Raw genomic sequence first — 57,671 nt, 5'->3', positions numbered from 1 at the left:
AGTCGCCGATGTTCTGGATCAAGGTGTTGAGCAAGTGCTGCGTCGGGCCGGCAAACAACACGAACAACAGCAGCGCGCAGGCCAGTAGCATGTTGATGTCGGACATCACCCGCACGCCTTTATCGACGCCGGATACCGCCACGATGATCGCCGCGCCCATCATCAGGGTGATCAAACCGACCTGAATCCAGTGGGTGTGGGCGATGCCGAACAGGTAGTCGAGCCCCGAGTTGAGGTGCAAGACGCCGAAGCCCATGTCCGCGCCGAGGCCGAACACCGTGGCGATGATGCCGAAGCCGTCCACCGCGTAGCCGATCGGGCCGTTGATGCGTTTGCCAATCAGCGGGTACAGCGCCGAGCGCAGGGCCAGCGGCAGGTTATGCCGATAGGCGAAGTACGCCAGCGCCATGCCGACGAAAGCGAACACGCCCCAGCCATGCAGGCCCCAGTGCAGAAACAGAATCTGCATCGCTTGCCGCGCCGCTTCCGGCGTACCGGCGGTGCCTTGGGGCGGCTGTGCCAGGTGCGTCAGCGGTTCGGACACGCAAAAGAAAAACAGCGTGATGCTGATCCCGGCGGCGAACAGCATGCCGGCCCAGGACAGATAACTGAATTCGGGCTCGTCGTGGTCGGCACCGAGCTTGATCTTGCCGTAGCCAGACAACGCGGTGACCACCACGAAGACCAGATACAGGGTCATCGCGAGCATGTAATACCAGCCGACCGTGTTGGCCGCCCAGTTTTGCGCTTCCAGTAACCAGGCACCGGCCTGTTCGGGCATGGCCATGACGACGATGCCGAATAACAAAATGAAACCCGCCGCAAAGTAGAACACCGGCGGATTCATGCGGACCTGGCCGCTGGGGGAGGTGGACGGTGCACTCATGAACAGCGCACCTCAAGGGGGTGAAACAGGGCAATCAATAACGGACTCGGCAAGGGCAAGCCTCCTGTTGTGAGCGGGCAGCAAACCGGCGGTTTAACTTGAATGAGCGTTCAAGTTAAACATGAATAGCGTGCTAAGGACTAATTGCAGGGCTCGGCGGTCGCTTTCCTACGCTAGCTCAAGGAAGGGTATGACGCGGGGTTTGGAGGATTCGTTCACTGGAAAATTGGCGGAATGCCATTATCGCGGTTCGGCTTGAAACCATTCGCGGGCAAGCCTCGCTCCTACAGGTCGTGCGCCATTTTCATATCGGCACATGCCCTGTAGGAGCGAGGCTTGCCCGCGAAGAGGCCCGCTCAGTCAGCCAAGATTTCGAAGCTTACTTCTGCGTCCCATCATCATGCTGCAAATTCGCCTGCGTCAGGTTGCACCCCGCCGGCACGCTGCGGGTCAGCCACACGTTGCCGCCAATGGTCGAACCCTTGCCGATGGTAATCCGCCCCAAAATCGTCGCCCCGGCGTAGATCACCACATCGTCCTCAACGATCGGATGCCGCGGATGGCCCTTCTGCAACTGCCCGTCCTCGTCCGAAGGGAAACGCTTGGCGCCCAGGGTCACGGCCTGATAAATCCGCACCCGCTCGCCAATGATCGCCGTCTCGCCGATCACCACACCCGTCCCGTGATCGATAAAGAAGCTGCGGCCGATCTGCGCGCCCGGGTGGATATCGATACCGGTAGCGGAGTGGGCGATTTCCGCGCTGATCCGCGCCAGTAAAGGCAACCCGGCGCGGTACAAATGGTGGGCGAGGCGATGGTGAATCACCGCCAGAATCCCCGGATAGCACAGCAACACTTCATCGACGCTGCGGGCCGCCGGGTCGCCGTGATAAGCCGCCAGCACGTCGGTGTCCAACAGACTGCGCAGCCCCGGCAATGCGAGGGCAAAGTCCTGGATGATCTGGATCGTCTTGGCCTCGACTTCGGTATCGGCCTGGTCGCTGTGGCGAGCGGCGTAACGCAGCTCAAGCCGCGCCTGGGCCAGCAACGCATTCAGCGCGACATCGAGGGTGTGGCCGACATAGAAATCTTCACTCTCTTCACGCAAATCCACCGGCCCGAGGCGCATCGGGAACAACGCACCGCACAAGGCTTCGAGAATCTCCGCCATTGCCGCCCGGGACGGCAACTCGCGACCGCCCTGCTCGCCGCTGGCGCGGCCGTTTTGTGCACGCCATTGATCACGCGCGGTGCGCAGTTGGCTGACGATGGTCTGCAATTGCCAATGGCTGGAACGCTCGCTCACGGTAAAAACTCCTCACGGGCGGCCGGACTGTCTGGCCGCGTTGACGGCGATTACTTTACGGCAAGGGCTCGGAGCCGAATTAAGAACCAATTGTGCTGTGACCAATACATTCGGATATAAGCGATTGACGGTTGCCCGTACAAATAGGCGTGCCTATAGTCCTGACATCTCTTCCCGCCAGTACGGACCCATGATCAAACAATCGCTTGCCCGCTTTAACCGCCTCGACTTGCTCGGCCATCCCACCGCCCTGGAAAAACTTGAACGACTGTCGACCTGGTTGGGCCGCGATGTGTACGTCAAGCGCGATGACCTGACGCCGCTGGCCATGGGCGGCAACAAGCTGCGCAAACTCGAATACCTGGCCGCCGATGCGCTGGCCCAGGGCGCTGACACGTTGATCACCGCCGGCGCGCTGCAATCCAACCACGTGCGCCAGACCGCCGCCATCGCTGCCAAGCTTGGCCTGGGTTGTGTGGCGCTGCTGGAAAACCCGCTGGGCACCGACGACGCCAACTATGTCGGCAACGGCAATCGGCTGCTGCTGGACCTGTTCGACACCAAGGTCGAGCTGGTGGAGAACCTCGATAACGCCGACGACCAACTGCAAGCCTTGGCCGATCGCCTGCGCAACAACGGCAAAACGCCGTATGTGGTGCCGATTGGTGGCTCGAATGCATTGGGCGCATTGGGTTATGTGCGTGCGGGCCTCGAATTGGCTGAACAGATCAAGGACACCGGCCTGCAATTCGCCGCTGTGGTCCTGGCATCGGGCAGTGCCGGCACCCACAGCGGTCTGGCCCTGGCCTTGAGCGAAGCACTCCCGGATTTGCCAGTGATTGGCGTGACGGTTTCCCGTAGCGAAGAAGATCAGCGGCCGAAAGTGCAGGGCCTGGCCGAACGCACGGCTGAGTTGCTGGGTGTGAGTTTGCCGGAGCATTTCAAGGTTGAACTGTGGGACGAATACTTCGGCCCGCGTTATGGCGAGCCGAATGCCGGGACGTTGTCGGCAGTGAAATTGGTGGCAAGTCAGGAAGGTTTGCTGCTGGACCCGGTGTACACCGGCAAGGCCATGGCCGGGTTGCTCGATGGCATCGGGCGTGGGCGTTTTGATGACGGCCCGATCATCTTCCTGCACACCGGCGGGGCGCCGGCGTTGTTTGCCTATAAGGATTTTCTGTAAGCAGAGCGAAGATCAAAAGATCGCAGCCTTCGGCAGCTTCTACAGTTGTCCGCCGATTCCCCTGTAGGAGCTGCCGAAGGCTGCGATCTTTTCAGCAGACACCACATATCTCCAAAAAGAATAACAAACTGAATATTTAGTATTTTCCTATCTATACACACCATCATATAGTCGCGCCGAAGGCGAATTTGGCGCGAGACGCATAAGCTGCTTTAGGGCAGGATATCGCAATCGTTCAAATCCCGATTTTGCCAACATTCCTAATAGCGTCTTCCATAAGAAAACACAGGGGCTTGTCATGAATTTTTCCGCACTACGTCGAAACCTGCTGGTTGGTTCGCTGGGCCTGGCACTGAGCGCCGGCCTGTTGGGGCAAGCGGTTGCCGGTGAGCAGCTGCAAAAAATCAAGGACGCAGGCGTGATCAACGTCGGCCTGGAAGGCACTTATCCACCGTTCAGTTTCGTCGACGCCGACGGCAAACTGGCCGGCTTCGAAGTCGAGTTCTCCGAAGCCCTGGCCAAAGAGCTGGGTGTGAAGGTCAAACTGCAACCGACCAAATGGGACGGCATCCTCGCGGCGCTGGAATCCAAGCGTCTGGACGCCGTGATCAACCAAGTGACCATCTCGGACGAGCGCAAGAAGAAGTATGACTTCTCCGAGCCGTACACCGTTTCCGGGATTCAGGCGCTGGTGCTGACCAAGAAAGCTGCGGAGCTGAACATCAAGACCGCCGCCGACCTGGGTGGCAAGAAAGTCGGTGTAGGCCTGGGCACCAACTACGAGCAATGGGTCAAAGCCAACGTGCCGACCGCTGACGTGCGCACCTATGAAGATGATCCGAGCAAGTTCGCAGACCTGCGTAACGGCCGCACCGATGCCATTCTGATCGACCGCCTCGCTGCTCTCGAATACGCCAAGAAAGCCAAGGACACCTCCGCTGCCGGCGAAGCCTTCTCCCGCCAGGAAGCCGGTGTTGCCCTGCGCAAAGGCGAGCCTGAACTGCTGGCTGCCGTGAACAAGGCCATCGACAAGCTGCGTGCCGACGGTACGCTGAAAAAGCTTTCGGAAAAATACTTCAGCGCTGACGTCACTCAATAATGGAAGAAGCTTTCCAACTTGCGCTGGACTCCGCGCCCTTCCTGCTGAAGGGCGCGTATTACACGGTCATCCTGAGCCTGGGCGGAATGTTCTTCGGCCTGGTGATGGGCTTTGGCCTGGCGTTGATGCGCCTGTCGCGTTTCAAATCGGTCAGCTGGCTGGCCCGCATCTACGTGTCGTTCTTTCGCGGCACGCCGTTGCTGGTGCAGTTGTTCGTGATCTATTACGGCTTGCCGCAATTGGGCATCGAACTCGATCCACTGCCAGCCGCCCTGATCGGCTTCTCGCTGAACATGGCGGCCTACGCCTGTGAAATCCTGCGTGCCGCGATCAGCTCCATCGAACGTGGCCAGTGGGAAGCCGCCGCGAGTATCGGCATGACCCGCGCGCAGACCCTGCGCCGGGCCATCCTGCCGCAAGCGATGCGCACGGCCCTGCCGCCGCTGGGCAACAGCTTTATCTCGCTGGTCAAGGACACGGCGCTGGCCGCTACCATCCAGGTGCCGGAACTGTTCCGCCAGGCGCAATTGATCACCGCCCGTACTTTCGAAATCTTCACCATGTATCTGGCCGCCGCCCTGATCTACTGGATTCTGGCCACGGTGCTCTCGCACCTGCAGAACAAGTTGGAAGAGCGGGTCAATCGGCACGACCAGGAGTCCTGACCCAATGATTGTCGTGGAAAAACTGACAAAGCAGTTCAAGGGTCAAGTGGTGCTCAACGGCATCGATCTGGAAGTGAAGGAAGGCGAGGTCGTGGCGATTATCGGGCCAAGCGGCTCGGGCAAGACCACGTTCCTGCGTTGCCTGAATTTCCTCGAAGAACCTACCAGCGGCCGGATCAAGGTCGGCGACATCGAAATCGATGGCAGCCGCCCGCTGAATCAGCAGCAAGGCCTGGTGCGACGTCTGCGCCAGCACGTGGGCTTCGTGTTCCAGAACTTCAACTTGTTCCCGCATCGTACGGCGTTGGAAAACGTCATCGAAGGCCCGATCATCGTGAAGAAGATGCCCCACGCCCAAGCCGTTGCCCTGGGCAAGAAGCTGTTGGCCAGAGTTGGTCTGGCAGGCAAGGAAGACGCGTATCCGCGTCGTCTGTCCGGTGGTCAGCAACAGCGTGTGGCGATTGCCCGGGCGCTGGCGATGGAACCGGAAGTGATTCTGTTCGATGAACCCACCTCGGCACTCGACCCGGAACTGGTCGGTGAAGTGCTGGCGACCATCCGCAGCCTGGCTGAAGAGAATCGCACCATGGTCATCGTCACCCACGAAATGGGCTTTGCCCGGGACGTGGCGAACCGCGTGGTGTTTTTCGACAAGGGTGTGATCGTCGAGCAAGGTGAGTCCAAGGCGTTGTTTGCCAACCCGAAAGAAGAACGGACGAAGCAGTTCCTCAGCAAGTTCCTGAATAACGCACACCACTAAAACCCAGACTTGAAACTTGTCAACTTCCACGGAAGGAAGTGACACTTACCCTCCGATAAAAACATCATCATTATCGCCAAACCTTTCTTCCCCCTCGCACCGAAGATATATAACTTGCTCTCTGAGCATGCGGTACATGTATATGTCCTGCAACAGAATCCTGCCGCCTAAAATCAAGCCAAAATCCACTCGCTTCGGCTGCACTGCTCAACGTAGGCAATGCATGAAACCGGGACAAAAACAGGGAAAAGTTCGACGGGGCGATGCCGCTAATTAACCCATCGTTGTGGGAAATTTCTGAATCACACTGAATCCAACTCCCAACTAACAAACTCTATTGACACCTATTCCGGCGCACTCTTATCTAGTCCCCAGCAGGCGCCAATTACTCAACTCAATCGTTATCAACAATCATCCATAACTCGCTGTTTTGTTGCTCGGTGATTCACGCCTTTTGATCTTCCAGAAACGGACTTCGCTGCAAGGCTTCAAGGAGAAAACCCATGACAAGCATCTCGAACAAAACCGAACTTGCGGCACCGACCCTGGCGCAATCCCACAGGAGCGGCATCAACATCACCTCGGCCGCCCATTTGCTGATCGCGGTAGCGCCCTATCCCGGCATGGACGAAGGCGATCTGATCGAACTCTACTGGGACGACTGCTATGTGGCGTCAAAGGCCCTGATCGTCGACGACGTCAAACGACCCGTGCAACTGCGAGTACCCGAGAGCTTTGTCATCAATGGCACCTCACACGTCCACTACCGCGTCATGCAGGTTGGGCAGGACCCGGCGCTGTCGCCGACCACACGGGTGCAGATCAAGCTCGATTGCCCGGGCGGCCAGGCACCGGCCCTGTCCGGTGACGAAAACCAGAGCCTGGCCCCAGTGAGCCTCCCCGAAACCATCCGCCGCCAAGGGGTCAACCCGAACCAGCTCAAACGCGGCGTACCGCTGACTATCGAGCCCTACCTGAACATGGCCATCGACGACGAAATCACCCTGCAATGGGGCGATGTGCGCATGGACCTGCCGAAACTGACGGCCGGGGATATTGGCCAGCCGATCCAGGTCTGGGTGCCGCCGGCGATCATTCTCGAAGCAGGCGAAGACCTGCGTCTGGAAGTGACCTACTGCATCCTCGACCGGGTGGGCAATAACTCCCGCTGGGCACCGCCACGGATGTTGAAGATCGGCTGTGCCAATCCCTACCTGAAAGTGCCGCTCAAAGAAGAACTCAAGGCGGCAGAACCCCGCAAACCCTGAAATCCCGTAGCAGCTGACGAGCACCGCGAGGCAGCGTTCGGCGGCGCAGCCGTCGCAAAATCAGCTAACGCGGTGTTTCAGATAGACCGCGTGCTTAGGGTTGACGACGGCTTCGCCGCCGAACGCTGCCTCGCGTTGCTCGACAGCTGCTACACAGCCCAACCCAAACGCCGACTGTTGCCCCACAAACAACTGTTGCGCTACGGACAGACGCCCTTCTATACATATTCCCAAAAGTTAGTTTATTAATTATTTATACACGCTTAGGGTATATGCACCGGACCACCGGACATTCTTGATATTCGTTCGCCGCCACCATCGCGGCGTTTCCATGAGATGTGAGGTAGGTATGGTCCACAACACAATCACCCCAGTGCAGATCGCCAGGGCATTGCGTGCAGCCAAGGAGCGGCACTGATGTCCAGTCTGGCAGAAGCCACCATCCAGAGTGACCTGGATATCGCCCCCCTGTTGTTGCCCGCGCAGGTTTTGCGCAACGACGCACAAGCCATCAAGGCTGCCCATGAGCTGGCGCAAACCGCCCGCCTGCAAGCGGCCAAACGTGACCAGCAGCGCAAGCTGCCGTGGTCGGAAATCGAACAGTTCACCCGCAGCGGCCTGGGCAGCATTGCCATCCCGCGCGAGTACGGTGGCCCGCAGGTTTCCTTTGTGACCATCGCTGATGTCTTCGCGATCATTTCCGCAGCGGATCCGGCGCTCGGGCAGATCCCGCAGAACCAGTTCGGCATCCTGAATCTGGTGCTGGGCAGCGCCACGGAATCGCAGAAAAAACAGCTGTTCAAAAGCGTGCTCGAAGGCTGGCGCATCGGCAATGCCGGGCCAGAACGCGGCACCAAGAACACCCTCGAACTCAAGGCACGGATCACCGCTGACGGTGACGGTTTTGTCATCAGCGGCCAGAAGTTTTACTCCACCGGCGCACTGTTCGCGCACTGGGTGGCGGTCAAGGCGTTGAACGATGACGGCAAGCAAGTGCTGGCCTTCGTCCGCCGTGGCACGCCGGGTTTGCGCATCGTGGATGACTGGTCCGGTTTCGGCCAGCGCACCACCGCCAGCGGCACCATTTTGCTCAACAACGTGCGGGTCGACGCCGAGCTGGTGGTGGATAACTGGAAGATCAACGACAGCCCGAACATCCAGGGCGCTGTGTCGCAATTGATTCAAGCAGCCATCGACGCCGGCATCGCGCGCGGTGCCATCGATGACGCTATCGAATTCGTCAAAACCCGCGCCCGGCCATGGATCGACGCCAAGGTCGAACGTGCCAGCGATGACCTGTACGTGATCGCCGACATCGGCAAACTGAAAATCGAACTGCACGCCGCCGAAGCGCTGCTGCGCAAGGCCGGGAAAGTGCTCGATCAGGTCAACGCCGCGCCGCTCACCGCCGAGTCCGCTGCCCGTGCCTCGATTGCGGTGGCCGAAGCCAAAGTGCTGACCACCGAGATCGCATTGCTCGCCAGCGAAAAACTCTTCGAACTGGCCGGCAGCCGCGCCACCCTCGCCGAATTCAACCTTGACCGCCACTGGCGCAACGCTCGCGTGCACACCCTGCACGACCCTGTGCGCTGGAAATATCACGCCGTCGGCACCTATCACTTGAACGGTACGTTGCCCGCTCGCCACTCCTGGATTTGACCAGACCTCTGGAGAAACACATGACTCTTTCTCACCACGTCGCGGTCATAACCAGCGATGAGCAAGCCCTGATCGTCGCCAGTGACCTGGCCGAAGATTTCAAACGCGACAGCGCCCTGCGCGACCGCGAGCGCCGTTTGCCGCACCCGGAACTGGAAGTGTTTTCCCGTTCGGGCCTCTGGGGCATCAGCGTGCCAAAAGAATACGGCGGCGCTGGCGTGTCCAACGTCACCCTGGCCAAAGTCATTGCCCTGATCGCCCAGGCTGACGGTTCCCTCGGGCAAATCCCGCAGAACCATTTCTACGCCCTCGAAGTGCTGCGCGTGAATGGCAGCGACGCACAGAAGAAACGCCTGTACGCCGAAGTATTGGCCGGTCAGCGCTTCGGCAATGCCCTCGCCGAACTCGGCACCAAGACTGCCCATGACCGCGTCACCAGCCTCAAGCGCGACGGAGACGGCTATCGCATCAACGGTCGCAAGTTCTACGCCACGGGCGCGATCTACGCCCAGCGCATTCCGACGTCAGTCGTGGATGAAAACGGCGTGCAGCAACTGGCCTTCGTGCCTCGCGACAGCCAAGGCCTGACCGTCATCGACGACTGGAGCGGTTTCGGCCAGCGCACCACCGGCAGCGGTTCGGTGGTGTTCGAAGACGTCTACGTTGCCGCCGAAGATGTGATCCCGTTTCAAAGCGCTTTCGAGCGTCCGACTACGGTTGGTCCGCTGGCGCAGATTCTTCACGCCGCCATCGACACCGGCATCGCTCGTGCAGCCTACGAAGATGCCCTGCATTTCGTGCGCACCAAGACCCGGCCGTGGATTGATGCGACCCATGAAAAAGCCATCGATGACCCGCTGACCATCAAGAGCTTCGGCCATCTGGCGATCCGTTTGCACGCCACCGAAGCGCTGCTGGAACGCTCCGGCGAATTCCTCGACAAGGCCCAGGCCGAGATGAACGCCGAAACCGTGGCCGCCGCCTCGATTGCCGTCGCCGAAGCCCGGGCCATCAGCACCGAAATCTCCCTCGCCGCCGGCACCACGCTGTTCGAACTCGCCGGCAGCCAGGCAACCCTGATCGAACATGGCCTGGATCGCCACTGGCGCAACGCTCGCGTGCACACGTTGCACGATCCGGTGCGCTGGAAGTATCACGCGGTCGGCAATTACTACCTCAACGATGAAAACCCGCCACTGCGGGGGACCATCTGATGGCCGACGCCAAAAAGAAAATCCTGCTCAACGCGTTCAACATGAACTGCATCGGGCACATCAACCATGGCCTGTGGACGCATCCACGGGACACTTCGACCCAATACAAAACCATCGAATACTGGACCGAACTGGCGCAACTGCTGGAACGCGGACTGTTCGACGGTTTGTTTATCGCGGACATCGTCGGCGTGTACGACGTCTACCAGAACTCGGTGGACGTGCCGCTGAAAGAGTCGATCCAGCTGCCGGTCAACGACCCGCTGCTGCTGGTTTCGGCCATGGCCGCCGTCACCAAAAACCTGGGTTTTGGCCTGACCGCCAACCTGACCTACGAGCCCCCGTATCTGTTCGCCCGCCGCATGTCGACCCTCGACCATTTGAGTCGCGGTCGCGTGGGCTGGAACATCGTCACCGGCTACCTCGACAGCGCCGCCAAGGCCATGGGCCTCAGCGAACAGGTCGAGCATGACCGTCGCTACGACCAGGCCGACGAGTACCTGCAAGTGCTCTACAAACTCTGGGAAGGTAGCTGGGAAAACGGCGCGGTGCTCAACGATCCCAAGCAGCGGATCTATGCGCAGCCGGAAAAAGTGCACAAGGTCGAGCACAAGGGCGAGTTCTATCAGGTCGAGGGTTATCACCTCTGCGAACCTTCACCGCAGCGCACGCCGGTGCTGTTCCAGGCCGGCAGTTCGGATCGCGGTTTGCTGTTCGCCGGGCGGCATGCCGAGTGCGTGTTTATCAGCGGCCAGAACAAACCGTCGACCAAGGTGCAAGTGGACAAGGTCCGCGCCAGCGCGGTCGAGGCCGGACGTAATCCCGAGGACATCAAGGTGTTCATGGGGCTGAACGTGATCGTCGGCGCCACCGAAGAACTGGCCTGGGCCAAGCACGCCGAGTACCTGAGCTACGCCAGTGCCGAGGCCGGCGTGGCGCATTTCTCGGCGTCCACCGCGATTGATTTTTCCCAGTACGAGATCGACGAACCGATCCAGTACGTGAAGAGCAACGCGATCCAGTCGGCGACCAAGAACCTGCAAAACAACGACTGGACCCGGCGCAAATTACTCGAGCAACACGCCCTCGGTGGCCGCTACATCACCGTGGTCGGCTCGCCGGAACAAGTGGCCGATGAGCTGGAATCGTGGATCGCCGAAACCGGCCTCGACGGCTTCAACCTGACGCGGATCGTCACGCCGGAAAGCTATGTGGATTTCATCGATCTGGTGATTCCGGAGTTGCAGCGTCGCGGGTCGTACAAAACGGCTTATGACAGCGGCAGCCTGCGGGAGAAGCTGTTTCACGGCGAGGCGCATTTGCCTGAGCGACACACGGGCTCGGCGTTTCGCCGCTAAAAGCTTCGCGGGCAAGCCTCGCTCCTACAGGTATCGAGTCGTACACAAATGATCGGCACGACAACACCCTGTAGGAGCGAGGCTTGCCCGCGAAGAGGCCCTACCAAACACCAAAAATTCAATGCCCTGACTGGAATAACCATCATGACCAAGAAGCTCCTCTCCCACCCAGTCAAAGCACTGGCCCTGGCCCTCGGCCTCTTCAGCTCCGTCACCTTCGCCGCCGACGCGCCACTGAAAGTCGGCACCACCGCCGCGTTCGCCATCCCGCTGGAAGCCGCCGTCGAAGGAGCCTCCAAGCAAGGCCTGAAAGTCGAACTCGTGGAGTTCACCGACTGGATCGCCCCGAACGTCAGCCTCGCCGCCGGCGACATCGACGTGAATTACTTCCAGCACGTGCCGTTCCTGGAAAACGCCAAGGCTGCCGCCGGTTTTGACCTGGTGCCGTTCGCGCCGGGGATCATCAACAACGTCGGCCTCTACTCGAAAAAATACAAAAGCTTCGACGAGCTCCCAGAAGGCGCCAGCGTGGCCATCGCCAACGACCCGATCAACAGCGGTCGCGGTCTGCAACTGCTGGCCAAGGCCGGGCTGATCACCCTCAAGCCGGGTGTTGGCTACAAGGCCACCGAAGAAGACATCATCGCCAACCCGAAGAAGATCAAGATCCTGCAGGTCGAAGCCGTGCAACTGGTGCGCGCCTATGACGACGCCGATCTGGTCCAGGGCTACCCGGCGTACATTCGCCTGGCGAAGACCTTCGATGCCGGTTCTGCGCTGCTGTTCGACGGCCTCGATCACAAGGAATACGTGATCCAGTTTGTGATCCAGCCAAAAAGCAAAACCGACCCGCGCCTGATCAAATTCGTCGATATCTACCAGCACTCGCCAGCCGTGCGTACTGCGTTGGATAAGGCCCATGGCAAGCTGTATCAAGCCGGTTGGGAAAGCTGAAAATGACGGCCGCGATCCAACGGCGACTGGATATTCCAGAGCCCCATAAAGCCGCACAAGCCGAACTGCACCCGGACCTGAATCGCGCTCACGTGCGCTTCATCGGCCTGGGCAAAACCTACAACGGTCAGCAAGGTCCGGTGGCGGCGTTGCACGGCATCGACCTGGCGATCCAGCGCGGTGAAGTGTTCGGCATCATCGGCCGTAGCGGCGCCGGCAAGTCATCGTTGATCCGCACCATCAATCGCCTGGAGCAACCGAGCACCGGGCGCGTGCTGATCGATCAGGTCGACATCGGCGAGTTCGATGAAGACCGTTTGGTCGCGCTGCGCCGGCGGATCGGCATGATCTTCCAGCACTTCAATCTGATGTCGGCCAAGACCGTGTGGCAGAACGTTGAGTTGCCGCTGAAAGTCGCCGGTGTGCCCAAGGAAAAACGCGAGCAGAAAGTCCGCGAATTGCTGGAACTGGTGGGCCTGCAAGAGAAGCACAAAGCCTACCCGGCGCAGCTTTCCGGTGGCCAGAAACAACGCGTCGGCATCGCCCGCGCATTGGTGCACGACCCGCAAATTCTGCTGTGCGACGAAGCGACTTCGGCGCTGGATCCTGAGACGACCCAATCGATTCTCGGCCTGCTGCGCGAGATCAATCAGCGCCTGGGTTTGACCATCGTGCTGATCACTCACGAGATGGCAGTGATTCGCGACATCTGCGACCGCGTCGTGGTGCTTGAGCACGGACGTGTCGTCGAGCAAGGGCCGGTGTGGGAGGTGTTTGGCAACCCGCAGCATGAGGTCAGCAAGACCTTGCTCGCGCCGCTGCAACACGCTCTGCCGGAGGAACTGCAAAGCCGTTTGCGTTCGCAACCACAATCTTCCGACGCGGCGGTTGTGCTGCGTTTGCAATTCACCGGCAGCGCCACGGATGAACCGGATCTGGCGGCGCTATTCGCCGCCCTCGGTGGCCGCGTGCGCCTGCTGCAGGGCGGCGTGGAGCGGATTCAGGGGCATGCGCTGGGGCAATTGCTGTTGGCGGTGGCAGGTTCGTCCCTGGGCGCCGAGGAATTGCGGCAGCGCGCCGGCAACTGGGCGCAACAGGTGGAGGTGCTGGGTTATGTGGTTTGATCGCTTGCTTCAGGGCTTTATCGACACCTTCCTGATGGTCGGCGTGTCGTCGCTGATCGCGCTGCTGGCGGGGATTCCGATGGCGGTGATCTTGGTCACCAGCGACAAGGGTGGCATCTACCAGACACCCGCGTTGAACCGCGTGTTGGGCGCGTTCGTAAACCTGTTTCGCTCGATTCCGTTTTTGATTCTGATGGTGGCGCTGATTCCGTTTACGCGGTTGATCGTCGGCACCACTTACGGCGTGTGGGCTGCGGTTGTTCCGCTGACCATTGCGGCTACGCCGTTCTTTGCGCGGATTGCTGAAGTGAGCTTGCGCGAAGTCGATCACGGCTTGATCGAAGCGGCGCAGGCGATGGGCTGCCGGCGCTGGCATATCGTCTGGCATGTGCTGTTGCCTGAGGCGCTGCCGGGGATTGTCGGCGGTTTCACCATTACGCTGGTGACGATGATCAACTCCTCGGCCATGGCCGGGGCGATTGGTGCCGGTGGGCTCGGGGACATCGCGTATCGGTACGGGTATCAGCGCTTTGACAGCCAGATCATGTTGACGGTGATTGTGTTGCTGGTGGTGTTGGTGGCGATTATTCAACTCGGCGGAGATCGGTTGGCTCAGGGGTTGAACAAACGCTGATCTTTGATATAAGCACAGAAAAGGAAGGACCCACCGTTCTCAGCAGGCGAGGAACTTCCTTTACTCTTATTATATATTTTTCACGAAAATCTTAACTTATCCTCTCTCAGCAAAGATTAGCTCTGTGTCCCCGTCGCACCACTAACATCAGTAGCCTTTTAATTGCAGCGCCGTTAAATCCTCATGAAAACGCTCAAATATTTTTGTTTTATTTTCCGCTTCAAGAGCTACTTTCTCACGCGTCAGCCACGTGCTTTTCGAATATATATCACCGTAAAAATACGCATCATTTACTGAGGCGGCATGAATCACATTTACAGTTCCTTTTGCCCCACGGGCATACCGAATAGACAGTACATCCCACAAAGTCCCCGCAACCCCGCGCTCCGAGTCATTTAATGGGTTTTCATCAGAATCAAAAAACTTATCTCCCAGAACAGCCTTTACCCCGACCCCCGCACGAAGTGCACTGCCGGCTAGCAAATCCCCTCTTGCCGTTGGTGAGTCCATATACTTAAACCGCTCCTTCAAATACATAAATCCAATCTTGGTACTATTCGAACCAACATAATTAAGATTTTTGTAAACGTTCAGTTTTTCTCCTCCCGGTGTCATTTCTACTGTCATGCCCCTCGTCTTACGAGCAAGGAACTGCGCTGTCATCATTGCGCTGTAAACAACTTTCCCCGTGGAATCAATGGTGTCACCACTCCAAAAATATGATCTGTCGACTGGTGTTTCAACGTTGGCACTAAACACAAACTCACCCAACGCTTTCAACTCTTTATTTCGAGCAATCACAACATTGACGAGCGCTTTGAATTTCTCCGCCGAATGAACTTCACGTCGGGAAGTCGTTAACGCACTCAATGCCCTCAATGACGTGCTTGCTCTGTCTGCATCACTACTAGCATCCTCCGCTTTTCGCATGTTGAAAGCGGCATCACCCCGCCTCATCAAACCAACAGGATCTCTATGGGAAATTGGGTCATTTTTAACAAACAAAAAATAATTTAAACCATCAGCAGATTTCGCTGGATCGGTATTTAGCCACCGTTGCAGCCAAGGTGCGTAATAGCGATACCCATAGTAATAAAGCCCCGTCGCATCCCGCTCTTTCCCCGAGTAGCGAATTGTTTTGTACTTCGCCACCAATGCACCTTTACCCGCCCAGCATGCCGTGCCACCGAACGGGTAATAGTGTTCACGGGTTAACACGCCAGCTTCATCATCCAGTTCCAGCGCGCATGAGCCCAAGTGATCACTTAGGCTGTAACGCAGATGATCGCTCCTGGTGTCATGTGGCCAATGCAGTGCTCGGACAGCATCACGCCCGGCGTCAACGCTGATTACATGGCGCTCGTCGCCGTCGCAGGCACGATGGATTTCCAGGCCTGGCAGGTAGCGGACTTCAGTGCAAAGCGTTTGCCCACTGGTTTGAATAAAAGACACTTTTTGCAAACGATGGCCAGGTCGGTCGTAGACGTAACATTGGTAGTCGTCAGGCGCGCTCTCACGCTTGACCAAGGTCACCCGGCCCAGCTGATTACGAATGTCCCACGTCATTGCTTGCCCGCGTTGCAATTCCAACTGATTGCCAGCTGCGTCGAATCCCAGTGAGATATGGGATTTTCCCGGCAAAGAGCCGTCCTCCCGCTGGGCCAGGCTTCGGTTGCTGTGGATTGACGTAAACATCGAAAACCCCGGCGCACCGCTGTGGTGGCGGGTGGTCAGATTGCCCGCCGGGTCGTAATCAAATGTCTGGGTGTAGTTGCGGCGTTGATTGGGGTCCAGCGGTAAGTGCAAAAACCCCGGCAACGCTGGACCGTGGCTCGGCGTGGCAACTTCCCAACCTTTGGCTTCGACCAGTTGATACAGGCTGTCGTAGCGATAACAGTTGATCGGTTCTATGCGTTGACTGTTGAAATGAATGGCGGCTTGGGATTTGTCTTCCAACTCGACGATATTACCCACCGGGTCGTAGACGTAATTCAGATCCTGCAAGGGTCTTTGATTGGGGACGCCGGCCACCAGCCTCAGCAACCGAGCGTCGTCGGCACCGTACTCCGCGAGGGTAATCACCCCGTTACCGGCGGTTTCGCTTTCGATCTGATCGTAAGCGTTGTAACGGATGTCACTGATCAGACATTGCAGTTTTTTGCCTGTGCCTGACTGAAGAAGCCAAGTTTCACAGGGTTTACCGGCCACGTCGTGATGGAAGGCTCTGACATTGCCCATGGCATCCGTCTGGCGCCGGAGTTCGCCCGTTGGGTTGAAGCGGTGGTTCGTAACGAACGATTGTTCCTCCAGATATTCGTTTCGGGCATTGAGGTCGAGCGGCCAGTCGGGCCTTTCGAGCTCGGTAAGGAAGCGTCGGGACTCAACCAGCAGAGCGCCCGCAAGACCATAGTCGCTGAACAGTTGATGACCGCCAGGATCGTCATGACGGATCAGTTGGCCGCATTGGTTGTGCTGCGCGAAGGCGTCATTGGCGTCGGCGTACAGGCAACGTTCAACGACATCGGGTGACTCGCCAAAAGCCTGCTCCGTGACCGCCACCAGACGCTGCTGATCGTCATAGTCGCTTTGCCGCTGGTTGCCCCGACCGTCCCAATACGAACGCAACGAACCCGCTTGATCCAACAGGCTCAATTGCCATCCCGCATCCACACTGTCCGTCAGCAAAGCCTGACCGCTCAAACTATAGAGCGTGGCCAGGTTTGGCTTCGATGCTGCGTCCCACAATCGCGGGTCCCATGACTCAACCACCCGCCCTGTTGCATCAAAAGTCTGCCGGGTGATGCGCGCCTCGATGGCAGGCTTGTCGGGATGGCGGCAATAGCCCACGTTGCGGATCACTAACGCACGTGGATCCGTGACCGACAAGGTCGGCGTGGCGGCGTCATGGCGTACGGTCATGGCATTGGCAGTCCTTCGTTCTGGTCGAGGAAAGATTGAGCCCTTTTTGGCCGGACCGATACTGTAAGAAGTAACAGGTGGATGTCCTTGATATCGCCTTCACGGGCAAGCCTCGCGCCTACAGAGGTACGTGGCTGCGCAGCAGCCCCAAGGTTGATGGCGTATATTCGGCAAATCCCCATTGCCTGCGCAGCCGACCATGAAACAAACCCCCGACGACCTCCAGCAGATCACCGCCACCACCCTGGGCCATTACAACTCGGTGGCCGAAGGTTTTCGTGAAGGCACGCGTGATCACGATGTCAGCCAGAACATAGATGCGTTGCTGCGGCACATCCAGGGTGAAGCGCCGTTCAGCATTCTCGACTTCGGCTGCGGGCCGGGGCGGGATTTGCAGACGTTTACGCGCATGGGCCACATCGCCGTTGGGCTTGATGGCTCAGAGAGGTTTGCGCAGATGGCCCGGGAGGACAGCGGCTGCGAGGTTTGGCAGCAGGATTTTCTGAAACTCGATCTACCGGCGGAGCGCTTCGACGGGATTTTCGCCAATGCGGTGCTGTTTCATATCCCGCGCCAGGAATTACCTCGGGTGTTGACGGAATTGCGCGGGGCGTTGAAACCGGGCGGCGTGTTGTTCAGTTCAAATCCACGTGGGGAAAATCAGGAAGGCTGGAACGGGCCGCGGTATGGGGCTTATCACGATTTGCAGGCGTGGCAGGCGTTGCTGACCGAAGCCGGTTTTGTCGAGTTGGAGCATTACTACCGGCCGGCGGGGTTGCCGCGGGATCAGCAGCCTTGGTTGGCGAGTGTTTGGCGTCGCGTCGACTAGCGCGAAGACCAAAAGATCGCAGCCTTCGGCAGCTCCTACAGGGGTCGCGTCCGTCTGGACAACTCGGTCAACTGTGGGAGCGGGCTTGCTCGCGAAGGCGGTGTGTCAGACAACAGAGATGTTGAATGTTAAACCGCCTGTGGGAGCGAGCCTGCTCGCGAATAGAGCGCGAAGCGCTCGCCTTACTGCGCTTCTTTCTTCGGCTCGCGGATTTTGTACCAGGCGACGTAGAGCGCCGGCAAAAACAGCAGCGTCAGCAGCGTCGCGATGATAATCCCGCCAATCATCGCGTAGGCCATCGGCCCCCAGAACACTTCCCTCGCAATCGGGATCATCCCCAGACTCGCGGCCGCCGCCGTCAGCAGGATCGGCCGGCGACGATGTTCCGTCGCTTGCGCCACCGCATCCCACGGTGCCAGGCCTTCCTTCTCCAGCGCATCGATCTGCGTCACCAGAATCACCGAGTTGCGGATGATGATGCCGATCAGCGCCAGGATCCCGAGGATCGCCACGAAGCCCATGGGCGTGCCGGTCGGGATCAGCGCCAGCACCACGCCGATCAAGCCGAGCGGCGCGACGCTGGCTACCAGAAACAGCTTTTGCACGCTGTGCAGCTGAATCATCAGGAACGTCGCCATCAAGAACAGCATCAGCGGCACAACCTTGGCAATCGGCCCTTGGGCCTTGCCGCTTTCCTCGACGGTGCCGCCAGTCGCGACCTTGTAACCCACCGGCAAACCGCTAGCGAATTTATCGATGGTCGGTTGCAGCTGTTTCACCAGGTCGGTCGGCTGAATCTCGTCGCGCACTGCGGCCTTGATGGTGATGGTGGGTTTGCGGTCGCGGCGCCACACCAGCGGTTGCTCAAGCTCATAACGCACCGTGGCGAAGGCCAGCAACGGAATCGAGGTGCCGCTCGGCGTGACGATTTGCAGGTTCTGCAAGGTTTCCGGCGTGCCACGCTCAGCATCCTCGGCGCGACCGACGACGTTGATCAGGTAAATATCATCGTCCACCTGAGTGATCGGCGAACCGACCACGATGCTGTTCATCAGGTTGGCCACGTCTTCCGAGGACAACCCGAGTTGCCGCGCCTTGTCCTGGGCGATGTCGATGCGCAGGACTTTGCCCGGCTCGTTCCAGTCGTAAATGATTTCGCCGATGTGCGAGTTTTTATCCAGTTCAGTGGCCAATTCGATCGCGTGTTTGCGCACTTGATCGATGTCCTTGCCGCTGACCCGGTACTGGATCGGCCGCCCCACTGGCGGACCCATTTCCAGGGCCTGGACGTAGCTGCCGATGCCGACAAAATCCTTGCGCAGGCGCTCGCTCAAGCGCTGGCTGAGCGCGGCGCGCGATTCCAGGCCTTTGCTGACGATCACCAATTGCGCGTAGTACGGGTTCTGCAATTGCTGGTCGAGAGGCAGGTAGAAACGGATCGCGCCCTCGCCGATGTAAGTGCTCCAGCGCACGATGTCCGGGTCATCCTTGAACGTCGCTTCGAGCTTGTCCACGGCTTTGCGGGTTTCATCGATCGAGGCGTTTTGCGGCAGGTTGAGGTCGACGAGGATCTCCGGGCGGTCCGAGGACGGGAAGAACTGGTTCTGCACGAACTGCATGGAAAACACCGACGCCACGAACAGCGCGATGGTGATGCCGATCGCCCACCAGCGATTGCGCATGGCCCATAACATCCCGCCATTGAATGCGCGACCGATGCGACCCGGCTCGGCGGAATGCGGTTTCACGTTGGTGCTGAGGATGTGCACGGCGATCACCGGGGCGAACAGCACCGCGACCACCCACGACACCAGCATCGCCACCGCGATCACCGCAAACAGCGTGAAGGTGTACTCACCGGCGGAGCTGGCGTTCAAGCCAATCGGCACAAACCCGGCCACCGTCACCAGCGTACCCGTGAGCATCGGAAACGCGGTCGAGGTGTAGGCGAACGTCGCCGCCTGCTCCTTGGTTTCGCCCATTTCCAGGCGCGTGACCATCATCTCGACGGTGATCATCGCATCGTCCACCAACAGGCCGAGGGCGATGATCAGCGCACCGAGGGAAATCCGCTGCATGGTGATGCCGCTGTATTCCATGAACACAAAGACCATCGCCAGCACCAGCGGAATCGAGCACGCCACCACCAGCCCGGCGCGCACGCCGAGGCTGATGAAGCTGACGATCAGCACGATCACCACCGCTTCGAACAGCGCACTGGTGAAGCCGCCGACGGCTTTTTCCACCACATCGGCCTGGTCGGAGACGTTGTGCACGCCGACGCCCACCGGCAGGTCGGCGGTCAGGTCGGTCATGCGCTGGTGCAGGGCCTTGCCGAATTCCTGGATGTTGCCACCCTTCTTCATCGCAATCGCGAGGCCGATGGCCGAATGACCGTTGAAGCGGAATTCCGGGGTGGCCGGGTCGACGTAACCACGGCTGATTTCAGCGATATCGGCCAAGCGATAGAAGCGATCGTTGAGCCGCAGGTTGACGTTGGCCAGGTCTTTCTCGGACGCGAACTGCCCGGAAGTGCGCACGGAAATCCGCTCCGGCCCGGCCTCGATCACACCCGCCGGGGTCACGGCGTTCTGCGATTGCAGGCTTTGCACCACCTGACGCTGATCGATGCCCAGCGCGGCGAGTTTGCGTGTGGAGAAGTTCAGATAGAGGACTTCGTCCTGCTCGCCGACCATCTCGACCTTGCCCAGCCCCGGTACGTCACGAATTGCGGCGCGCACCTGCTCCACGTAATCGCGCAACTGGCGCATCGACAAGCCGTCAGCGGTGAAGGCATACACCGAACCGAACACATCACCGAATTCGTCGTTAAACCCTGGCCCTTGCAGGCCTTGGGGGAAGTCGCCGCGAATATCGTTGATCTTCTTGCGCACCTGGTACCAGATTTCCGGGATGTCCTTGGCACTGGTGGTGTCGCGCAGGTAGACGAACACCGTCGATTCGCCGGGCCGGGTGTAGCTTTTCACGTAATCGAGGGAGTCGAGTTCTTCGAGTTTTTTCTCGATGCGGTCCGTGACCTGCTTGAGGGTTTCTTCCTGGGTCGCACCCGGCCAGCGGGTCTGGATCACCATGGTCTTGATGGTGAACGAGGGGTCTTCCTCGCGGCCCAGGTTCATGTACGAGAACACGCCCATCAGCAGCGCGACGAACATCAAATACCAGACGAACGACTGATGTTTGAGGGCCCATTCGGATAAGTTGAAACTCCCTTTCATCGCGGGCTTTCCTCGTCGATTTTGACTTTTTGCCCGGGTTTCAGGCTGTTCACACCGGCGCTGACCACGCGCTCACCGGACTTCACGCCGTCGGCCAGCACCACCGTTGCATCGGTTCGGCTGATCAGGTTGACGTCCCGTGGGGAAACGGTCTGGTTCTGCGGGTCGATGACCCAGATACGGGTTTTGCCATCGACTTCTTGCAGGGCGCTGACCGGCAGTTCCAGACGGGGTTTGATCGCCGAACTGAGGGTCACGCTGATTGCCGTGCCGAGGCGAAAGCCGGGCGGTGTGTCGGTCAGGGTCAGGCGGGCGCGACGGGTACGGGTTGCGCTTTGGGCCTGAGGTTCGATTTCACGGATGATCGCGGTGCTGGTGATGCTCGGGTCCAGTTGCGAGGCGACCTGGAACACCACGTCCGCCGGCAGTTGATCGACCAAGGTGTCCGGCAGGTCGATCACCGCTTCCTTGATGTCCGGTTGCGCCAGGGTCACCACTTGCTGGCCGGCGGTAACGACTTGCCCGGCCTCGGCGTTCCACGCGGTGACGATGGCTTTGTGATCGGTGCGCAACTGCACGTAGTTGAGTTGGTCCTTGGACTGATCGACCGCAGCCTTGGCTTGATCAAGGGACGCTTGGGTGGTTTTCAAATCGGTCTGCGCGATGTCCAGTTGCGCCTGGGCGCCGACGCCACGATCAAACAAGGCTTGCTGCCGACGGGCGTTAGCCTGAGCGTTGATGTATTGCGCCTGGATGCGCGCCAGATCGCCCTCGGCCGAACGCAACTGATTCTGCTGATCGGTGGGGTCGAGGGTCGCGAGCAACGCGCCCTTCTCGACTTCGGCGCCAACATCGACATTACGGCTGGCGATACGGCCCGGCACACGGAAGCCGATATTGCTTTCGTAGCGCGCCTGAATGCTGCCGGCGAAGCGCCCGAGGTCTTCCTGATTCAGGGATTTGACCTCGATCGACAGCACCGGGCGCACCGGCTCCGGCGGCGGTTCTTCTTTTGAGCAGGCGACCAGCAGCAGACCGGCGGTCAACAGCATCAGGCGCTTCATTGGTCAGCTCCCGGTGCCAAATCCTTGTAGGTATTTTCGGCGATTTCCACTTTCATTCCCGGGTGCAGTAACTGGCCGCCGGCGATGATGACTTTTTCGCCACCGTCGAGGCCGCCGCTGATGATGACTTTGCCGGTCAGGTAACGGCCGACAGTGACGGTGTGCAATTGCGCCTTGCCGTCGGCGTCCACCAGCCACACGGCCGGGTCGCTGAGGTTTTTGGTCAGGGCCGACCAAGGCAATTCCACCGCGGATTTGCCCGGCGTCTTCGCTGTGGCGCTGACCACCGAGCCGAGTTGCATGCCCTCGGGAAGGCCATGCAGGGTGACTTTGACTTGCACGGTGCCGGTCTGCGCGGACACCGCCGGGGTGATTTCCCGGACAGTGCCGGTGGTTTTGATCGCGGGGTTGTCGAGCAGGCTGACCACCAACGATTTGTCCGAAGGCGGCTCAGCCAGCAGCGATTCGTAGACGTTGAACACGGCGTCGCGCTCACCGTCCCGGGCCAGGCTGAAAATCGGCACCGTGGCTTGCACCACCTGGCCGACTTCGGCCTGGCGCGCGGTAATCACGCCGGGGGCTTCGGAGATCAACGAGGTGTAGCTCAGTTGTTCGCGGGCATTGGCCAGTTGCGCCTGGGCGGCGGTCAGGGCGCTTTGGCTGCTGCGCAACGCAGCCTGGGCCGCATCGTATTCGCTTTGGCTGGTGTAGCCCTTGGGCAGGAGTTTTTGCTGGCGCACGAACGCGGCGGCGGTCTGTTTGACCCGCGCCTGTTCGGCGACGACCTGGGCCTGGGCCGAATCGACGTTGGTCTGCAAATCCTTCGGATCGAGCTTGGCGAGCACCTGTTTGGCGGACACCCGGTCACCGACATCGACCATGCGCTGGATGATCTTGCCGCCGACGCGGAACGACAACTCGGTCTGCACCCGTGCCTGGACATCGCCGGTGAGGGTCACCGAAGCGGCGTAATCCGCGGGTTTGACCGCTTGCACGAAGACTCGCGGCAGGTCTTTTTCGACCGGTTTCTTATCGCCGCAAGCGGTCAGCAGCGCGAACACGCCCAGCCCCACCACAATTTTCAATCCGGTACCCGCCATGCAGACTCCTTTTCGTTGTACGAACGTGCAAGTGACGATACGACTGTGAGCTTAGAACAGGGTTCCACCTTCGCCCGCAGGAATGGGGATTTCCCCTGTAGGAGCTGCCGAAGGCTGCGATCTTTTGACTTTGACGGTGGATAAATTGCCAGAAGATCAAAAGATCGCAGCCTTCGGCAGCTCCTACAACGTAATTTCGTCAACGCGGTTATCCTGATGCCGATTCTGGACCGCAGAGAAGTCTTACATGCTCAAAACCCTCGCGGTGGCCAATTACCGCTCGATCAACAAATTGGTGATCCCGCTGGGCCGGCTAAACCTGATCACCGGCCCCAACGGCAGCGGCAAGTCCAACCTCTATCGCGCCTTGCGCCTGTTGGCGGAAACCGCCCAGGGTGGCGTGGTCAATGCGCTTGCGCGTGAGGGTGGGCTGGATTCGACGTTCTGGGCCGGGCCGGAAAACATCACTCGGCGCATGCGCAACGGTGAAGTGCCGATCGAGTCCAGCGTGCGCCACGGGGTCAAACGCCTGCGCCTGGGATTTGCCGGGGAAGACTTCAGCTATTCGATTGCCCTAGGGTTGCCTGCGCCGACACAGTCCTACTTTGCCCTCGACCCGGAAATCAAGAAGGAATGCATCTGGGCCGGGCCGCTCTACCGTCCGGCCAGCCTGCTGGTGGACCGCGAAGGCCCGATGATCCGCGCCCGTGAAGGGCGCAACTGGGACGTGTTGGCCCAGCACACGCCGAATTTCGACAGCCTGTTCGATCAGGTCGGCAGTTTGCGCACCTCGCCGGAAGTCATGCATTTGCGTGAATTCATCCGCCGTTGGCGTTTCTACGATCACTTTCGCAGCGACGCCGACGCCCCGGTGCGTCAGCCGCAACTGGGCACGCGCACGCCGGTGTTGCACCACGACGGCCGTGATCTGGCGGCGGCGTTGCAGACGATTCGTGAAATCGGCGATCCGGAGGCGTTGCAGGCCGCGATCAGCGATGCGTTTCCCGGCGCACGCTTGAACATCGCGCCGTTGCAGGGCGGACGGTTTGCCATCGAGTTTTATCAGGAAGGATTGCTGCGGCCGTTGTCGGCGGCGGAGTTGTCGGACGGTACGTTGCGTTATCTGCTGCTTGTCGCCGCACTGCTGACGCCGCGACCACCGTCGCTGATGGTGCTGAACGAGCCGGAAACCAGCCTGCACCCAGACCTGTTGCCGGCGTTGGCGCGGTTGATTATCCGGGTGTCCGGGCAGTGTCAGGTGTGGGTGGTGTCCCATGCCCGGCGGTTGATCTCGGCGTTGCAGGAAGACCCGGAGTGCAATTGCATTGTGCTGGAGAAGACCCTGGGCCAGACCGGGATCGTCGGGCAGCGGATGCTGGATGAACCGGCGTGGCATTGGCCGGATTGAGCGGCGCCTGTTAGACCGCTTTCGCGAGCAAGCCCGCTCCCACAGATGACCGAGTTGTCCAAGAGGATGCGGTCTAATGTGGGAGCGGGCTTGCTCGCGAAGGCAATCGAAAGATTACCGCATAGGTCTGGTCATCACCCCTGCCACTTCCCACCCTCGACAATCACGCTCTCAGGCTTGGTGTCATCGCTCAGTTCTTTACGCACATATTGGTCGTACAGCTTGAGCAGGTACTTCTCTTCACCCAACTTCGCCAACTCGACATTCACCCAGTCCCGCAGTTCGATGTTGCCCTTCTTCACTGCCGGCGCAATCGGCGCTTCGGCACCGAGGGTTTGCTCCAGCACGCGATAGCCCGGGTTCTGCTTGGCCCAGCTGAACAGCACCAGGTTGTCTTGCGCATAGGCGTCGCCGCGACCATTGGCCAAGGCTTGCAGGGACTCGGAGTTTTTTTCGAACTTCAGCAGTTTCCAGTCCGGGTGATTCTTGGTCAGCCAGATATCGGCGGTGGTTCCGGTGGTGACGATGGTGGTGCGGCTCGCCAGGTCATCGAGGTTTTTCACCGAGCTGCCCTGTGGGACAAGCGCTTGCACCGCAACCTTGAGGTTCGGGTTGGTGAATTCCACCGCTTCCTTGCGCTCCGGGGTCACGGTCATGTTGGCCAGGATCAGGTCAACCTTGTCGCTTTGCAGGAACGGAATCCGGCTGGCCGGTTCCACCGCGACGAACTCGACTTTGTTTTCATCGCCCAGCAGATCCTTGGCGAATTGACGGCCGATGTCGGTATCGAAGCCAACGTAGCGCCCGGCCTCGTCGACGAAACCAAACGGCGGTTTGTCGGTAAACACGCCGACAATCAGCTTGTCCCGGGCTTTGATTTTATCCAGGTAGCTGGCCGGCGCCGCGCTTTCGCTGGCGACTTTCGGCTTCGGCGTTTCTTCGGATTTGTTGCAGCCAGCCAGCAGCGCGAGTCCGAGCAGCGGCAGTAAAAAGAGTGAAGACTTGGCAGTTTTCATAGCGGTTCCAGTTCCTTTGTTTGAGTCTTTTTGGGCAGGGCTTCGACGTAGGAGAATTTCTCCAGGAACTGCTGCGCTCGTGCGGTTTGCGGGTTCGTAAAGAAAAGCTCGGGAGGGTTTTGTTCGAGGATGCGCCCGGCATCCATGAACACGATGCGGTCGGCCACAGCGCGGGCGAAGGCCATTTCGTGGGTGACGATCAACAGGGTCATGCCTTCGCGGGCCAGGCCCTGAATCACTTCCAGCACTTCCTTGACCATTTCCGGGTCGAGGGCGGCGGTGACTTCATCGAAGAGCATGACCTTGGGGTTCATGCACAGCGAACGGACGATCGCGATGCGTTGCTGCTGCCCGCCAGAGAGCTGGCGCGGATAAGCATCGCGCTTGTCCAGCAGGCCCACGCGTTCGAGCAACGCTTCGGCTTGGGCGCGGGCGTCGCGGCGATCACGTTTTTGCACTTTGACCGGGCCGAGCAGCAGGTTATCGAGCACGTTCATGTGCGGGAACAGGTGATAACTCTGGAACACCATGCCTATCTGCTGGCGCACGTCGCGCCAGTCGGTGCCCTTGTCGAGCAACTCGCGGCCATTGAAATTCAAACTGCCGCTGTGAGCGACTTCGAGGCCGTTGAGGCAACGCAGCAAAGTGCTTTTGCCGCAGCCGCTGGGACCGAGGATGACGATGACTTCGCCCGGTTTCACGCTCAGGTCGATCTCTTTGAGCACCTGTTGCTCGCCGAAAAACTTGTTGAAACCCTTGAACTCGATCAGTGCGCTCATGCTTGCGTCCAGCGCCGCTCCAGCACGCGCGAGGCGGCCGAAAGCGGGTAGCAGATGAAAAAGAAAAACAGGAAAAGCGCGCCGTAGATCAGCACCGATTCGTAGGTGCGCTCGATGATCTGCTGGCCGACCTTGATTACGTCCACCACGCCGATCAGCACCGCCAGGGAGCTGGTCTTGATGATTCGCGTGTAGACGTTGATGGTCGGCGGCGTCATGCGTTTCAGCGCCTGGGGCAGCAGCACGTAGCCGAACAGTTGCGGGCCGTTCAGGCCAATCGACAACCCCGCCTCACGCTGGCCGCGCGGCAACGACAGCAACGCACCGCGCACCACTTCGCCGACCTCGCTGGCGCCCCACAGCGACAACACCAGCACCGCGCACCAGAAACTCGGGATGCTCAGGCCAAAGAAAATCGGCAGGCCGAAGAACAGCAGGTACAGCCAGACCAGCACCGGGATCGCCCGGAACAGCTCCAGATAAACCCGCAGGATCGCGTTCAGCCATTTCGAATTCAGCGTGCGCAACACACCGTAGAGCACGCCGCCAACGGTGCTGATGGCGATGCTTAGAAACGATATCGACAAAGTTTGCGCTGCGCCCTTGCCCAGTTGCGGCAAAGACACCCACAGCAACTCAAGACCCGAACTGGCCATGCTGGAGCCTCCTTTCCAGACGGCTGAGCAGCAGCGACAGCGGCAAGAACAACAGCACGCAAATCAGCGTCAGCACGGCGAGCATTTCGTAGGTTTTGTAGTAGAGCGCGATGTAGCTTTTGGTGGTGTAGAGAATCTCCGGCACCGCCACCGCCGAGACCACGGTGGTTTCCTTGAGCAGGAAAATGAAATTGGCGAACAGCGACGGCAGGCTGAGGATGCCGGCTTGCGGCAGGATCACGTAGCGCAATAATTGGCCGTGGGACAAGCCGATGGAGCGACCGGATTCGAGTTGCGCCTGGGGCACCGCATCCACACCGGCACGCAGCACTTCGGTGAGGTAGGCGCCGCCGAGGAAAGTCATGGTGATGATCGCCGCGGCAAAACCGGAAACGCTGATGCCCAGCGCCGGCAAGGCGAAGTAGACGAAGAACAGCTGGATCAACAGCGGGGTGTTACGCGCCAGCTCCACGTACAGCCCGACCAAGCGCTGCAGGTAAGGCGTGCGAAACACCAGGATCGTCGCGTTGATCAGCGCCACCAGCAGCGACGTGCCGATGGCGATGAAGCCAACCTGCAGCGTCACGCCCACGGCTTTGAGAAACGCCGGCAGGGTGCTGAGGATAAAAGCGTAATCGAAGGTCATTGAACATCCTGGACGCCGCTCGGTAAGCGACGGTGGTGCAGTCCATGGGCGGTGGATAACTACCCGGCAGACAACGACTTTAAAGGTATAAAAAGAAGAATTTAAATACCGTTAAAGCATATTGATATCACGCAAAAAACTATCCCACGGATTTGCGACAGCAACGGAAGACGACTATTTTCCTTTGCGCTGTAGGAAGGATCTATTTTTCAAAAAGCCCCTCCAAGGACGCACAGCTTTTGGCCAGACTCCCCGGCCAAACCATCACAAGGAAGAGAAAAATGGCTGACGCAAAAGTGCCGCAACCGCTGGACCCGCAGGACATCGTGAAGTTGCTGGTGGCGTTGCGCAGGGCGTTGAAGGCCGGAGTGGCCTAGACCTTAAAAAGCAAAAGATCGCAGCCTCGTTTCACTCGACAGCTCCTACAGGGATACGCATTCAATGTAGGAGCTGTCGAGTGAAACGAGGCTGCGATCTCTTGATCTTCGGGCCAATAAAAAACGCCAACGCTATATAAGCCGTCGGCGTTCGAAACCTTGAAGGGGTTTAAAGCTGCGTCGAATCAGAACGCCGGCAATACCGCGCCGTTGTACTTCTTGGCGATGAACGCTTTCACTTCCGGGCTGGTCAGGGCCTTGGCCAGTTTCTGGATCGCGTCGCTGTCCTTGTTGTCCGGACGAGCCACCAGGAAGTTCACGTAAGGCGAATCTGCACCTTCAATCACCAGCGCGTCTTTGGCCGGGTTCAGGCCTGCTTCCAGCGCGTAGTTGGTGTTGATCATGTCCAGGTCGACCTGGTCCAGAACACGCGGCAGCATGGCCGATTCCAGTTCCTTGAACTTGAAGTTATGCGGGTTCTTGGCGATGTCTTTCGGGGTAGCCAAAGCGTTTTTCGGGTCTTTCAACTCGATCAGGCCCGCCTTCTGCAGCAGGATCAGGGCACGGCCGCTGTTGCTGCCTTCGTTCGGGATAGCGATGGTTGCGCCGTCTTTCAGCTCAGCCAGGGTTTTGACTTTCTTCGAGTAGCCGCCGAACGGTTCAACGTGCACGCCGATCACGGTGACAAGGTTGGTGCCTTTGCCTTCGTTGAAGCTTTTCAGGTACGGCAGGGTCTGGAAGTAGTTGGCGTCCAGACGCTTCTGATCGACCTGCACGTTCGGCTGAACGTAGTCGGTGAAGACTTTGATTTCCAGATCCACGCCTTCTTTGGCGAGGGTCGGTTTGATCAGTTCGAGAATCTCGGCGTGTGGAATCGGGGTCGCCGCAACCACCAGTTTCTCGCCAGCCTGGGCCAGGCCCGCAGTCAGGGCAGCCGCCAATGCGGTGAACAACAGAACCTTTTTCATGCAGTGTCCTTATCGAAAATCACGGTCGCCAATGACGACGGCTATTAGTACGTGTGCCAGTGAAGTGCTATCGCTGGCGTGAAGCGGACAATACCGGGATTTTTTATTCCCGAACAATATCTTTTATTCACTTTCATATTCCATTTTGTTCATACAGCTCTAGCCTGCACATTACCCGTAGGAGCGAGGCTTGCCCGCGAAAGCGTCCTTCCTGAGACACCGCGTTGTCTGGTTCGCGAGCAAGCTTTGCTCCTACAGGAGTCCGGCGTTGTTGAGGAGTTGTTTCAGGGCTGTTTGCTCGGCAGCGGAACCACTGGCGAGGATCTGTTTGAGTTGCCGTTCAATCTGCGCCAACGACGGCAATGCCTCCGGCAGATTCAAATGCTCGGGCAAGATCTCATCCCCGGTGCTGACCAGCAGCGCAAAGTGGATGACATTCTCCAGCTCCCGGGTGTTGCCCGGCCAACTGTGCGCCTCCAACACCTGTTGCGCGGCTTCGCTGATCAACGGCACCGGCAGGTCCAGGCGCTGGCTATAGATGCCCAGAAAGTATTCCGCGAGGGACAGGATGTCGCCCACCCGCTCACGCAGCGCCGGCAATTCGAGCTGGCCTTCGCTAAGGTAGTGATAAAGCCGTTCATGGAATTTCCCGGCCGCCACTGCTTGAGCCAGGTCGATGCTGGTAGCCGCGACCAGGCGCACGTCCACCGGGCTCGGCTGGTGCGCGCCAACGCGGGTGACTTCGTGGTTTTCCAGCGCCGAGAGCAGTTTGATCTGGATCGGTAGCGGCAAATCGCCGATCTCATCCAGGTACAGCGTCCCGCCATTGGCCGAGCCGAACCAGCCGGCACGACTGCTGGCCGAACCGGTGTAGCTGCCGGCGGCATAACCGAACAATTCGGCATCGGCATAGGTCGGGCTGATCGCGCCGCAATTGACCGAGACGAACAAGCCGCCACGATCACTCGCACGGTGGATGTGCCGCGCGAGCAATTCCTTGCCGCTGCCGGTTTCACCGCGAATCAATACTGAAATGGAGCGCGGGGCCAGTTGCTCCAGCTCTTGGCGCAACTGCCGCGAACGCGGATCGACGAATACCAGCGCCTTGGCGCGGATGCTCAGGGGACTTTTTTCGGCGTCGGGGAAGGTCAGCAATGGCTGACCGAAAGTTTCAAAACTCATGGCAGACTCCCGCCCAAAACCGCCGGGAGACGGGGGCGTTAAAAATAAAATTTAAGCGCGGCGCAGGGCGTGATGTTCCATGCGGTTTTGCAGGCGATAGAGATAGGCAAAACCCTGCTCCCAACGCTGGTGACCAGACTTGACGTTGATGTGCCCGGCACCCGCCAGGATCCCCGCCTCGGCGCCCCAGTTACGGGCCAACTCCATCGCGCGGGTTGCGCTGACAGCGCTGTCGTTATCGGAGCTGACAACCTGGCTCGGGAACGGCAGCAACGTGGTCGGGATCGGTGCAAAGTTACGCAAGGCCGGTGCGCAGGCCGGACGCTCGACGTCTGCGGGCGCGACCAGCAAGGCACCGCGCACCTGACGCAGGAAATTCAGTGGCGCCGTAGCCGCCCAATGGGCAACGGTGATGCAACCCAGGCTGTGGGCGATCAGGATCACCGGCGTGCTGTCGGCGGCAATCGCCTCGGCCAGCGCCGCGACCCAGTCTTCACGGCGCGGTGTCAGCCAATCGGCCTGCTCCACCCGTGCACTGTTCGGCAGACTGTTCTGCCAATGTGTTTGCCAATGATCTTCTGGCGATCCTTGCCAGCCCGGCACAATCAGGTAGCGAATTGATTCGTTGCGCATGGGGAGCTCTCCTGCTGCTTGTCTGTTCCTGATCGATTATAGGGATGAGAGTTATATTCGTTAAGGAATAAGAAGCTATTTATTAAGACCCATATCGAATATATGGTGATCCCTGTAGGAGCTGCCGAAGGCTGCGATCTTTTGATTTTGATTTTTACAAGCAAGATCAAAAGATCCGCAGCCTTCGGCAGCTCCTACAGGGGGTCGGTGTTTTAGGCATAAAAAAAGGGCCGCACCCTGCCAAGGAGACGGCCCCGGAAAACTTGAAATCTGTTAGCGCGCGGTAATCACCGACAACTTGGTAATCCCCGCCCGCTCAATGGACGCCATCGCCCGCGCCACTTCGCCGTAATTCACCCCGTCATCGGCCTGCAATTGCACGCGCACTTCAGGGTCCTTGGCCTTCGCCGATTTGAGGTTGAACTCCAGCAAGTCCGGCTGGATTTCATCCTTGTTGATAAACAACTTGCCGGCGCCATCGATGCTCACCACCAGCGGGTCTTTCTGCTCCACCGGGGCCACAGCCTCGGTCTTGGGCAGGTTGATCGGGATCGCGTTGGTCAGCAGCGGCGCGGTGACGATAAACACCACCAGCAGCACCAGCATCACGTCCACCAGCGGTGTCACGTTGATCTCGCTCAGCACCTCGTCACTGTCTTGCGTGGAGAAGGCCATATCAGGACGCCTCCTTCACTTTCTGCGCGCCGCCCTGAGCGACCACTTTGTGCGAGGTCGGGTGAATCAGCAGGCGGAACGAACTCTTCTGCGCCAGGCTGTAGAAGTCATGGGCGAAATCGTCCAAGTCCGCCGCCGTCAGTTTCAGGCGTCGCAAAAAGTAGTTGTAAACCAGCACCGCCGGCACCGCGACGGCGATCCCCACACCCGTGGCAACCAGTGCCGCGCCAATCGGCCCGGCCACCGTTTCCAGGCTCGCCGAACCCGCCGCGCTGATGCCTTTCAACGCTTCCATGATTCCCCACACGGTGCCGAACAAACCAATGAACGGCGAGGTGCTGCCAATACTCGCGACCACCGCCAGCCCGGTTTCCAGCGAGCGACGCTCGCGGACGATCTGCTGACGCAAGGCGCGCTCCAGGCGATCCTGATGATTGATCGCCTGGCTCAAGTCATTCGCCGGCGGCGCTTCACCGACCTGGATCGCCGCGTAACCCGCCTGGGCCACACGCGCCGCAGCACCCGGCTGGGTTTCGCTCAATTCGGCCGCCGAGTCGAGACTCGAAGCGGCCCAAAACTGTTTATGAAATTTGCGATCCTGGGCTTTCAGGCGGCCAAACTGCACGCCCTTGAGCAACGCCAAACCCCAAGTGGCTACGGAAAAAACCACCAGCAGCCAAATCACCGCGCTTTCGATGGATTCAAGTGGAGAGGCCAGTAACGTCATGATGTATTCCCTCGTGTAAATTTTTCGCGCGAAATTGGTTTCGGTTTAATGAATCTTGAAATCGATGGGCACGCTGACCCAGCCATCCTGGGCAACATCACCTTGCTTGGCCGGGACGAAGCTCCAACGCTTCACCGCGTTCAACGCGGCCTCGTCGAGCTGATCGCGACCACTGCTTTTCTGAATCTGGATTTCACCGGGCTTGCCGTTGGCCAGCACATGCACCCGCAACAACACCGTGCCTTCCCAACCGCGACGCTGAGCCAGGGACGGGTATTCCGGCGCCGGGTTCTTCAGGTACGCCGCGTTGGCCGAAGCGGGAGTCACCGGTGCCGGCGCGGGTGGCGCGGGCGGTGCCGGGGCCGCGACAGGCGCTGTGGGTTGTGGCGGCGCCGGTGGTTGCTCGACGGCTTTGGGAGCCGGTTTTGGCACAGGCTTGACCACAGGTTTTGGCTTGGGAATCGGTTTCGGTGGCGGCGGCTTCACGGCCAACTCGTCTTGCACCGGCGGAGGTGGCTCGACCACCGGTTGAGGCGGCGGTGGAGGTGGAGGCGGTGGAGGCGGCTCGACCACGGGCGGCGCCGGACGCGAAAACTCGATGGTCATCGGCGGAATTTCCGGCGGCACGATCGGCAGTTCTTTGATCGGCTGTTGATTGACCCAATAGATCACCGCGCCATGCACCAGCAACGCCAGCACGCCGAGCAGGATCGCTTCACGTCGGCTCAAAATACCCTTGGGCGCCCGCTGCAAACGCAACTGGCCCAACGGCACGCGATGCACCCGGCCGAGGTCGACCAACTCGCCACTCGGCGCCTGGCGCCAAAGCACCTCTTGTGCGCCGGCGGCGGTCTGGACATTGCCCATTGATTAACTCCCTGCGGTCTCTTTGCGAATAACCCCATACACCCGCTTATCCATCCCCCGCGCGGCGTATCGAGGGGCCAATCATTGGGCCAGACGCTTATCTCTTAAAGTAATCTTTAAAGTTATGGATAGATCCAGATCGAATATGAAAATCGGTCAAATTCGCCAAAGCCACGTCGTACAAGGCTTGCAGCGTAGCGCTGGAAAAACGATGCATTTCAAGCATTGAAAGTATTCGCGCAAGGCATCGTTTTATGAGGAAAGAGGATGAGAATCAACTAACAACAGCAGGCGTCACCCACAAATAAAAACAGGCTGATGCATGTTAAATGCATCAGCCTGTTGTTTATTACAGCGATGTTTATTGCTTGACGAATTCGCCACCCAACGTCACTACATCACCATCGAAGTTATTGCGCGAACCCGCAGCCCGTAGTCGGGAATAGTTGTGATCCGGCGAGAACAGCGTCCAGGCTTGGTAACCGGTGCCGTCATTCAGCCCGGTGAGGGTGATGATGGTCGGTTGGCCGGTGCTGTTCTGGAAGTGATAGTGCCCATAAGCGACATCGTAGTTCACCCCGCCCTGGCTCAGCTTGCCGCTGAAGGTCCCATTCGAGTCATTACCGTCGGTAATAACCAGTTTGGCGCCAGAGTTCGAGTTCACGTAAGTACCATTAATGCTCGACATGGTTCGACTTCCTTTATCTGTTAAATAAGTGTCTTCCGATGAGAGCAAGTTTCCTCCTGGAAACTCACGAAACAGAGCATGGTTCGACAATCGTTTATTGTCCACGCGGAAACAGACTTATTATTCGACGAAAATGCGATATCTACTATGCAGAGTCTTCATAAGTTATTCCGAAACAATCAAAGATTACTTCCGACAGTACTAAGCCAGTCAGAAATCATAGCGACCAGTTACGCCCAACGTCCGAGGCGTTCCGAGCAAGCCTTCATAACCACCATTCCCACCGGTCCACAATGTCGTGTAATAGGTTTTATCGAAGGCGTTTTTCAGCCACAGCGAGACATCCCACTGCCCCTGATTGAAGTCGCCACGCAGGCCTGTGGATAAGTTGACCACCGCATAACTCGGGATCTGCCCGTAATCGGAATCCTCCACCGTGCCCACGGCTTTGGAGCGGAAGGCGTAGCTGGCGGTGACGTACTCTTCGAAGCCGTTGCTCAGGTTCCATTTGTATTCGCCGTTGGCGTTGCCGATCCATTTCGAGGCACCGACCACCTGATGGCCGCTCAGGTCGCAAGAGGCCGGTGCGCCTGGGCGCAAGCTGACTTCCGGCGGGCACGGTGCATCTTTGTAGGAGAGGTAGCTGACGTCGTTGAAGGAGCCATTGAGGTTCAGGGTCAGGCCGCGCAACGGGATGATCGTGCTTTCGACTTCCACGCCGCGCGAGCGCACGGAGCCTGCGTTGGTCAGGTATTGCACGCGGTTGACGTCGTCGTAGGCGTTGGTCTGGTAGGCGTTGACCTGGGTCCAGAACACGTTGGCGTTGAGTTGCAGGCGGCGGTCCCACAGGGTGCTTTTGAAGCCGAGTTCGGCGTTGTTGGCGCGCTCGGTACCGATCAGCAACGAGTCGGCGCCTGCGGTGGGTGCGGAGCCGACCGCGAGGTTCACGCCTCCGGATTTTTCGCCGTGGGACAAGGTCGCGTAGCCGAGCAAGTCATCGGTAAAGCGATAACTGAGGTTCAACAGGCCGGAAGGGCTTGAGCTGTACTGATTCAGGTCGCCGGAGTCGTAGGCGCCCGTACGACCGCGTCTTGCCGTGGCCGCCGCGCCCGTTAACGCCGCACCACCTACCGGAGCATCACGCGTCACCCAAGCGTTTTTCTCTTCATAGGTGCCACGAACGCCAGCGGTAAAGTCCAGACGCGGGGTGAGGTGCCAAGTGCCTTGGGCGAATAGCGCAAAACTGTTGGTTTCGATATGGCCGTTGCCGACGCTGTCCACGTTGGCCAATGCGCCCCGTGGCGTGCCGTTCCAGATGTCCGCTTGCGGGCCGTAATAGGAGAAGGATTTGTTGTCCAGGTCCGAACCGAAGTAATAGGCGCCGAGCACGTAATCGAAGAATTCACCCTTGGGCGAGGCGAGGCGGAATTCCTGGGAGTACTGCTTATCCTCCACCGAAACTCCGGCGTTGTAGCTGGCCGGCACGTTCAAGCCATCGTCGTTACGCGGGGTGAAATTCCACCAGCGATAGGAACTGACCGACGTCAGGGTGAAGTCGTTCGGCAAGGTCCAGTTGGCCTCCAGCGACGTGCCGCCCTGATGCACCGTGACGTGTTGGTCGTTGTCCAGATTGACCTTGCGATGCGAGCCGTTGACTAAAGTCGCGCCCGCCGCAGTGGCCCGCGACTGGTATTGGTTTACGCCATTGATGGTCGGCCCGGTGCTGTACAGCACGCGGGTGCCGGCGCTGGAATCCTCTTCGTTGTAATCGCCGATCCAGCGCAGGTTGAACGACTCGTTGGGCTTGTACAGCAACTGCCCACGGAAGCCGTCGCGCGAACCGCCGTTCAATTCATTGCCGTTGAATTCATTCTTGATGTCGCCGTCGCTGCGGGTGCGATACGCGGAAAAACGTCCGGCGAGCTCATCGTTCAACGGGCCGGAAATCGTGCCCTTGGTCTGGAAGTAACCGTCCTCGCCCACCGAGGTTTCAATGCTGCGTTCCGGGGTAAATGTCGGCGCGCGGGTGCTGATGTTGATCACGCCGGCGGTGGTGTTCTTGCCGAAGAGCGTGCCTTGCGGCCCCCGCAGCACTTCGAGCTGTTCGATGTCCATCAGGTCGAACACCGCCATGCCCGGACGCCCGAGGTAAACGTTGTCGATGTAGAGCCCGACGCTGCCCTCCAGGCCATCGCTGGCCGGGTTGTTACCGAGGCCGCGGATCGACACGCTGGACTGGCGCGCATGCATGTAGGCGACGTTGACGCTCGGCACCAGTTGTTGCAGATCCTGAATGCGATAGACCCGCTGGGTTTCCAGGGCCTGGCCGCTGACCACGCTCATTGGCGTCGGCACATCTTGCGAACTTTCCTCCCGACGGCGGGTGGTAACGGTCACGGTTTCGAGTTGCGAACTGTCGGCCGTAGTTTTGCCAGCAGAAGCCGCTTCCGGAGTCGTGGTGTCGGCCGCATAAGCCTGGGCACTTCCCGCCAGCAACAGGGCCAGGGGCAGGCGTTTGAGCCGTCGGGGCGATAAGGGTGACGCAAGGTTCAACGGACTCATGGGGCGGCTCCTGGTCAAAAAACACGCAACGGCTTTTCGCACTGCATATTCTTTAAAGTTATTTATTTATGTTTTTACAAAGATTTACTGCATAAGAGATTGCCTTTATAAGGAGTCGACCTAATGCATATCCAATGCATTTGCCCGATATTTTTTATGTGAAAAATGCATATCGATTTGCGCCAGCTCAGACACTTCATCGCCCTCGCCGACCAGCGCAGTTTCGTCGCGGGTGCGCAGGCGGTGAACCTCTCGCAATCCGCCTTCAGCCGCAGCATCCAGGCGCTGGAACACAGCGTCGGCTGTCAGTTGGTGGATCGCGGACGCAAGGACCTAGCGCCGACCAAACAGGGTCAGGTGCTGCTCGAACACGCGCGGCGGCTGGTCAGCGGCGCGCAGCAGATGGCCAACGAGATCAGCCAGTTCAATGGCCTGGAGGCCGGCGAGTTGCGCTTCGGTTGCGGCCCCGCGCCAGCGGCGGGATTGATCCCGCGCGCGATCGGCGCCTTCATCGGGCGCTATCCGAAAGCGCGGGTGCAGTTTCAGGTGGACGATTGGCAGAGCCTGAGCAAGCGACTGCTGAGTGAGGAGTTTGAATTTTTCGTCGCCGACACCCGCTATTTCGAAGCGGACCCGGATTACCTGACCCAACGCCTGCGCCCGCGCAAATGGCATTTCTGCTGCCGCGCCGGGCATCCACTGGCGGGGCGCGAAAGTGTCAGCGCGGCGGAGTTGATGAGTTATCCGATGGCCGTCAGCATCCGCCCGCCGAACCTGCGCAAAGTCATCGTCGACCTGAGCGGCCGTCCGGATTTCACGCCGAATGTGGAATGCGAAAACAGCTACAGCCTGTTGAGCGTGGTGATGCGTTCGGATGCAATCGGGATTGTCGGCGCGTACGCCGATGCGCTGCATCATGCCAAGGGTGAATTGGTGTGTTTGAAGATTGATGGGTTGGCGGATGATCTGGAGGAGCTGTACACGCGGTACGGGATTGTCAGTCGTGCCGGGTATCGTTTGTCGCCGCTGGCCGAAGCGATGATTGCGCAGATCAAGGAGATTGATCAGCAGGATGAAGAGGTGTGTTCGCTGGAGAATCTTGCCGTCTGATAGGCCGCCTTCGCGAGCAAGCCCGCTCCCACAGGGGATTTGTGAACGACGCAATACCAATGTGGGAGCGGGCTTGCTCGCGAAGAGGCCAGACCAGGCGCCAATGCACCCACTGCATAAACCGCATTCCCCAAATGCACTTGCCTCAACCCCGCCCCACCAGCGAAAACCCTCGCCTGTCTTCCGATCGGTGAACCCCATGTCCCACACCCAAAAACCCGTGCGCAACGTGCTGTACATCATGTGCGATCAGCTGCGTCGCGATTACCTGTCGTGCTACGGCCATCCGCACTTGCACACGCCCAATATCGATCGCCTGGCCGCTGCCGGCGTGCGTTTCAGCCGCGCCTACACCCAAGGCACGATCTGCGGACCGTCGCGGATGTCGGCCTACACCGGTCGCTATGTCAGCAGCCATCAAGTGGCCTGGAACGCGGTGCCGTTGCCCCTGGAAGAACTGACCATTGGCGACTATCTGCGCCCTCACGGCATCCGCACCGCGCTGGTGGGCAAGACCCACGCCACGCCTAATCTGGATGCCTTGCAACGCCTTGCCATCGACCCGCTTAGTCAGCAGGCAGAGGTGTTGAATGAGGTCGGTTTCGAAGCCTTTTTCCGCCACGACGGGATCTTCCCCGACGACCCGCTATTCGACGACAAACGCGAGTCCGCGCCCTACACCCACTATCTGCGCGACCACGGCTTCGAGGGCCGCAACCCGTGGCACGACTGGGCCAACGCGGCCGAAGGCGAACGGGGAGAAGTCCTCAGCGGCTGGAAAATGCGCAACGCTCATTTGCCGGCACGTGTCCCCGAACAGCATTCGGAAACGGTCTACACCACCGACCGCGCCATCGACTTTATCGGCGAGCAAGGCGAGCAGCCGTGGTGCCTGCACCTGTCGTACATCAAGCCGCACTGGCCCTACATTGCCCCGGCGCCGTATCACGCGTTGTACGGCGCCGATCAGGTGATTGATCCGGTGCGCGCTGCGCCCGGCGATGCAAGCGATCATCCGGTGTACAACGCGTTTCGCCAGCATGAAGAGAGCCTGAATTTCTCCCGCGACGAGGTGCGCCTGAACGTGGTGCCAACTTACATGGGGTTGATTAAACAGGTCGATGATCAGCTCGGGCGGTTGTTCGATTTTCTGCAAAGCAATGGCCGCTGGGATGACACGCTGATTGTGTTCACCAGCGATCACGGTGACTTCCTGGGCGACCATTACCTGGGGGAGAAAGAGTTTTTGCTGGAGCCGGCGGTGGGGATTCCGCTGATCGTGCGCGATCCGCGTGTGGCGGCGGATGTCACTCGGGGTTCGGTGGATGATCGTCTCGTGGAAACCATCGATGCGTTGCCGACTTTCCTTGACGCACTTGGGTTGCCGAGCGCCGATCACCGGCTTGAAGGACGCTCGCTGATCCCGCTGCTGCACGGCAAGGAAACCGATTGGCGCCGCTATGCGATCAGCGAGTACGACTACGCCTTCCAGGCCCCTGCACGGGAGCGATTGGAGCAACCGATCGACCGTTGCCGCATGACCATGGTGCGCAGCGAGCGCTGGAAATACCTGGCGTATGACGGCTTTCGACCGCAGCTGTTTGATCTGCTGAATGATCCGCAGGAGTTGCAGAATTTAGGCGAGGATCCGACGTATGCGGCGGTACGCGAAGAGCATGCGGGGTATTTGTTCGAGTGGGTGCGCGGGTTGAAGCGGCGCACGACCATCAGTCATCAGGAGATTGATTTGCGCGGGCAGCGGTTTCGTTATGGCGAGCCCGAAACAGAGAAATTGGTCCAGATCGGCGTGTGGTAACCCAATCAAATTGTGGGAGCGGGCTTGCTCGCGAATGCAGTGTGTCAGGCAACATAGCTGCGACTGATACACCGCTTTCGCGAGCAAGCCCGCTCCCACAGGGTCCGTGTTTCAAGCGCCTTTAATGGTCTGACTCCGCTGCCCCGCCACGCCCACCGGCACTTCGCCCTTCAACGTCACCCGGCGAACAATCCGGTCCTGGGTGCCGTAATCATCCACCGCGTAATGCTGGGTCGAACGGTTATCCCAGATCGCCACATCGCCGGCCTTCCAGCGCCAGCGCACGGTGTTTTCCAAACGGGTTACATGGCTCTGCAACAAGCCAAATAAATGCGCCGAATCCGCCTGGGAATAACCCTTGATGCGCTTCACGAAATGCCCCAGCAGCAAGCTCTTCTCACCGCTGATCGGGTGCACGCGCACAACCGGGTGTTCGGTCTCGTAAACGGTGGAAGTGAAGATTTTGCGGTAGCGCTCCAGCTTCTCTGCCGACACGTCGGGCTTGGCGCCGGCGTAGTCGTATTCGTTGCTGTGCACAGCGGTAAGTTTGTCCGCCAGTTCGCGCAGCTCCGGCGCCAGTTCGTTGTACGCCGTCGCAGTGTTGGCCCAGAAGGTGTCGCCGCCGAACGCCGGGGCCACTACCGAGCGCAGGATCGAGGCTTTCGGGTAGGCGTCGACGAAGGTCACGTCGGTGTGCCATGAGTTGGCGCGCTGGCCTTCCGCGCCGTCGAGTTCCAGCAGGTAACGGGTGCCGTCGCGTACTGGTACGGTCGGGTGCGCCACCGGTTCGCCGAGCAAATGCGCGAAGGCTTCCTGGCTCTGGTCGTCGAGCTGGGTCTGCTCGCGAAAGAACACGACTTTGTACTGGACCAACGCCTGCTGGATCGCTTCGACGGTGTCGGCATCCAGCTCGCCGGAGAGTTGCACACCACGGATCTCGGCACCGATCCGACCGGCCACCGGATGGATTTCAAGCGCGTGAACAGCGGGTTTTACAGCTAAAGCGGCATTGCTCATGGGTAGACCCTCGATCGGACTGCTGACGGTTGAGCGGCAGCGAAACATTGCTCTATATATATTCAATTTAGGTCTAATAGATATTCGCATGCTTCGTTGACGGAATAAGAGCTTGCATTTAAAACCTCAAGCAACCTTCGTCGCAAATGCCTTCGAGCTATTTTTAGGATGCCGCAAAAGCATATGGATCTTCGCCAGTTGCGCTACTTCATCGCCCTCAACGAACACCGCAGTTTTGTCCGCGCGGCCGACGCCATGGGCATCACTCAACCGGCGTTCAGCCGCAGTATCCAAGGGCTGGAGCAAGAGTTCGGCTGCGTGCTGGTGGACCGTGGCAACAAGGATTTGCGCCCGACACCCGAGGGCCAGGTGGTGCTGCAACACGCCCTGACCCTGGTGCAAGGCGCGGCGTTGCTCAGCGCTGAAGTGACGCAGATGACTAAGCTCGACGCCGGTGAATTGCGCTTCGGTTGCGGCCCGGCGCCCGCGGTGAAACTGGTACCGGACGCAGTGGCGCAATTCATCAACGCGCACCCGAAAGTGCGCACCTGTTTCCAGGTGGATAACTGGGAAAAACTCAGCCGCGCGCTCAGCCGGGAAGAGATCGAATTCTTCATCGCCGACATCCGCCATTTCGAGGCCGACCCGAACTTCCAGACCCAGGCCCTGACGCCCAAGCGCGGCGTATTTTTCTGCCGGCCGGGGCATCCGCTGCTGGTCAAGGACAGCTTGTCGACCAACGACATGTTCGACTATCCGTTGGCGACCACATTGATCCCGCCGGGCATCCGCAAACTGCTGGCGAACCTCAGTGGGCGGATGGATTTTTCACCGACCATCGAGACTGAGCACTTTCCGGCGCTGGTGAAAGTGGTGCTGCAATCGAATGCCATCGGCATCGGCACGGAAGAGGCGTTTGTCGAGGACATTGCCAAGGGTTCACTGGTGCTGCTGCACTGGCGCAACTTGCCGCAGAACATTGAAAGCATGAACGCGCGGTGCGGGATTGTCAGCCGCACGGGGTTCCGGTTATCGCCGGCGGCGCGGGCGATGATTGAGACGTTGGTGGCGGTGGATAAGCAGCAGATTTCCGTCGCGGTTTAGGGCCTCTTCGCGAGCAGGCTCGCTCCCACATTGGATCTCCTGTGAACACATAATTTGTGAACACCGAAAATCAACTGTGGGAGCGAGCCTGCTCGCGAAGGCGCCCATACAGGCGCTAAAGATTCAGAGCTTGGCAGCAGCCAACTCAGGCACCACCCAATCCGTCACCTTGAACGGCTTGCGAATCAACTTCTGCTGCGAAGCCAAATCCACCGCATCCTGTAATTTCCCCAGGAACACCGGGTCCAGTGTCGACGGGAACACTTCGCTCAACTTCTGATCCTTCAGGTCCTGCTGAAGGATCACCGCCGGGTAACTGGCCAGCCCCGACACCAATTGAATGTACGCATCCTTGTTGCTGTCCTGGGTCAGCCATTCCACCGCTTGCTGCTGCGCCTTCAGCAATTTCGCGACGACATCAGGATGCTCGTCGACAAACTTGCCAGTGCCAACCAACACCGCCTGAACACTGCCCGCGCCACCCAGATCCTTGGTGTTCAACGGCAACTCGGCCAGCCCTTTGGCTTGCAACGCCGTCAGTCCGGAGCTGCCCCAGGAAGCATCAATCTGCTTGGCCGCCAACGCCGCGACCGCTCCGTTAAAGTCCAGATTGATCACCTTCACGTCTTTCTCGCTCAACCCCTGGCTGGCCAGCGCCGCGTCGAAGGACAACTGCGTAGCGGTGCCACGGAAGATCGCCACGCGTTTGCCTTTCAGGTCCTGCAGCGTCTTGATCCCCGAGCCGGGCACCACGCCCAGATACTGTTTCACGCCCCGTGCGGAGGCGCTGAGCAGCCGGGTATCCAGCCCATTCGACTTGCCAATGATCGCCGCCAGATCTCCCAGGTAAGCCAGGTCCACCTGACCATTGGCGAACGCTTCGTTGATCACCGGACCGGCGCCCTTGAAGAAGCTCCACTGAATCTTGATGCCCTGATCGGCGAAGGCTTTTTCGTAGATCTGCTGGTCGCGCAAGACATCCGCGATACCGCCGCCACTGTGTTGGGTACCGGCGCTGAGGTCGGGCACGGCGATGCGGATTTCCTTGAGTTCGTCGGCGTGGGCAGTGAACGCCAACAACCCCGCCAGCGCCGGAATGGCGAACAGACTGATGACACGTTTGAAAGGACGATTCATGGGTGCGGCTCCTGATGACAACGGCGTTGAGGAGCAGAACGTAGGCTGAATCGGAGCCAGCACTTAAATACTATAAATTCACATTTTTATATCTTTTAGATCTATGCCAGTCAGGACGCGGCTCTTGGGCGGGTATGCATAAACAGCATCGAAAATATTCTTCGAATGCATTGGATGCGTGTGGGCTGTAGGCCTTAAATGGCTTGGCTTATCTCTCAATAGTATTGATTTGAATTTTTATAGATCAAATTTGCATACACCTAAAATCCCTGTGGGAGCGGGCTTGCTCGCGAAAGCGGTGTTTCAGTCGCCATTAATATTGGATGTGCTGACGCTTTCGCGAGCAAGCCCGCTCCCACAAGGTCAAAAACGGAGGTCATCCATGGCCCGTGTTTCCCTTCTCAGCCTGCCGCTGCTTGCGCCGCCGCTCAACGGCCAGCGTCTTTGGCCGAGCCTGAGCCAACGACTATTGCCCTGGTTGCTGCCCGTCAGCCTGTTCGCACTCTGGTGGCTGGCCAGCCGCAATCACTGGATGAGCGAGCAAATCCTGCCGGCGCCGTCGCTGGTCTGGAGCAGCGCCGTCGAACTGTCCCAGGGTGAGTTGTGGAGTCATCTGTGGATCAGCCTGCAACGCCTGTTCTGGGGGTTGCTGGCCGGGGTCAGTGCCGGTGCCGTGTTGGGTGCAACGTTAGGTTTCAGTCGGCGTCTGGAGCGTCTGGTGTTCCCGACCTTCGCCGGGTTGGCGCAAGTCCCGACCCTGGCCTGGATTCCGCTGTTCATGGTTTTTTTCGGCATCGGCGAAGTGTTGAAACTGGTGGTGCTGGTGAAGGCCATTGTGGTGCCGGTGACGCTGCACACGTTGGTCGGCGTACGTGATGCGCAACCCAAACTGCGGGAAGCCGCCGCCGTGCTGCGACTGCCCACCCGCTTGTTGATTCGTCGTCTGGTGTTGCCCGCCGCGTTGCCGGCGTTCATGGCCGGCGTACGTTTGGCGCTCGCGGCCGGGTGGACGTCGCTGCTGGCCGTGGAATTGTTGGCTTCCAGTGAAGGTATCGGTTATCTGATGGTCTGGGCGCGGCAGTTGTTCATGCTCGACATCGTCTTCGTGGTGATCGTGGTGATTGGTGTGATCGGCGTGGCCATGGATCGCGGCATCGGCCTGTTGGACAAAAAACTGGTGCACTGGCCGCACCCGGCCACCGCCGAGATTCGCCGAGGCCCGCGTTATGAAGGCTGGCAAAGACTCCAACCCTGGCTGCTGCCTCTAGCGCTGCTGGCGCTGTGGCAAGTGACTACGGATCAGCAATGGATCGACGCGAATATTCTGGTCAGCCCTTTGGCGGTTCTGGAAACCACCTGGCACGGTTTGCTCGACGGCACTTTGATCGGCGGCATGGCCCTGAGCCTGGGCCGCACCCTCGGCGGTTTGTTGCTGGGTGGTGGTCTGGGGTTTGCGTTGGGCCTGCTGCTGGGTTTGTCGCGCACCAGTGAACGAGTGCTCGGCCCAACCCTCGCCGCCATCCGCCAGATCGCGATTTTCGCCTGGGTGCCGTTGCTCACCGCATGGTTCGGCCTCGGGGAATTGGCCAAGTGGGTGTTCGTCGCCCTCGCCGCGTTTTTCCCGCTGTTCATCGCCACCCAACGCAGCGTCGCCAATCTCTCGCCACAACTCAACGAAGCCGCGCAAGTGCTGCGCCTGAACCTCGGCCAGCGCTTGCGCCGTTTGGTGCTGCCGGGCGCAGCGCCAGGGATTTTCGCCGGCCTGCGCCTGAGCCTGATCTACGCCTGGCTCGGCACCATTGGCGCCGAATATTTCATGCCGTCCAACGGCGGCATCGGCAGCCAGATGATCGGCGCGCAACAACTGCTGCGCATGGACCTGATCATGGCCGGCATGCTCCTGGTGGGCCTGACCGGCGCCCTGCTCAACCTTATTGGCCAACGCCTGGAAATCCGCGCGACCCGCTGGAGACACGCATGAACGCACCAATTGTCAGCTTCAACCACGTGGGCAAATCCTTCGATGTCGACGGCTTCGAACTGGAGGCGATTCGCGAATTCAACCTGGACATTGCCGAGGGCGAATTCGTCGCCATCGTCGGCTCCAGCGGCTGTGGAAAATCCACATTGCTGCGGCTGCTGGTGGGGCTCGATACGCAGTTTCGCGGACAGATCACTGTGGACGGCAAAGCGGTCACCGGCATCGGTGGCGAGCGCGGCATTGTGTTTCAGGAACACCGTTTGTTCCCGTGGCTGACAGTGGCCGACAACATCGGTTTGGGCCTGGTCAACGAAGCGCTGAGCGCCGAGCAAAAGCAAAAACGTGTGAATGATTTCATCGAACTGGTCGGCCTTAGCGACTTCACCCGCGCCTACCCGCACCAACTCTCCGGTGGCATGGCGCAGCGGGTGGCGATCGCTCGAGGTTTGGTCGCCAGCCCTCGGATTCTGTTACTGGACGAACCCTTCGGCGCCCTCGATGCCCTGACCCGCCAGCAGATGCAGGACGAACTGTTGGCAATTCGCAGTCGGGCCAAGATCACCACGATCCTGGTCACCCACGATGTCGAGGAGGCGATCTTCCTTGCCGACCGCGTGGTGGTGATGGAGCCGCGTCCCGGCCGGATCAAGCAAGTGGTCGACATCGCCCTGCCCCATCCGCGCCAGCGCAGCAGTTTCGACTTCCACCAATTGCGCGAAGAACTGCTGCACGAACTGACCAGTGACGACCACTACCAACCTGCCGTGCCAGTGCAGATCCGCGACCTGCCGCTGTCCTTCATTGCCTGCTAAACAGGAGACTTTTGATGCCGCAACGTCCCAATTTTCTGGTGATCCTGGCCGATGACCTGGGCTTTTCCGATATCGGCGCGTTCGGCGGCGAAATCGCCACGCCGAATCTGGATGCCCTGGCCAACAATGGCCTGCGCCTGACCGATTTCCACACCGCGCCGACTTGCTCGCCGACCCGTTCAATGCTGCTCACCGGCACCGATCACCACATCGCCGGTATCGGCACCATGGCCGAAGCGCTGACCCCGGAGCTGATCGGCAAACCGGGTTACGAGGGGCATCTCAACGACCGCGTGGTAGCCCTGCCGGAACTGTTGCGCGAGGCCGGTTACCAGACGTTGATGAGCGGCAAATGGCATCTGGGCCTGACCGCCGAACTGGCGCCGCATGCACGGGGTTTCGAGCGTTCGTTCTCGCTGCTGCCGGGGGCGGCCAACCACTATGGTTTCGAGCCGACTTACGACGAACAGACGCCAGGCCTGCTGAAATCCACCCCGGCGCTGTACATCGAAGACGACACGTTCGTTGATGAGCTGCCGAAGGATTTCTATTCCTCCGACGCCTTTGGCGACAAGCTTTTGCAATACCTCAAGGAGCGCGATCAGACTCGGCCATTCTTTGCGTATCTGCCATTTTCCGCGCCGCATTGGCCGTTGCAGGCGCCGGCCGATGTAGTGGAAAAATATCGCGGGCGTTATGACGCCGGTCCCGAGGTGCTGCGGCTTGAGCGCCTGGAAAAACTCAAATCCCTTGGCTTGATCGATGCCGATGTCGAACCCCATCCGCTGATCCAACTCAACGCACAATGGGACGCCTTGAGCGACGAGCAACGGCAGGTGTCCGCGCGGGCCATGGAGGTTTACGCGGCGATGGTCGAGCGCATGGACTGGAACATCGGGCGTGTCGTTGATTACCTGCGCAAGCAGGGGCAGTTGGACAATACCTTCATCCTGTTCATGTCCGATAACGGCGCCGAAGGGGCGCTGCTGGAAGCCTTCCCGAAATTCGGTCCGGAGTTGCTGACCTATCTGAACCAGCATTACGACAACAGCCTGGATAACATCGGCCGCGCCAACTCCTACGTCTGGTACGGACCGAGTTGGGCCCAGGTCGCGACTGCGCCGTCGCGTTTGTTCAAGGCGTTCACCACCGAGGGCGGGATTCGTGTGCCAGCACTGGTGCATTACCCGCAGTTGTCGCTCAAAGGGCAGATCAGCCATGGGTTTGGCACGGTGATGGACATCACGCCGACGATTCTCGACTTGGCCGGCGTGCGGCATCCGGGCAAGCGTTGGCGGGGCAAGGACGTGGCGGAGCTGCGTGGTAAATCGTGGCTGGGGTTTCTGTCCGGCGAAACGGCGCAGGTGCACGATGAACACACGGTGACCGGGTGGGAATTGTTTGGACGGCGGGCGATTCGGCAGGGGCAATGGAAAGCGGTGTACATCCCCGGGCCGGTGGGGCCGGCGACCTGGCAGCTTTATGATCTGGGGAGTGATCCGGGGGAGATTCATGATTTGGCTTTAAGTCAGCCGGATAAACTCACCGCACTGATCGAGCATTGGCAGCGGTATGTGGATGAGACCGGGGTGATATTGAGTGAATCTCCGTTTCAGCCGGATTGATGTTGCCTGAGCGACCGCTTTCGCGAGCAAGCCCGCTCCCACATTGGATCTTCAGTGAACACAAAATTTGTGAACACCCGATATCCCTGTGGGAGCGGGCTTGCTCGCGAAGAGGCCATCAGACCCGCACACCTTCTACCGGTTGGCCCTGAACTTCCTCCTTGCGAACAAACCGATTCGCCCGCCCAAACGTCCCGAAATCATTAAACCTCACCCCCATCTCGCGCATGACCTTATGCGCCACCGGCACGGTCATCTGGCGGATGTAAAACGGTTCCTTCACCACAAAATGGTGAATCCCGTGGCTGCTGCCGAAGTTGAAGCAGAACGCCTGCATCGGCCACATCCACCATGGGTTCAGCACCTGGGTTTGCTGGATCACATTGCCCAGTTCAACGTCACCGTAGTAGTGCATGTTCGAGCTGACAAAGTGCAGGCAAAACGTGCGCAACACGTTCGGCCCGATGATCACCACTGCCGCGATGTCGATCACTTGCATCACCGACAACGTGGTCGCTGACCACTCAATCGGCGCGCCCAGCAAAGCCGCGATGCCATTGGCCGCGTGGAAGCCGAGAAACACATACCACGCGCCCCAATGCACCAACGCCAGCGGCGCATACACCTTCAACGTACGCTTGATGATGCTGAATTTGTGCGCCCAGGTTTTCGCCCGGAGCATGCGGATAAACGCCGACATCACGTTATCGCCGACCATCAGCAACCGCGCGATGCCCCAGGGTTCGCCATTGGTGATCGCCCGTTCTTCCATGTCGGTTTCGGTGCCGGACACCTTGTGATGGTTGAGGTGCAGATGCCGGCGGATCCACGGGTTGATCGTGCTCGGTCGCGCCAACCACACCAGGCCCATCATCAGGTTGTGCGGCAGCCGCTGTTTGCGGAAATACATGCTGTGGATCAGGTCGTGTTCCAGTTCGTGGGTCAACGAAGCGAAAAACGCGTTGAGCAACAGGCACACCCACCAGGCCATGTGCCCGGTGATGTAGAGCGCCGCCGAACCGATCATTCCGGCCAGCGCAAAGGCCAGAATGCCCGCGCCCAAGGCGTCCTGGTGGTTGAGAATCGGGTAGCTTTTTCGCAGTTCAACGCCTCTGGCCAGCACCACTTCGCGAATATGCGCTGATCGTTGGGCTGCATTCAGTCGCTGGGGACTTGCAGAAGTACCGTCCATGCTTCCATCCTCTGGTTATTGATGGTCACATCCTGCCTTGTGATGCATTCCAGGGTAGTAGCCGTGAACGCCAACCTGTTGACCGGAAGCGCCAATCAGCATGACTGAACCGACCTCCCTCGCCAGCTGGACCCGCGCCCTGCGCAAGCAACTTGATGCGCTGGGCCTCGACAGCACCGCCCTGTGCCAACAGGCGGGGCTTGACCCGCAGTTGATGGACGACCCTAACGCCCGTTATCCGTTGTCCAACACCACGCGCCTGTGGGAAATCGCCGTGCAAGTCAGCGGCGACCCGGCGATAGGCTTGCGGGTGTCGCGTTTTGTCAGCCCGACTACGTTTCACGCGCTCGGTTATGCACTGGTGGCCAGCGGCAGTCTGCGGGAAGTGTTCGAGCGGATCGTGCGGTATCACCAGGTGGTCAGCGATGCGCTGGAGCTGGAATTGACCCGCACCGAGGATCGCTACCGTTTTCGCTTGAAAGTCCCGCCCGGCAACCCGGCTCCGGCCTTCGAAGCCATCGACGCCTTTGCCGCGATCTACGTGCGCACCTGCCGCAATCGCCTGGGCCGCGACTACGCCCCGCTGGCGGTGTACCTGCGCCGGCCGGAACCGGCGGACCCGCACCAGTGGCACAAAGTCTTCCGCTCGCCGGTGTACTTTGCCGCCGACGAAGATCGACTGGAGTTCGCCCTGGTGGACTTCGACAGCCACCTCGACGACGCAAACCCGGAATTGGCCGAACACAACGAAACCGTGCTCAAGCGCACCCTGGCCCAGCTCAAACCGCTGACCTGGGAACGCAAAGTGCGCGACGCCATTGAAGAACAACTGCCCGAAGGCGAACCCAGCGCCGAACGCATCGCCCAAGCCCTGCACCTGAGCCTGCGCAGCCTGCAACGGCACCTGGCGGACGAGGGTTGTCGTTTCGATACGCTGCTCAACGAAAGCCGCGAAAACCTGGCGCTGCTGCACCTGCGCGACCCGCAGTGTTCGTTGAGTGAGATCAGTTATTTGCTTGGGTTTGCCGACACGAGCAGCTTCAGCCGCGCGTTCAAGCGCTGGACCGGAATGACACCGGGGCAGTTTCGGGATGGGTTGCGTTGACGAACCCGGGAAATGAGTTGCATGGGCCGGCCTCTTCGCGAGCAAGCCCGCTCCCACATTGGATCTCGGGTGTTCACAAATTTTGTGCCTACTGAAGATCCAATGTGGGAGCGGGCTTGCTCGCGAAGGCGATTGCCCAGTCACTGCAAATGCTTCATCGCCCCCGATCCCGCCGCAACAACTTGCGCACCCGCGCCACCAGTTCACTCACGGCAAACGGTTTGAGCAGGTAGTCATCCTCATGCAGCTCCAAGCCGCGCAAACGATCTTCGATGCCGTCCTTGGTGGTGAGGAACAGCACCGGGGTTTCGCCGAGCTTGCGGATTTGTTGCTGCAACTGCCAGCCGTTGAGGCCCGGGAGCATGACGTCGAGGATGATCAGGTCGTATTCGCCGGACTCGATGAAACGGCGGCCGTCCATGCCGTTGAGCGCCACATCCACCGAATAGCTCGCTTCGCTCAGGCCGTTGGCCAGGCGTTTGGCGATTTCGGGTTCGTCTTCCACTAACAGGACACGCATGGCACACCTCGATTATTCAGGGGTACAGGCTAGGCGCGTTTGGGCTGGTTGCCCATCACAAACTTCAACATATTCCTCCTGTGGGAGCGGGCTTGCTCGCGAAGGCGGAGTGTCAGTCGGCATTGAGGGTGGCTGACACGACGCCTTCGCGAGCAAGCCCGCTCCCACAGGGTTCGGTGGTGGCCGTTAGATTGTGGCGAGTGCTCGTAATCGTTCGGCATCGAGGATTTCGATTTCGCCATAGCCCAACCCGATAATCCCTTGGCCCTGCAACTCCTTGAGCATCTGGTTGGTGGTCTGGCGCGATAGGGACAGCATCGACGCCAGTTGCTCCTGGGGCAGTTGCAGCACTCGGCGCGGCGGGTCGATTTCTCCGTAGCCTTCGGCAATCATCAGCAGGCGATGGGCCAGGCGCGCCGGGGCTGGCATCAGGCTGAGCTGTTCGAGGTTGATGAAGGTCAGGCGCAGTTTGTGGCTCATCAGCAGCGCCAGCTGCCGCCAGTACAGCGGTTGTTCATCGAGCAGTTTCAGCAGCGCCGACTGCGGGATATGCAACAGCGTGCACAGCCCGGCGCCGAACGCATCGTGGGTGCGTGGCTGGCCATCGAACAGGCAGATTTCGCCGAACCAGTGCGGCGGTTCCACCAGGCTCAGCAACGCCTCCTTGCCCTGCTCGCTCACCGCACCGATACGCACAGTGCCTTCGAGCACCGCATACAAGCCGCACGGCGGATCGCCGCGTTTGAACAAGCGTTGCCCCGCCGTCAACCGTCGCACCCGGGCCAGCGCCAGCAGACTATCCTGTAGGGAAACGGGTAAATGACTGAACCACTGCCCACTCATCAGGCGTGGGCGCCAGACCTGCATATCCATTAACTCTCCTAGAGATTGTCGCCTGGCTGACAGAGCGAACACTGTACCCGGGGCATGATCAATCACCCTACAGGAGGAATAACAATGAAAAGCCTCGTTGACCATCTCAGTCAATACGCCGCCTACCACCGTGATCCGCGCAATATCGCCAGCCACTTTATCGGTATTCCGCTGATTGTGGTGGCGGTGGCGGTTTTGCTGTCGCGGCCGCAATGGGCCGGCGGCTGGGTTTCGCCGGCGATGTTGGTGGCGTTGGCGTCGGCGTGGTTTTACCTGCGCCTGGAACTGCGCCTCGGGGTGCTGATGACGGTGTTGCTGGGCTTGTGCATTTGGGCGGGTCAACTGCTCGCGCAGCAAAGCACGATGGTCTGGCTGAGCAGCGGCGTGGGGATGTTTGTGATCGGCTGGGCGATCCAGTTTGTCGGCCATCACTATGAGGGGCGCAAACCGGCGTTTGTCGATGATGTGACGGGATTGATTGTCGGGCCGTTGTTTGTAGTGGCGGAGTTGGCGTTTTTGCTGGGGTTGCGGCGCGACCTCAAGGAGCAGATTGAGGCGCGGGTTGGCGGGGTGAGAATTAATCCGAATCGCGCTGCGGCGTAGGACGCCTTCGCGAGCAAGCCCGCTCCCACAGGGAATTTATGTACGCCATAGATCCAATGTGGGAGCGGGCTTGCTCGCGAAGCTTTTGCTTTAGATGTTGGCGACTTTCTGCCAAACCTTGGGCTTGAAGAACAACGTCTCGCCCTTGGCCAAGCCAACCAGGCTGTCGTGATCCTTCACCACTTCGGCCTCGATCAATTCGCTCTGCCCTTCCACCTTCAATGTCACCCGGGTGGTGGCGCCCAGCGGCCGGATATCCCGCACTTCAGCCGCGTGGTGATCCTCCAGCTCATGCCGCGACAGCGACACTTCGTGCGGACGGAACAGCACGTGATTGTCGTCGCCCAAGTGCAGACGGTTCGAATCACCGAGGAAGTGATAAACGAAATCGCTGGCCGGGTTTTCGTAGACGTCGCCCGGTGAGCCGATCTGCTCGATCACACCTTTGTTCATCACCACGATGCGGTCCGCAACTTCCATCGCCTCTTCCTGGTCGTGGGTCACAAACACGGAAGTCAAGTTGATGTCTTCGTGCAGCCGCGCCAACCAGCGACGCAGTTCCTTCCGAACCTTGGCATCCAGTGCGCCGAACGGCTCGTCCAGCAGCAAAACCTTTGGCTCCACTGCCAAGGCGCGGGCCAGGGCAATCCGCTGGCGCTGTCCACCGGACAGTTGCTCGGGGTAGCGATCCGACAGCCAATCCAGTTGCACCATGTTCAGCAGTTCGTGGACTTTCACCGCGATCTGGCTTTCGCTCGGGCGCTGGTTTTTCGGCTTCATGCGCAGGCCGAACGCGACGTTGTCGAACACCGTCATGTGGCGAAACAAGGCGTAGTGCTGGAACACGAACCCGACGTTGCGATCACGCACGTCATGGCCGGAAACGTCTTCACCGTGGAACACGATGTTGCCCTGGTCCGGGGTTTCCAGGCCGGCGATGATCCGCAGCAGCGTGGTCTTGCCGCAACCGGACGGGCCGAGCAGCGCCACGAGTTCGCCGCTGTGGATGTCCAGGCTGATGTCGTTCAGGGCCTTGAACGCGTTGAAATTCTTGCTGACGTTACGCACTTCGATCGACATGAGTTATTCCTCCGCGGCGCTGGCGCGCAGGCGGTTAATACGGTTTTCGCTCCACTGCTTCAGCAGCAGGATGAAGAGCGCCATGATCAGCAACAGGCTCGCCACAGCGAACGCGGCCACGTGGTTGTATTCGTTGTAGAGGATCTCGACGTGCAGCGGCAGGGTGTTGGTCACCCCGCGAATGTGCCCGGAAACCACCGACACCGCACCGAACTCACCCATCGCCCGCGCAGTACACAACACCACGCCGTAGATCAGGCCCCATTTGATATTGGGAACGGTGACGTGCCAGAACATCTGCCAGCCATTAGCGCCGAGCAAGCGCGCGGCTTCTTCTTCCTGGGTGCCTTGTTCCTGCATCAGCGGGATCAGCTCACGGGCCACGAACGGCACGGTGACGAAAATCGTCGCCAGCACGATGCCCGGCAAGGCGAAGACGATCTGGATGTCGTGATCCTGCAACCACGGTCCGAACAGGCCCTGGGCGCCGAACATCAGCACGTAGACCAGACCGGCGATCACCGGCGATACCGAGAATGGCAGGTCGATCAGCGTCACCAGCATGCTCTTGCCACGGAACGAGTATTTACTCACGCACCACGCCGCGCTGACGCCGAACACCACGTTCAGCGGCACCGAAATCAGCACCGCGATGACCGTGAGTTTCAGCGCCGACAAGGCGTCCGGTTCAAAGATCGCAGTGAAGAACGCGCCCAGGCCGTTTTTCAGGCCTTGGGACACCACGATAAACAGCGGCAGCAATAAAAACAGAGTGAAGACCAGCCAGCACAGGCCGATCAGGATGCGCCGCGAGGTGGCACTGCCACGGCGCGCAGCGTTGGCCGAAGAGGCGGCCGCAATAGACGATTGGGACATTATTCGCGCCTCCTTATGGGGTTTCGATGCGCCGCTGCAGCAAGTTAATCAGCAGCAACAGGACGAAGGAAACCACCAGCATCAACACGCCAATGGAGGTAGCACCGGTGTAATCGTATTGGTCGAGTTTGACCATGATCAGCAGCGGCAGGATTTCGGTTTTCATCGGCATGTTGCCGGCGATGAAAATCACCGAACCGTACTCACCGACGCCACGGGCAAACGCCAGGGCGAAACCGGTCAGCCAGGCCGGCAACAGCGCGGGCACCAGGATGTAGCGGAACACTTGCAACGGCTTGGCGCCGAGGCAAGCGGCGGCTTCTTCGACTTCACGGGGGATGTCGGCCAATACCGGCTGCACCGTGCGCACCACGAACGGCAGCGTGACGAAGGTCAGCGCCAGGGTGATGCCAAGCGGGGTGTAGGCGATTTTGAAACCCAGGTCTGCGGCGAATTGCCCGACCAGGCCGGTCGGCGTGTACAACGCGGTCAGCGCGATACCGGCCACGGCGGTGGGCAGGGCGAACGGCAGGTCGATCATCGCGTCGATGATCTTGCGGCCGGGGAAGGTGTAGCGCACCAACACCCAGGCCAGCAGCGTGCCGATGATGCCGTTGATGATCGCGGCGTACAGCGCGGTGCCGAAGCTCAACTTCAACGCCGCCAGCACCCGAGGCGCGGTGACGATGGCGTAGAACTGATCCCAGGTGAGCTGGGCGGCATGCACGAACATCGCCGCCAGTGGAATGAGCACAATCAGGCTGAGGTACACCAAGGTGTAGCCCAGCGTCAGCCCGAAGCCGGGTATGACGGGGGAGATACGACGCGACATAAAAGTCCTTGGTCAAAAAGCAGTCTGCTAAACGCATCAATGTGGGAGCGAGCTTGCTCGCGAAGAGGGAACATCAGTCAACAATTACGCCGTCTGACACACCGCTTTCGCGAGCAGGCTCGCTCCCACATGGTCCGTGCCTGAGCATCAGGCTCGTGTGTGGCTCAAATCAGGTTACTGCGCCTGGTAAATCTGGTCGAACACGCCACCGTCATTGAAGAATTTCGGTTGCGCAGTTTTCCAGCCGCCGAAGTCTTTGTCGATGGTCACCAGGTCCAGGGTCGGGAACTGCTTGGAATACTTCGCCGCTACGTCTTTGTCACGAGGACGGTAGAAGTTTTTCGCAGCGATTTCCTGACCGGCCGGGCTGTACAGGTGCTTGAGATAGGCTTCGGCGATTTGCTCGTTGCCCTTCTTCTCGGCGTTCTTGTCGACTACAGCCACTGGCGGCTCGGCGAGGATCGACAGCGAAGGCACGACGATTTCGAACTTGTCCGCGCCGCCGTCTTCTTTCAGCGCCAGGAACGCTTCGTTTTCCCAGGCCAGCAACACGTCGCCCTGACCGTTGTTGACGAAGGTAATGGTCGAACCGCGAGCACCGGTGTCCAGCACGGGTACGTGCTTGAACAGGGTCTGGATATATTCTTTGGCCTTGGCCTCGTCACCGCCGTTGGCTTTCAGGCCATAGGCCCAGGCCGCGAGGAAGTTCCAGCGCGCACCGCCGGAGGTTTTCGGGTTCGGGGTGATGACCGACACGTCGTTCTTGATCAGGTCGCCCCAATCTTTGATGCCTTTAGGGTTGCCCTTGCGCACCAGGAACACGATGGTCGAGGTGTAAGGGGTGCTCGCATCCGGCAGGCGTTTTTGCCAGTCGGCCGGCAGAGTCTTGCCAAGCTTGGCGATTTCGTCGATGTCACCGGCCAGGGCCAGGGTCACTACGTCAGCACGCAGGCCGTCGATTACCGCACGGCCTTGTTTGCCCGAACCGCCGTGGGATTGCTGGATTTTCACGTTGTCGCCAGCGTGGTCTTTCTTCCAGAAGTTGATGAATTCGGCGTTGTAATCCTGATACAGCTCACGGGTCGGGTCGTACGACACGTTGAGCAGCTCGTAATCCTTGGCAACCGCGGAACCCGCAAAAAGGGCGCTGGCCAGCGCGGCCAAAGCGAAATGACGAATCGACGACATGGTGAAAGCTCCTGGAATTCTGATGGTGTTGGCTTTTCTTATGGGTTTCTGGAATCGCGGTTGCCGGTTAAAAGATCGCCGCCTTCGGCAGCTCCTACATCAATCCCCCATAGGAGCTGCCGAAGGCTGCGATCTTTTGATCTTTTCAGCTCGGCTTGTTGGCCGGGTTCTGCAGGCGGAATTTCTCTTTGCGTTCGATCTGGACCACCTGTGCGTTGTGCACGGTGATTTCCACTGCGCCGAAACGCAGGTCGCGCAATGCGCTCTGGATCTCACGCAAAATGGTTGCTTCGTCCTGGCCGTCAACGCTACGTAGGGATGCGCTCATGGTGCTGCTCCTTCGACTGAGAGGTTGCCTGGCAGTGGCGGCACTGCTTGCGGCGTGAGGGCAATAGTAGATAGGCGCGGATATTCTTAAAAAGACTATTTAAGAATGTTTATATAACCAGAAAGTATTATTTGATGGGACAAGGGGTTGCGACGTGGTTGGCCCCCTTGAGATCAAAAGATCGCAGCCTGCGGCATCTCCTACGGGGTTGATGTGCGACCGGATATTCCGGATATGCACCGTCCAATGTAGGAGCTGCCGAAGGCTGCGATCTTTTCAACATCAGCGAATAACCGGAGCCCGAGCCCAATCCAGTTGCTCAGCCGGCACCGGCCTGCCGAACCAATAACCCTGCCCCAAATCACATTCCTGTTCGAGCAGGAAACCCGCCTGCTCCACTTGCTCGATCCCTTCGGCGTGCACCTGCATCCCCATGCTTTTGGCCAACGCAATAATCACCCGCACAATCGCGCCATCGTCCTCGTCCCACGGCAACCCGGCGACAAAACCCTGATCGATCTTGAGTTTCTGCACGGGCAGACGCTTGAGCCGCAGCAGCGACGAATACCCGGTGCCAAAATCGTCGATGGCCAGCCGAACCCCCAACTCGCGCAGGCGATGCATCTGCTCCAGCGCCACTTCCGGATCGTCCATCACCGCGCTTTCGGTGACTTCCAGCTCCAGATACGCCGGGTCCAGGCCGGTTTCGCGCAGCACCTGCGCCACTTGTTGATACAACTCGCGGCGGGCAAACAAGCGCGAAGACACGTTCACCGCGACAAACGACAACACCACGCCCGCCTGCTGCCAATCGCACATCTGCTGACAGGCCTGCTGCATGACCCAGGCATCAATCTCGGAAATCAGCCCGGTGCGCTCGGCGACGGGAATGAACTCCGCCGGTGAGATCAACCCGCGCTGCGGATGCTCCCAGCGCACCAACGCTTCGACACCCACCATACGACTGGTTTTGAGGTCATGGACCGGTTGGTAGTAGACGCGCAGTTCCTGCATTTCCAGGGCGCGGCGCAGTTCGAAGGCGATCTCGACCCGCTGCTGGGCATGCGCGGTCAATTCTTCGGTGTACAGCGCGTAGCCATCGCGCCCGGCGCTCTTGGCCTTGAACAGCGCGGAATCGGCATTGCGCAGGAGTTGTTCCGCGCCCAAGGCGTCGCTGGGGAACAGGCTGATGCCGATGCTGGCGTTGATGAATAACTGGTGCCCGTCGATCTCGAACGGCTGCTTGAGGCCATCGATGATCCGCTGCGCCAGAGCGGCGGCCTGCACCAGTTGCGGACAGTTTTCCGCGAGGACCGCAAACTCGTCGCCGCCCAGACGCGCCAGGGTGATGCCCGGCACGAACAGGCCCTTGAAACGCTCGGCCACAGCTTTGAGCAATTGATCGCCGACGTTGTGCCCGAGGCTGTCGTTGATCATCTTGAAGTGATCCAGATCGATCATCAGCAAGGCGCAGCCGCGTTTGTGCAGTTGCGCCGAGGTCAATGCCTGCTCGACACGATCGGTGAACAGCAGCCGGTTGGGCAGATCAGTCAGCGGATCGTGGTGGGCCAGGTGCGTCAGTTCGTGCTCGGAGTTCTTGATCGCACTGATGTCGGAAAACACTGCCACGTAATGACTGACCCTACCGAGATCGTCATGAATGAGGCGGATGGTCTGCCATTGCGGGTAGATCTCGCCGCTTTTACGCCGGTTCCAGATCTCTCCGCTCCACTGGCCGGCGCTGCCGAGCATCGCAAACATCGCCTGGTAGAACGCCGGCGGGTGGTGACCGGACTTGAACATGCTGGGCTGCTGACCGAGGACTTCTTCACTCTGATAACCGGTGATTTCCATAAACGCCCGGTTCACATGCACGATCAGGCCTTTGCTGTCGGTGACCAGAACCCCTTCGTGGGTGCAATCGAACACGGCGGCGGCCTGGCGCAGCCGCTCCCGGTCTTCACTGCACTCACGCAATTTCGCGCCGATCCCCAGGCAGCGGAACAATCTGGCCCGGGCGAGGAAGATTA

At 59.6% G+C, this 57,671-nt stretch carries 50 protein-coding genes (2 of these 50 running past the window's edge); 21 read left to right on the top strand and 29 right to left on the bottom strand.

Annotated elements, in window-relative coordinates; all coding sequences use genetic code 11:
* Both betT and epsC read right to left on the bottom strand, forming a co-directional pair.
* A protein-coding gene (betT, locus tag LOY68_RS01230; protein ID WP_204280807.1) for a choline transporter BetT crosses the window boundary here: on the bottom strand, positions 1-847 show its 5' end (the start). The gene continues 1,109 nt to the left of window position 1, outside the view; the window shows 847 of its 1,956 coding nt (coding positions 1-847); the start codon lies at positions 845-847; its stop codon lies beyond the left edge, outside the window.
* A 418-nt stretch (positions 848-1,265) separates the two neighbouring features.
* Complete coding sequence (gene epsC / locus LOY68_RS01225; RefSeq protein ID WP_054047822.1) at positions 1,266-2,192, bottom strand: serine O-acetyltransferase EpsC; 927 nt, start codon at positions 2,190-2,192, stop codon at positions 1,266-1,268.
* Between the two features lie 190 nt (positions 2,193-2,382).
* Here epsC and LOY68_RS01220 point away from each other — a divergent pair, with 190 nt between their 5' ends.
* From LOY68_RS01220 to LOY68_RS01170, 11 genes are all read left to right on the top strand, one after another.
* Entirely contained in the window at positions 2,383-3,375 is a 993-nt protein-coding gene (locus LOY68_RS01220; protein ID WP_265042467.1) for a D-cysteine desulfhydrase, read from the top strand.
* A gap of 298 nt (positions 3,376-3,673) precedes the next feature.
* The gene (gene tcyJ, locus LOY68_RS01215; protein WP_054616549.1) at positions 3,674-4,474 is read left to right on the top strand and encodes a cystine ABC transporter substrate-binding protein; all 801 of its coding nucleotides are present in this window, start codon (positions 3,674-3,676) and stop codon (positions 4,472-4,474) included.
* Positions 4,474-5,139 (top strand): cystine ABC transporter permease, encoded by a 666-nt coding sequence (gene tcyL / locus LOY68_RS01210; RefSeq protein WP_054047827.1) that lies wholly within the window; start codon positions 4,474-4,476, stop codon positions 5,137-5,139. The genes tcyJ and tcyL overlap by 1 nt, the downstream gene beginning before the upstream one ends.
* A 4-nt stretch (positions 5,140-5,143) precedes the next feature.
* Complete coding sequence (gene tcyN / locus LOY68_RS01205; RefSeq protein ID WP_054047829.1) at positions 5,144-5,899, top strand: L-cystine ABC transporter ATP-binding protein TcyN; 756 nt, start codon at positions 5,144-5,146, stop codon at positions 5,897-5,899.
* 503 nt (positions 5,900-6,402) lie between these two features.
* The gene (locus LOY68_RS01200; protein WP_265042466.1) at positions 6,403-7,167 is read left to right on the top strand and encodes a hypothetical protein; all 765 of its coding nucleotides are present in this window, start codon (positions 6,403-6,405) and stop codon (positions 7,165-7,167) included.
* 417 nt (positions 7,168-7,584) lie between these two features.
* The gene (locus LOY68_RS01195) at positions 7,585-8,826 is read left to right on the top strand and encodes an SfnB family sulfur acquisition oxidoreductase (protein WP_265042465.1); all 1,242 of its coding nucleotides are present in this window, start codon (positions 7,585-7,587) and stop codon (positions 8,824-8,826) included.
* 20 nt (positions 8,827-8,846) lie between these two features.
* Positions 8,847-10,040 carry an SfnB family sulfur acquisition oxidoreductase gene (locus tag LOY68_RS01190; protein ID WP_265042464.1) on the top strand — a complete coding sequence of 398 codons (1,194 nt, stop codon included), beginning with the start codon at positions 8,847-8,849 and terminating at the stop codon, positions 10,038-10,040.
* On the top strand, positions 10,040-11,398 hold the full coding sequence (locus tag LOY68_RS01185) for an LLM class flavin-dependent oxidoreductase (protein ID WP_265042463.1): 1,359 nt from the start codon (positions 10,040-10,042) through the stop codon (positions 11,396-11,398). The genes LOY68_RS01190 and LOY68_RS01185 overlap by 1 nt, the downstream gene beginning before the upstream one ends.
* Positions 11,399-11,542: 144 nt before the next feature.
* Positions 11,543-12,352 (top strand): MetQ/NlpA family ABC transporter substrate-binding protein, encoded by an 810-nt coding sequence (locus tag LOY68_RS01180; RefSeq protein ID WP_265042462.1) that lies wholly within the window; start codon positions 11,543-11,545, stop codon positions 12,350-12,352.
* A 2-nt stretch (positions 12,353-12,354) separates the two neighbouring features.
* Positions 12,355-13,476 carry a methionine ABC transporter ATP-binding protein gene (locus LOY68_RS01175; protein ID WP_265042461.1) on the top strand — a complete coding sequence of 374 codons (1,122 nt, stop codon included), beginning with the start codon at positions 12,355-12,357 and terminating at the stop codon, positions 13,474-13,476.
* A complete protein-coding gene (locus LOY68_RS01170) occupies positions 13,466-14,110 on the top strand; it encodes a methionine ABC transporter permease (RefSeq protein ID WP_265042460.1) in 645 nt (214 codons plus the stop codon). The genes LOY68_RS01175 and LOY68_RS01170 overlap by 11 nt, the downstream gene beginning before the upstream one ends.
* A 147-nt stretch (positions 14,111-14,257) precedes the next feature.
* Here the strand turns inward: LOY68_RS01170 and LOY68_RS01165 are convergent, their stop codons facing one another.
* Positions 14,258-17,029: an RHS repeat domain-containing protein gene (locus LOY68_RS01165; protein WP_265042459.1), complete on the bottom strand. Its 2,772-nt coding sequence runs from the start codon at positions 17,027-17,029 to the stop codon at positions 14,258-14,260.
* A gap of 199 nt (positions 17,030-17,228) precedes the next feature.
* On the opposite strand from LOY68_RS01165, the gene LOY68_RS01160 reads away from it, so the two are divergent.
* Entirely contained in the window at positions 17,229-17,858 is a 630-nt protein-coding gene (locus LOY68_RS01160; protein WP_265042458.1) for a class I SAM-dependent methyltransferase, read from the top strand.
* 182 nt (positions 17,859-18,040) lie between these two features.
* Here the strand turns inward: LOY68_RS01160 and LOY68_RS01155 are convergent, their stop codons facing one another.
* Genes LOY68_RS01155 through LOY68_RS01145 form a run of 3 tightly spaced genes read right to left on the bottom strand, consistent with a single transcriptional unit; the run spans position 18,041 to position 23,258 of the window.
* Positions 18,041-21,094 (bottom strand): efflux RND transporter permease subunit, encoded by a 3,054-nt coding sequence (locus tag LOY68_RS01155; protein WP_265042457.1) that lies wholly within the window; start codon positions 21,092-21,094, stop codon positions 18,041-18,043.
* A complete protein-coding gene (locus tag LOY68_RS01150) occupies positions 21,091-22,158 on the bottom strand; it encodes an efflux RND transporter periplasmic adaptor subunit (RefSeq protein ID WP_265042456.1) in 1,068 nt (355 codons plus the stop codon). Before LOY68_RS01150 ends, LOY68_RS01155 begins: the two co-directional genes overlap by 4 nt.
* Positions 22,155-23,258 carry an efflux RND transporter periplasmic adaptor subunit gene (locus tag LOY68_RS01145; protein WP_163907706.1) on the bottom strand — a complete coding sequence of 368 codons (1,104 nt, stop codon included), beginning with the start codon at positions 23,256-23,258 and terminating at the stop codon, positions 22,155-22,157. The genes LOY68_RS01150 and LOY68_RS01145 overlap by 4 nt, the downstream gene beginning before the upstream one ends.
* A gap of 247 nt (positions 23,259-23,505) precedes the next feature.
* On the opposite strand from LOY68_RS01145, the gene LOY68_RS01140 reads away from it, so the two are divergent.
* Positions 23,506-24,666, top strand: a complete 1,161-nt coding sequence (locus LOY68_RS01140) for an AAA family ATPase (protein ID WP_265042455.1) — start codon at positions 23,506-23,508, stop codon at positions 24,664-24,666.
* A 134-nt stretch (positions 24,667-24,800) separates the two neighbouring features.
* On the opposite strand, the gene LOY68_RS01135 is transcribed toward LOY68_RS01140, so the two are convergent.
* From LOY68_RS01135 to LOY68_RS01080, 12 genes are all read right to left on the bottom strand, one after another.
* Positions 24,801-25,682 carry a transporter substrate-binding domain-containing protein gene (locus LOY68_RS01135; RefSeq protein WP_054047854.1) on the bottom strand — a complete coding sequence of 294 codons (882 nt, stop codon included), beginning with the start codon at positions 25,680-25,682 and terminating at the stop codon, positions 24,801-24,803.
* A complete protein-coding gene (locus LOY68_RS01130) occupies positions 25,679-26,461 on the bottom strand; it encodes an amino acid ABC transporter ATP-binding protein (RefSeq protein WP_265042454.1) in 783 nt (260 codons plus the stop codon). The genes LOY68_RS01135 and LOY68_RS01130 overlap by 4 nt, the downstream gene beginning before the upstream one ends.
* Positions 26,458-27,117: an amino acid ABC transporter permease gene (locus LOY68_RS01125; RefSeq protein WP_054047859.1), complete on the bottom strand. Its 660-nt coding sequence runs from the start codon at positions 27,115-27,117 to the stop codon at positions 26,458-26,460. The genes LOY68_RS01130 and LOY68_RS01125 overlap by 4 nt, the downstream gene beginning before the upstream one ends.
* A complete protein-coding gene (locus tag LOY68_RS01120; RefSeq protein WP_054047861.1) occupies positions 27,098-27,763 on the bottom strand; it encodes an amino acid ABC transporter permease in 666 nt (221 codons plus the stop codon). The genes LOY68_RS01125 and LOY68_RS01120 overlap by 20 nt, the downstream gene beginning before the upstream one ends.
* Positions 27,764-28,325: 562 nt before the next feature.
* On the bottom strand, positions 28,326-29,108 hold the full coding sequence (locus tag LOY68_RS01115) for a MetQ/NlpA family ABC transporter substrate-binding protein (RefSeq protein ID WP_123599489.1): 783 nt from the start codon (positions 29,106-29,108) through the stop codon (positions 28,326-28,328).
* A 252-nt stretch (positions 29,109-29,360) separates the two neighbouring features.
* Entirely contained in the window at positions 29,361-30,290 is a 930-nt protein-coding gene (locus LOY68_RS01110; protein WP_163907702.1) for a sigma 54-interacting transcriptional regulator, read from the bottom strand.
* Positions 30,291-30,341: 51 nt separating this feature from the next.
* Positions 30,342-30,923: an alpha/beta hydrolase gene (locus tag LOY68_RS01105; RefSeq protein ID WP_163907701.1), complete on the bottom strand. Its 582-nt coding sequence runs from the start codon at positions 30,921-30,923 to the stop codon at positions 30,342-30,344.
* A 273-nt stretch (positions 30,924-31,196) separates the two neighbouring features.
* Positions 31,197-31,598 carry an ExbD/TolR family protein gene (locus LOY68_RS01100; RefSeq protein WP_003220570.1) on the bottom strand — a complete coding sequence of 134 codons (402 nt, stop codon included), beginning with the start codon at positions 31,596-31,598 and terminating at the stop codon, positions 31,197-31,199.
* Position 31,599: 1 nt separating this feature from the next.
* The gene (locus LOY68_RS01095; protein ID WP_054047869.1) at positions 31,600-32,325 is read right to left on the bottom strand and encodes a MotA/TolQ/ExbB proton channel family protein; all 726 of its coding nucleotides are present in this window, start codon (positions 32,323-32,325) and stop codon (positions 31,600-31,602) included.
* A 45-nt stretch (positions 32,326-32,370) separates the two neighbouring features.
* Positions 32,371-33,192, bottom strand: a complete 822-nt coding sequence (locus LOY68_RS01090; RefSeq protein ID WP_265042453.1) for an energy transducer TonB — start codon at positions 33,190-33,192, stop codon at positions 32,371-32,373.
* A gap of 361 nt (positions 33,193-33,553) precedes the next feature.
* Positions 33,554-33,880 carry a hypothetical protein gene (locus tag LOY68_RS01085; protein WP_163907699.1) on the bottom strand — a complete coding sequence of 109 codons (327 nt, stop codon included), beginning with the start codon at positions 33,878-33,880 and terminating at the stop codon, positions 33,554-33,556.
* A 210-nt stretch (positions 33,881-34,090) separates the two neighbouring features.
* A complete protein-coding gene (locus LOY68_RS01080) occupies positions 34,091-36,442 on the bottom strand; it encodes a TonB-dependent receptor (protein ID WP_265042452.1) in 2,352 nt (783 codons plus the stop codon).
* A gap of 165 nt (positions 36,443-36,607) precedes the next feature.
* On the opposite strand from LOY68_RS01080, the gene LOY68_RS01075 reads away from it, so the two are divergent.
* Positions 36,608-37,552, top strand: coding sequence for a LysR family transcriptional regulator (locus tag LOY68_RS01075; protein WP_054047877.1), 945 nt, complete (start codon positions 36,608-36,610; stop codon positions 37,550-37,552).
* Positions 37,553-37,751: 199 nt separating this feature from the next.
* Positions 37,752-39,368: an alkaline phosphatase family protein gene (locus tag LOY68_RS01070; RefSeq protein ID WP_265042451.1), complete on the top strand. Its 1,617-nt coding sequence runs from the start codon at positions 37,752-37,754 to the stop codon at positions 39,366-39,368.
* Between the two features lie 111 nt (positions 39,369-39,479).
* Here LOY68_RS01070 and LOY68_RS01065 read toward each other — a convergent pair whose 3' ends face one another.
* Positions 39,480-40,385 (bottom strand): TauD/TfdA dioxygenase family protein, encoded by a 906-nt coding sequence (locus LOY68_RS01065; protein ID WP_054616568.1) that lies wholly within the window; start codon positions 40,383-40,385, stop codon positions 39,480-39,482.
* Positions 40,386-40,568: 183 nt separating this feature from the next.
* Between LOY68_RS01065 and LOY68_RS01060 the strand changes: the two genes are divergently transcribed.
* Entirely contained in the window at positions 40,569-41,489 is a 921-nt protein-coding gene (locus LOY68_RS01060) for a LysR family transcriptional regulator (protein ID WP_054047883.1), read from the top strand.
* 123 nt (positions 41,490-41,612) lie between these two features.
* Here LOY68_RS01060 and LOY68_RS01055 read toward each other — a convergent pair whose 3' ends face one another.
* Complete coding sequence (locus LOY68_RS01055; RefSeq protein ID WP_163907694.1) at positions 41,613-42,626, bottom strand: ABC transporter substrate-binding protein; 1,014 nt, start codon at positions 42,624-42,626, stop codon at positions 41,613-41,615.
* 382 nt (positions 42,627-43,008) lie between these two features.
* On the opposite strand from LOY68_RS01055, the gene LOY68_RS01050 reads away from it, so the two are divergent.
* The 3 genes from LOY68_RS01050 to LOY68_RS01040 are packed head-to-tail and all read left to right on the top strand — an operon-like array spanning position 43,009 to position 47,044.
* Positions 43,009-44,607: an ABC transporter permease gene (locus LOY68_RS01050; RefSeq protein ID WP_265042450.1), complete on the top strand. Its 1,599-nt coding sequence runs from the start codon at positions 43,009-43,011 to the stop codon at positions 44,605-44,607.
* A complete protein-coding gene (locus tag LOY68_RS01045) occupies positions 44,604-45,419 on the top strand; it encodes an ABC transporter ATP-binding protein (RefSeq protein WP_163907692.1) in 816 nt (271 codons plus the stop codon). The genes LOY68_RS01050 and LOY68_RS01045 overlap by 4 nt, the downstream gene beginning before the upstream one ends.
* Before the next feature lie 14 nt (positions 45,420-45,433).
* Positions 45,434-47,044: an arylsulfatase gene (locus LOY68_RS01040; RefSeq protein WP_265042449.1), complete on the top strand. Its 1,611-nt coding sequence runs from the start codon at positions 45,434-45,436 to the stop codon at positions 47,042-47,044.
* A gap of 118 nt (positions 47,045-47,162) precedes the next feature.
* On the opposite strand, the gene LOY68_RS01035 is transcribed toward LOY68_RS01040, so the two are convergent.
* Positions 47,163-48,236 (bottom strand): fatty acid desaturase, encoded by a 1,074-nt coding sequence (locus LOY68_RS01035; protein WP_265042448.1) that lies wholly within the window; start codon positions 48,234-48,236, stop codon positions 47,163-47,165.
* A gap of 100 nt (positions 48,237-48,336) precedes the next feature.
* On the opposite strand from LOY68_RS01035, the gene LOY68_RS01030 reads away from it, so the two are divergent.
* A complete protein-coding gene (locus LOY68_RS01030; protein WP_054047895.1) occupies positions 48,337-49,341 on the top strand; it encodes an AraC family transcriptional regulator in 1,005 nt (334 codons plus the stop codon).
* A 154-nt stretch (positions 49,342-49,495) separates the two neighbouring features.
* Here LOY68_RS01030 and LOY68_RS01025 read toward each other — a convergent pair whose 3' ends face one another.
* A complete protein-coding gene (locus LOY68_RS01025) occupies positions 49,496-49,861 on the bottom strand; it encodes a response regulator (protein ID WP_054616574.1) in 366 nt (121 codons plus the stop codon).
* A gap of 186 nt (positions 49,862-50,047) precedes the next feature.
* Entirely contained in the window at positions 50,048-50,734 is a 687-nt protein-coding gene (locus LOY68_RS01015) for a Crp/Fnr family transcriptional regulator (protein ID WP_054050205.1), read from the bottom strand.
* A gap of 84 nt (positions 50,735-50,818) precedes the next feature.
* On the opposite strand from LOY68_RS01015, the gene LOY68_RS01010 reads away from it, so the two are divergent.
* A complete protein-coding gene (locus LOY68_RS01010) occupies positions 50,819-51,337 on the top strand; it encodes a DUF962 domain-containing protein (RefSeq protein ID WP_265042447.1) in 519 nt (172 codons plus the stop codon).
* Positions 51,338-51,427: 90 nt separating this feature from the next.
* Here the strand turns inward: LOY68_RS01010 and LOY68_RS01005 are convergent, their stop codons facing one another.
* The 6 genes from LOY68_RS01005 to dibA form a co-directional block, all read right to left on the bottom strand.
* Complete coding sequence (locus LOY68_RS01005; protein WP_054050209.1) at positions 51,428-52,417, bottom strand: sulfate/molybdate ABC transporter ATP-binding protein; 990 nt, start codon at positions 52,415-52,417, stop codon at positions 51,428-51,430.
* Between the two features lie 3 nt (positions 52,418-52,420).
* On the bottom strand, positions 52,421-53,293 hold the full coding sequence (cysW, locus tag LOY68_RS01000) for a sulfate ABC transporter permease subunit CysW (RefSeq protein ID WP_054050211.1): 873 nt from the start codon (positions 53,291-53,293) through the stop codon (positions 52,421-52,423).
* Between the two features lie 13 nt (positions 53,294-53,306).
* Positions 53,307-54,125 (bottom strand): sulfate ABC transporter permease subunit CysT, encoded by an 819-nt coding sequence (gene cysT / locus LOY68_RS00995; RefSeq protein ID WP_054050213.1) that lies wholly within the window; start codon positions 54,123-54,125, stop codon positions 53,307-53,309.
* A 174-nt stretch (positions 54,126-54,299) separates the two neighbouring features.
* A complete protein-coding gene (locus LOY68_RS00990) occupies positions 54,300-55,313 on the bottom strand; it encodes a sulfate ABC transporter substrate-binding protein (RefSeq protein WP_054050215.1) in 1,014 nt (337 codons plus the stop codon).
* Positions 55,314-55,458: 145 nt separating this feature from the next.
* Positions 55,459-55,641 (bottom strand): sulfur starvation response protein OscA, encoded by a 183-nt coding sequence (gene oscA, locus LOY68_RS00985; protein WP_059404116.1) that lies wholly within the window; start codon positions 55,639-55,641, stop codon positions 55,459-55,461.
* A gap of 282 nt (positions 55,642-55,923) precedes the next feature.
* Positions 55,924-57,671 carry the 3' portion of a phosphodiesterase DibA gene (dibA, locus tag LOY68_RS00980; RefSeq protein ID WP_265042446.1) on the bottom strand. The gene runs 172 nt beyond the window's last position, so the window shows 1,748 of its 1,920 coding nt (coding positions 173-1,920); its start codon lies off the right edge, out of view; its stop codon occupies positions 55,924-55,926.

This window comes from Pseudomonas sp. B21-053, assembly GCF_026016365.1.
GTDB classification, from domain to species: Bacteria; Pseudomonadota; Gammaproteobacteria; order Pseudomonadales; family Pseudomonadaceae; genus Aquipseudomonas; species Aquipseudomonas nunensis.
This window is presented reverse-complemented; position numbering and strand designations above follow the sequence as displayed.

Bases quoted from the DNA above. Each gene is read 5' to 3' on its own strand.
- LOY68_RS01220 (WP_265042467.1), top strand. From the start codon at position 2,383: ATGATCAAACAATCGCTTGCCCGCTTTAACCGCCTCGACTTGCTCGGC.
- tcyJ (WP_054616549.1), top strand. From the start codon at position 3,674: ATGAATTTTTCCGCACTACGTCGAAACCTGCTGGTTGGTTCGCTGGGC.
- tcyL (WP_054047827.1), top strand. From the start codon at position 4,474: ATGGAAGAAGCTTTCCAACTTGCGCTGGACTCCGCGCCCTTCCTGCTG.
- tcyN (WP_054047829.1), top strand. From the start codon at position 5,144: ATGATTGTCGTGGAAAAACTGACAAAGCAGTTCAAGGGTCAAGTGGTG.
- LOY68_RS01200 (WP_265042466.1), top strand. From the start codon at position 6,403: ATGACAAGCATCTCGAACAAAACCGAACTTGCGGCACCGACCCTGGCG.
- LOY68_RS01195 (WP_265042465.1), top strand. From the start codon at position 7,585: ATGTCCAGTCTGGCAGAAGCCACCATCCAGAGTGACCTGGATATCGCC.
- LOY68_RS01190 (WP_265042464.1), top strand. From the start codon at position 8,847: ATGACTCTTTCTCACCACGTCGCGGTCATAACCAGCGATGAGCAAGCC.
- LOY68_RS01185 (WP_265042463.1), top strand. From the start codon at position 10,040: ATGGCCGACGCCAAAAAGAAAATCCTGCTCAACGCGTTCAACATGAAC.
- LOY68_RS01180 (WP_265042462.1), top strand. From the start codon at position 11,543: ATGACCAAGAAGCTCCTCTCCCACCCAGTCAAAGCACTGGCCCTGGCC.
- LOY68_RS01175 (WP_265042461.1), top strand. From the start codon at position 12,355: ATGACGGCCGCGATCCAACGGCGACTGGATATTCCAGAGCCCCATAAA.
- LOY68_RS01170 (WP_265042460.1), top strand. From the start codon at position 13,466: ATGTGGTTTGATCGCTTGCTTCAGGGCTTTATCGACACCTTCCTGATG.
- LOY68_RS01165 (WP_265042459.1), bottom strand. From the start codon at position 17,029: ATGACCGTACGCCATGACGCCGCCACGCCGACCTTGTCGGTCACGGAT.
- LOY68_RS01160 (WP_265042458.1), top strand. From the start codon at position 17,229: ATGAAACAAACCCCCGACGACCTCCAGCAGATCACCGCCACCACCCTG.
- LOY68_RS01155 (WP_265042457.1), bottom strand. From the start codon at position 21,094: ATGAAAGGGAGTTTCAACTTATCCGAATGGGCCCTCAAACATCAGTCG.
- LOY68_RS01150 (WP_265042456.1), bottom strand. From the start codon at position 22,158: ATGAAGCGCCTGATGCTGTTGACCGCCGGTCTGCTGCTGGTCGCCTGC.
- LOY68_RS01145 (WP_163907706.1), bottom strand. From the start codon at position 23,258: ATGGCGGGTACCGGATTGAAAATTGTGGTGGGGCTGGGCGTGTTCGCG.
- LOY68_RS01140 (WP_265042455.1), top strand. From the start codon at position 23,506: ATGCTCAAAACCCTCGCGGTGGCCAATTACCGCTCGATCAACAAATTG.
- LOY68_RS01135 (WP_054047854.1), bottom strand. From the start codon at position 25,682: ATGAAAACTGCCAAGTCTTCACTCTTTTTACTGCCGCTGCTCGGACTC.
- LOY68_RS01130 (WP_265042454.1), bottom strand. From the start codon at position 26,461: ATGAGCGCACTGATCGAGTTCAAGGGTTTCAACAAGTTTTTCGGCGAG.
- LOY68_RS01125 (WP_054047859.1), bottom strand. From the start codon at position 27,117: ATGGCCAGTTCGGGTCTTGAGTTGCTGTGGGTGTCTTTGCCGCAACTG.
- LOY68_RS01120 (WP_054047861.1), bottom strand. From the start codon at position 27,763: ATGACCTTCGATTACGCTTTTATCCTCAGCACCCTGCCGGCGTTTCTC.
- LOY68_RS01115 (WP_123599489.1), bottom strand. From the start codon at position 29,108: ATGAAAAAGGTTCTGTTGTTCACCGCATTGGCGGCTGCCCTGACTGCG.
- LOY68_RS01110 (WP_163907702.1), bottom strand. From the start codon at position 30,290: ATGAGTTTTGAAACTTTCGGTCAGCCATTGCTGACCTTCCCCGACGCC.
- LOY68_RS01105 (WP_163907701.1), bottom strand. From the start codon at position 30,923: ATGCGCAACGAATCAATTCGCTACCTGATTGTGCCGGGCTGGCAAGGA.
- LOY68_RS01100 (WP_003220570.1), bottom strand. From the start codon at position 31,598: ATGGCCTTCTCCACGCAAGACAGTGACGAGGTGCTGAGCGAGATCAAC.
- LOY68_RS01095 (WP_054047869.1), bottom strand. From the start codon at position 32,325: ATGACGTTACTGGCCTCTCCACTTGAATCCATCGAAAGCGCGGTGATT.
- LOY68_RS01090 (WP_265042453.1), bottom strand. From the start codon at position 33,192: ATGGGCAATGTCCAGACCGCCGCCGGCGCACAAGAGGTGCTTTGGCGC.
- LOY68_RS01085 (WP_163907699.1), bottom strand. From the start codon at position 33,880: ATGTCGAGCATTAATGGTACTTACGTGAACTCGAACTCTGGCGCCAAA.
- LOY68_RS01080 (WP_265042452.1), bottom strand. From the start codon at position 36,442: ATGAGTCCGTTGAACCTTGCGTCACCCTTATCGCCCCGACGGCTCAAA.
- LOY68_RS01075 (WP_054047877.1), top strand. From the start codon at position 36,608: ATGCATATCGATTTGCGCCAGCTCAGACACTTCATCGCCCTCGCCGAC.
- LOY68_RS01070 (WP_265042451.1), top strand. From the start codon at position 37,752: ATGTCCCACACCCAAAAACCCGTGCGCAACGTGCTGTACATCATGTGC.
- LOY68_RS01065 (WP_054616568.1), bottom strand. From the start codon at position 40,385: ATGAGCAATGCCGCTTTAGCTGTAAAACCCGCTGTTCACGCGCTTGAA.
- LOY68_RS01060 (WP_054047883.1), top strand. From the start codon at position 40,569: ATGGATCTTCGCCAGTTGCGCTACTTCATCGCCCTCAACGAACACCGC.
- LOY68_RS01055 (WP_163907694.1), bottom strand. From the start codon at position 42,626: ATGAATCGTCCTTTCAAACGTGTCATCAGTCTGTTCGCCATTCCGGCG.
- LOY68_RS01050 (WP_265042450.1), top strand. From the start codon at position 43,009: ATGGCCCGTGTTTCCCTTCTCAGCCTGCCGCTGCTTGCGCCGCCGCTC.
- LOY68_RS01045 (WP_163907692.1), top strand. From the start codon at position 44,604: ATGAACGCACCAATTGTCAGCTTCAACCACGTGGGCAAATCCTTCGAT.
- LOY68_RS01040 (WP_265042449.1), top strand. From the start codon at position 45,434: ATGCCGCAACGTCCCAATTTTCTGGTGATCCTGGCCGATGACCTGGGC.
- LOY68_RS01035 (WP_265042448.1), bottom strand. From the start codon at position 48,236: ATGGACGGTACTTCTGCAAGTCCCCAGCGACTGAATGCAGCCCAACGA.
- LOY68_RS01030 (WP_054047895.1), top strand. From the start codon at position 48,337: ATGACTGAACCGACCTCCCTCGCCAGCTGGACCCGCGCCCTGCGCAAG.
- LOY68_RS01025 (WP_054616574.1), bottom strand. From the start codon at position 49,861: ATGCGTGTCCTGTTAGTGGAAGACGAACCCGAAATCGCCAAACGCCTG.
- LOY68_RS01015 (WP_054050205.1), bottom strand. From the start codon at position 50,734: ATGGATATGCAGGTCTGGCGCCCACGCCTGATGAGTGGGCAGTGGTTC.
- LOY68_RS01010 (WP_265042447.1), top strand. From the start codon at position 50,819: ATGAAAAGCCTCGTTGACCATCTCAGTCAATACGCCGCCTACCACCGT.
- LOY68_RS01005 (WP_054050209.1), bottom strand. From the start codon at position 52,417: ATGTCGATCGAAGTGCGTAACGTCAGCAAGAATTTCAACGCGTTCAAG.
- cysW (WP_054050211.1), bottom strand. From the start codon at position 53,293: ATGTCCCAATCGTCTATTGCGGCCGCCTCTTCGGCCAACGCTGCGCGC.
- cysT (WP_054050213.1), bottom strand. From the start codon at position 54,125: ATGTCGCGTCGTATCTCCCCCGTCATACCCGGCTTCGGGCTGACGCTG.
- LOY68_RS00990 (WP_054050215.1), bottom strand. From the start codon at position 55,313: ATGTCGTCGATTCGTCATTTCGCTTTGGCCGCGCTGGCCAGCGCCCTT.
- oscA (WP_059404116.1), bottom strand. From the start codon at position 55,641: ATGAGCGCATCCCTACGTAGCGTTGACGGCCAGGACGAAGCAACCATT.